Source organism: Nitrincola sp. A-D6, assembly GCF_000764495.1.
Lineage (GTDB): Bacteria > Pseudomonadota > Gammaproteobacteria > Pseudomonadales > Balneatricaceae > Nitrincola.
In genome coordinates this window covers 1-47,176 of sequence record NZ_JRLB01000098.1, presented here as the reverse complement: position 1 = coordinate 47,176, position 47,176 = coordinate 1, and the positions used below count along the sequence as shown (strand labels likewise).

Below are 47,176 nucleotides of genomic sequence, written 5' to 3'. Positions count from 1 at the left end.
CCACGACCACGACCAGCATGACGAGCATGACGAGCATGCACCAGCCGATACACACAGTGATGCACATGATGAGCATAACCATGATACGCATATCTGGCTTGATCCGCATAATGCCGCTGACATTGCCGTGAAAATGACAGCAGCGCTGGTCCAGGTTATGCCTGAGCACGAAGCCGCGCTACGCGCTAATCTGGATGAGTTTAAGGCTTCCCTTGAGCAATTGGATAGCGAGCTGAAAGTCCTGTTAGCACCGGTTCAGGATAAAGGCTTCTTTGTGTTCCACGATGCTTACAGTCATTTTGTTGAGCACTATGGCCTGAATCAGTTGGGGTATTTTACCGTTGACCCAGCCAGACAGCCCGGCGCACGCCATTTAGCCCAGATTCGTCAGCAGTTGCAGGATGCAAAAGCCAGTTGTGTCTTCAGTGAGCCACAATTCACCAGTGCTATAGTAGAATCTATTACCCGTGGTATGTCTGTTAGTCAGGGCGTTTTGGACCCCCTGGCGCGTGATATAACGCCTTCTAAAACCGCTTATGTTGAGTATTTACGCTCGATAGGTACAGCGATGGCGGACTGCCTAAACAATTGATTGAGTTTTATTCACCCAGGGGGCTTCACAAGCCTCCAAGGGGTGGATATAATGCGCCCCACTTTTGACGCAGATGTGGTGGAATTGGTAGACACGCTAGCTTCAGGTGCTAGTGCCTTCACGGGCGTGGGAGTTCGAGTCTCCCCATCTGCACCATTTACCAGTGGTGCAGCAAGTTAAAAGTGATTTTGCAGATGTGGTGGAATTGGTAGACACGCTAGCTTCAGGTGCTAGTGCCTTCACGGGCGTGGGAGTTCGAGTCTCCCCATCTGCACCAACCTTTGATGTACCCTCCTTGTGTTCTTATATCCGTATCCTAAATTTATTCGTTACCAGATTTCAGTCCGAAGTGATGCTGATTCTCTCTGTCCGTACATCCTGTACATGCGCCGCTCTTGCGCATCCATGCGCCCGCGGCATATCGCGCCAAGGACGGCGCTTATGCAGAAAATGCAGGAGCAGTTTTCTGTCCGTACATCCTGTACATAAAAAAAGCCCACTCAGGTGACTGAGTAGGCTGCTGCATAACTTGGGATGGGTGAGATCGGTGCTTGTCTGGCCGGATGAGGTGCCAGCAACTGCAGCTAAATAATCGGTGGGTTAAACGACCAAAACGCCTATCTGGAAAGCTAAAGGTAAAATGGCGACTAGAAAGGCTGCAACGATCAGCAGAATAGAAGGTATTAGTCCGAAAGTTTCATAGGCTTCATCAGTGGTATGGCTCATAGGTAGCTCCTGAAGTGCAAGATGTTTGCGTTTAACTTCTAATAGAGCAAAATGGGTGCCAGTTTTGTTTATAAAGCCTTTTTGTAGCTCAATTATATTGATTTTTAAGTAATAATATTTCTTGCCAAGTTGGGCGACTGGCGCTTTGAATCAAATCGCTGTTGCAATTATACAACTTTTCCTGTCATTTATGTCGCCTTTAGTTGTTTGCACTGTCATTAATGACATGCGTAGGCTAGCCTAATCCGTCAAATTCCTGTTGTCTTAAGGCTTCATACACCAGTACCGCGACGCTGTTGGACAAGTTAAGACTGCGGCTGTTAGGGTGCATGGGTAGTCGAAGGATGTTGTCTGATTCTAAGCTGGCCAGTAACTCTTCTGGTAAGCCGCGTGTTTCCGGACCAAATAACAGATAGTCGCCTGGCTCAAAGCTGGCTTGGGTATAACGTTTTGTGCCTTTGGTGGATAAGGCAAACAGGCGCATTGGCAGAACTTGCTGCAAAAAGGTTTCAAAGTCTGGCCAGACCTGTACCTGGGCGTATTCATGATAGTCCAGGCCCGCTCTACGCAGGGACTTCTCTTCCATGGAGAATCCGAGTGGTTCAATAAGATGCAGATAACAGCCGGTATTGGCCGCCAGACGAATCACATTACCTGTATTAGGAGGAATTTCTGGCTGGTAAAGGACGATGTTAATCATAAAAATTGCCGGGTAAAGGCTTCCAAGGTCAAGGGGTGGCTAAACAGAAAGCCCTGGTAGGAGAAACAGCCAAAGCCTTCCAGCATGTTACGTTGTTCTTCGGTTTCTACCCCTTCAGCGATAACGGCCAGATCGAGGCTGCGTGCCAGAGACACAATAGTTTTAGCAATGTCGGCGTGATGCTTGTCATGTGTCATGTCACTGACAAAGGACTTGTCAATTTTTAGCTGATCCAGCGGCAGGCGCTTCAGATAGGAAAGTGATGAATATCCGGTACCAAAGTCGTCCAGTGAGAAACTGATTCCCTTAGCTTTCAGCAAGTCCATTTTTTTGATGGTATCATCGATATCATCGAGGAGCATACTTTCAGTGATTTCCAGCTTCAATCTGTGTGGATTGCACTGCGTCAGTTCAATCGTGGTGAGTATCTGGCTGACAAAGTCAGTTTGCTGGAACTGCTTAGGGCTGATATTAACGGCGAGCTCCAGGTGACGCCTTCTGGGGTCGGTTTCCCATTCGGCTAACTGCAAACAGGCTTGCTCGAGAACCCAGTGTCCGATGGGCAGGATCAGACCGGTTTCTTCTGCGACCGGAATAAATTCTACGGGTGAAACAATTCCTCTTTCCGGATGCTGCCAGCGTAACAGTATTTCAGCACCGGAGACCTGCCCCTGGTGACTGATTTGCGGCTGAAATACCAGGAAAAACGTATTCTGTTGAATACCCTGGCGTATATCTCTGGCTAATGTAGCATGTTCAGTAACACGAATTTGCATGGCTGGATCAAAGAAGCGGAAGGTGTTTCGGCCAGCGGCCTTGGCTTGGTACATGGCAAGGTCAGCCTGTTTAAACAACTCATCGATGCTTTCTTCTTTGCCCCGAAACAGTGTGGCACCGATACTCAGGGTACTAAAGTGCTCAAGGTTTTCAAAATGATAGGGTTGGCAGAGAGAGTGCAGTAATTTCTGACACAAATTGTCAATCATCACTGACGCAGGTTCCATCTCATCACCCAGCTCTTCCAGTAGAATAATAAACTCGTCACCCCCAGGCGGGCCACAGTATCAGCACGGCGCACACACGCTGATAAGCGCTCAGCAACCTGTTTCAGTAGTAGATCACCAGTATGATGACCACGCGTATCATTCAGTGTTTTAAAGTCATCCAGATCAAGGTAGAGAATACCACCGACACTCTTGTGGCGGTGACTGTTTTCTAAAGCATGCTCCAGGCGATCCATCAAAAGTTGCCGGTTTGGTAGCAGCGTTAACTGGTCATAAAACGCCAGCTGCGTATGCGTATTTCAGCTTCCTTACGCTCTGTTACATCCAGCAAGGTGACCACATAGTTGATGATGGAACCGTCATAGTCATTGATCACCGCAGAAATACTGGTCCACTGCAGGAAACCATAACCACCTTTACGCTGGCTCCATATTTCATCCTGCCAGACACTGTGCTTTTCCAGTGTTTCGTTGATCAGATTAAAGCAGGTGTTTTCATCCTTGATTTTAACGCAATCTAAGCTCTTTCCAGTGACTTCGTCGGGTAGGTAACCAGTTATGCGCGTAAAAGCCTGATTAACTCTCAATATGATGCGATTGTGATCTGTTACCAGTATGCCTTCGCCTGACTCAAAAACGGTTGCCGCAATGTTAAGGTCGTTGACCATTGACTGCATGGCGTCGCCAACTTGATTGTATTCAGCAATGCCAGTGGTTTGAAAAATACTCCCCTTGATACCCCGTTGGGTAGCCGTGATAAATTCAAGTAATCGGGAGATTGCACGGTTATGGCTTATATGCAGCAGCCAACCAGCAATAATCAGCAAAACCACGAAGCCAATAGCAAACAACACAAATGAGCGAGTGAAATGTTCGCTGCGATGAGTGAATCGTTCCGAGGCGAGACTTAAAGATATAGAAAAAGAGCTTTCCTCTCCAGCAATTATCAATGGCTGACTTTGTGAATATGCCTTGGCCTCATGTTGTTCACCAGAGTTTAAATAGTCATTCTCATTTGATTGATTGATACGGCTGGCGCGGATCAATACATTATTTTGACTGTCCCGAATACTGATTTCATCCAGGTCAGCCATATTCAGTAGCTGTTGAATAAAATAGCGGTTCTGCCCTATCGCCAGTCCAGTAACCATGTATCCTCTCAGCTGGATGGTAGAAGGGTCAAATATGGGAACGGATCGGATAATAGACAGGTTATTTGAGCCGACTGTTTTCCACTCTGATGTATAGAGAATTGGTGAGTCCATTTCAGTAATAATTTTATCTGCACTGTAGAGTGGCATCCCTGCATCAAAAATCAGCCTGCCATCTGGACTGAGTAGAAAAAAAAGGTCCAGAAGTGCGCCACGGTCAGAATCCTGAAACAGTAAAATCATATCGTCTGTAACTGAGTCAAATCCTGGATCGTCGGTGAGCAAAGTAGTAAACACTCGATTGAAAGAGGCTACGTCTAGATAGGCATTTAACAGGCCCAGGCGATTTTCAATCAGGCTTTGAATGGTTCTGTGACGCTGTTCAAGTGTATTGCTGATTTCACTCTGTAGCTGGGCTTCACTTGATTTTGCAGAGTAGAGACTCGCTGCCAGCAGAGCCATAAGGCCAAGAAAACCAAAGATTAGCGATATCCGGGTTGTGAATGTCAGTGCCCATGGTTTGACTGTCGTCATATACTACCCAAGATCTGCATAACCCGGTTTTCCACTTTGCTATTGCTGAGTTTTAAGGTTTTATTATAGGCAGAAAAAATGAGTGACGTCACGTTAAGGTTCGAGTTCCGTTAATCTAAGATAGAAGGCTTGCTGCTGTTGAAGAAACAGTGTGAGTGATTCTGTGTCCATATAATCAACTGGTTGATGAATAATTTCTTCAGTGACATAAATGAAACGTGGATCACTGATAGCCTTATGCAGTGCTGAACTCAGGGTCTGTTGCTGTGAAAGTGGCGTTGTAGCAGGTGCAACCAGCATGCGAACAGAGGACATTTGTAAATCATAACCCAGCTCTTTCAGCGTCGGCACAGAGTTATAAAACTTAAGCCGATTATTTCCCAATCCTGCTAACAGACGCATATTGCCTGCATCAACAAGCTTGGAGTGGCTTCCGCCACTGAATCCAATGTCCACATCACCTGCCATCACTAAGGTGGCCATGGCGCTGCCGCCCGTAACAGGTATTGTCCGGGCAATGAAGCCTTCCTGCTTGGCGATCTGATTCATGATTCTTCTGTCTGTCAGAGTTTGAGATGCAAATAAAATCTCTTCTTTCTGGCGAGCATATTCAAGGAACTCATTCCAGTTGCTGAATGGGCTAGTATCACGGGTAACCAATGCCAACTGATCCTTCGAAAAAGCCCCAATATAGACAAAGTCGTTTAAGTCATATGATGCGCGCATATCTAATGGGTAGTTGGTAAACGGCATAGAAGGAGTAAACAGCAGCATATAACCTTGCTCCTGGCTTGTTGCCAACATCGCCGCTGCTGCTCCGCCACCGATACCTGGTCGGTACTGTATGTTGACAGGTTGTCCAAGTTGTTCTGATAGCACCTCAGCCAATACACTGCCTTGAGTAGACATGGATCCACCCTGTTCAAATCCGATCAGCAGGGTCAAAGGGCGCGCCGGGAAAGGCTCTTCAGCTGCTAAAGCTATACTGAAAATTAGCAGTTGAGCTAAACAAATAAGCTTAAGCGTTTTCACGGCGAACACCTCCTTGGGATCAGTGATGAATCAAAAGGTGTGAAATGTTTCGCAAGCCTATCCATCGTTCCTGCGGTGTATCTCTCCAGTCTAGTCTGCTTTCAGCCGCTCTGCCAACCAATGGCCGATTTCACGAATCTGCTCCAGACATACAGCATGCTGCATTCTGTAGCTGGTGTAGGCTACCGGGTACCCGGCTTCAGTCAGCAGGTCACGGGCCTTCTGCCCCAATGCCTCAGGAACAACATCATCATGGGTACCATGCATAATCAGAATGGGCAGCGCCTGGTTAGCGGGGTGGCGTTGTGTCAGATCAGCGTGGCAAAATAGGTCGACAATGCCAGCAGACCGGCAAGCCGGTGCGGAAAGCTCAGTGCGACATGGTAGGCCACGGCGCCTCCCTGTGAGAAACCTGCAATTAGAATGCGCTCAGGTGCTATGCCAGCGGCCATCTGCTGTTCTATCAACTGGGCGACGTCCTGGGCTGATTTGATCAGTTGTTCGCTGTCGACCTTGCGATCAATATTCATTTCCAGAATATCGTACCAGGCAGGCATCACCATGCCACCATTAATGGTGACAGGCATTTCCGGCGCATGGGGAAAGATAAACCGGGTGGCCAGACTGTCGGGCAGCCCAAGCTCTGGAACAATAGGCTCAAAATCATGGCCATTGGCACCCAGGCCATGTAGCCAGATGACACAGCTATCGGCTGGTTTTTTCGGTTCGATGACAACACTGGATAGCATGGATACAGGGCTCCTGAAATGATTGATAATAAGCGCAGCTTACCAGTTTCAATGGCGGTGGCAAACTGCGCTTACTTCAGCTAACCCTCACCCAGGCTCTGGCTTCATGGGTGTGACACTTTTTTGGGCACACCCGGGCGCAAGAGCCGCAGCCGATACAGTCAGCGGCATTGGCTATCACCATGACACTGACCACGTCATCCATATCATCGTCATCATCGGGTTCTCGCTCTTCCAGCGTGAACACATCGCGGGGACAGACTTTGTAGCAGCGACCACAACCAATACAGGTTTCGTCATTCAGATGCACCACAAACTCGGGCACCCATTCGCTGCCACCTCGCGTCAGACCAGTAATCGGGCTCATGCCGTGCTCTCCTCTGCTTGCTGGGCCTGCTCCAGGGCTTGTCTTGCTTTGTCCCAGTCTTCACAGGCGGCATAGGTTGAGGCTGAAAGCGCCGGTAGTCTGGCATAGGCCGCTGGCAGTCCGTCCTCCACCAGGTCGTGCAGCTCCATGGCCTGTTCGCCAGCAATACGTCGTGCACGCCGCAGTTGTTTTTCCAGTGTTTTGATCTCATTAGCATTCATTGTCAGGTGTCCTCGTACTCGGGTCAGGCTGCGGCGGCATCCGGATGCTGCCGCACCAGAGTTAATGCGTTGTTAACCAAGACGTCAGCTTGTTCGCACAACAGTTCCAGGGATTCAAAGCCAAAGCGGTGTACGTCACGAAGAGAGCGGTCCAGTACCAGCAATTTACCCACGCTGATAATGACGCGCCCAAACCCTTCATGAGACAAATTAAACAAGGGAGTTGCCATCATGCCGCAACCGGCTTCAATGCGCATGGCGATGGCACTGTAGTAGGCTTTCAGACGGGCCAGAATCTCTTCATCAGGATCACCGATAATAGGAATCTCACGGCGCTGAGCCTTGGTGACGACATAAGGCTGCAGCAACTCGGTGGTACTGAGCTGCTCATTGACGCCATAGCTGTCAAACGCGCGGGTCTGGCGGATCATCTCGGCAATAAAAGGGTGGTCTGGCAGCGTTGCTTCAGCGCATTGGCTCATAGTCTTTCTCCAAAAGTTCGGGGTTATAGGCTAAGGGGTTGGGATTCTGGTCTGGATCGCTTTGTTGAAGCGTCAGATAGACCTGGGGTGGCTTGCGCAGGGCTATCAGGCTGCTGATCACCAGGCCGCTTGCAGACCGGTCAGGCAGCCTGCGGCTGTTGCCAGATCACCCCAGGGGGAGGCCAGCAGAGCGGCTATCAGCATGAAGACACAGGGCAGGCTGTAGACCAGCAGGGCGATGCGTAGCAGTTCACCCTCTTCTACATCGGCCTGGACTAGCTGTCCCTCTGCCCATGTCTGCTGTGAGGAGGGTAGATCCAGCTGTTGAGTGCGGCGGCTGCCAGAGCAGATTTTACTGACACCGCAAGACTTGCAGGATTCCAGACACTCGGCTTGCATTGCCAGGTGGCCGTCCGCTGAACGTACAACTTTTCCCTGGGTTGTCAGCATGCTGGCCAGTCCTCTTGTAAGCCCTCTTGCCAGCCTTCAGCCAGCATGGCCGTAAAGCGCTGATCAGCCGGTCGGGCGTTATGTTGCTGACGCAGTGCCCGGGTTAACCAGACGGGCGGAGCCTCTTGCCAGCACAGGTTCAACTGTTTAAGCAGATCTTCGATCAACTCACCCTGCTCTACCTTCAGGGGTTGCACGCCCTCGGCTAACAGCTGCCGAATAGCGGAGGCACCGATAGCGATACAATAAACTGCCGCACAGCCCCGTAGCAGCTTAACCTTGGCTTCCAGCTTGCCTTCCTGCTTGTCTCTCAGAGTGTCATTGCCGGAAAATTCGGCCACTTCAGCCACCTGATAGCCAGTCGCGCTTAGGCTATAGATAACAAAGGCTTCTGCCGCGCCGAAGTGCTGGTCTACCTGGGTGCGATCGCTGCTGGCAAAGGCGATCTGCAATTGGCTGGTATCCGCTTCAGCGGGCTTAATTAACTTCAAGTGACGCATGGTCAGCCTCCCCTGTTATAGGTTGATTGACGCAGGTCGTCTGATTGGCATGGCGAGTGGCGTAGATGGATACATGCGCTTTGATCGCGTGCTGATGTCCCTGTTCCAGCAACTGATTAGCCAGTAGGGTCAGGGTATTGCGGGTGCCACGATAGCCGATCCAGAGCTGGTGCTGTGCGCCCAGTCGGTCATAGACAGGCCAGCCAGCGCGGACTAAGGGTATGTGCAGCCTGGCTGCCGTCTCAGCCGCGTGTGCATTACTGATCAGCAGTTGCGCCTGATGGCTTCGGGCGGTTTGTTCCAGGTCTTCCAGATCACCAATAAACACTTCGTTAACGGGTAAATCAGCCAGCAGGGCCGCATGGTGTGGGCTCACGGCCGCCACAACCTCCCCGCCTGTGCTGACCAGTAACTGGCTGAGTGAATACAGCAGGTCCGGATCGGCGGCGACGGCATAACGTGCAAAACCCAGCATAAAATGGGTATCCAGCAGGCTGTCCTGTAACTGGCTACGTTCACGCTCCAGCCTTACGGAGACGGCTTGTCCACTGAGTTGGCGCAGTGTCTCTACCAATGCATCCATGGCGTCTAGTCCCATCAGACTGTCGAAACGGTAATCTTCAACACCGGTGCGTTGCTGTAACAGATCGGCTGCTTTGTGCAGGGAGCGGCCGATAACCAGGGTGGCGCGGGCTTTCCCCAGGCTGGCAAAGGCTTCTACCGGGGTGCCGCCGACGGTTAGGGGGTAAAGTCGTCATCGGTCAGATGACCATCCAGGGCATCGCGACATCGGGCAGTATTACCGGCTGCAGGGAGAAGCTTTCCACCAGATCACGCAGGTATTCCAGGTCAGCCGCCGTCAGCATGGAGGACACCAACACATTAATCTGTTGTGGGTGCTCACCCGCGTGTCCTGGATCATCAGCGACCAACTGCTGGATCAGGGCTTCAACCGCCAGGGCATAACCGCTTTCCAGGCCGCCGCTATAATCCGGCGTAACGACTGGAATGATCGGGGTGTTGCTGTATTCAGGGTGTTGATGGTAGAAGCGTTTAACCAGCCCGTGGATATCACTGCCCTGGGTTTCCGATAAGCCCGTAGTTGGAATGCCGATCAGGGCGGGCTGGCGCTTTTCGATCACCGTACGTAATCCCTGAAACACATTGTCATCAGCCCCATGACCGTGGTGGTCTGGTCCATGGCGGTGGTTTGCAGGGGAATGGGTTCACGAAAATGGCGCACAAAAAACACCTTGGCAAAGGCACTGCAACCCTGCGAGCCATGCAGCATGGGTAAGGCGTGGCGTATGCCAAGAAACGCCAGAATAGCGCCAGTAGGCTGACTGACCTTGAGTGGGTTTACCGTCATGGGCTTTTGGCGTTTAATGATTTTAACCATGCTTAACTCCTTCAGCTGTGTGCTGCCAGGGTGCAGGTGTTCTTAGTGATGTCCAGATAGGCGACTCCAGCGTGAGTGAAAGCTGACGTGCCAGCTCCAGCATGCCGTCATACCCGGCATAGCCAAACTCGCGCTCCTGGTTGATGTCCAGAAAGGGAATCCGGGCTTTCAGTGCGGTATACATATTACGGCCCCCGGCAATCAGCATGTCGGCACGGTAGTCACGGATGGTGTCCAGCAGCGCACGCGGACTGCCGTCGTCGAGCATGCGTGCATCCTCACCCATGATCTCGCGAATGCGTTGTTTATCCTCCTCGGTGGACTTCTTGGTGCCGGTTGCGACAACCTCCATGCCCAGATCCTGCAGCGCCGAGACAATGGACCAGGATTTCACCCCACCGGTATATAGCAGCACGCGTTTGCCGTTTAGCCTCTCCCGCCAGGGGCAAGCAGGGTGTGGATACGGGCCTCTTCTCGTGCGATCAGCTGTTCTGTACGCTGGGTCAGGTCAGGGTCCTGTAATAAACGCGCCAGGCTACGCAGGGCATCAGAGGTGTCTTCTACGCCGTAGAAACTGCCTTCAAACCAGGGGATGCCATAGTGCTCCTGCATTTTTCGGGCGACATTTAATAGCGCCTTGGCACACACCACCATATTGGCTTCAGCGCGGTGCATGGTCTGCACCTGATGAAAACGCGCATCGCCGGACAGGGTGCAAAGGATGCGCAGCCCCAGTTCATCCAGTAACGGCAGTACCTGCCAGAACTCTCCGGCGATGTTGTATTCACCGATCAGGTTGATGTCGTGTACCTGAATGCCGGGGCGCTGAAGCTCAGCGGCTACGGGCTCCGGCTCGGCGGTGCCGATGACATGTTTAAACATCGCCTCACCCGCCAGGCGGTTACCGAGGTTTTTGGTGCCGTAGAATCCGGCCGAGTCCACCGGTATAACCGGCAGGCTGAAGTGGGTAGTGGCAGCCCGGCAGACGGCTTCAAAGTCATCGCCGATCAAGGCCGGTACACAGGTGTTATAGACAAACACCGCCGCCGGTGAGTAGTCCCTGATGGCCTGGGCAATACTGTGAAACAAGCGCTTCTCACCCTGCCCCATGATGACATCCTGTTCAGTCAGGTCGGTGGTCATGCCGATACGATAGAGGGTTGGGCCAGATGAGCGGGTACCGCGATTATCCCAGGAGCTACCGGCACAGGCTATGGAGCCATGCACGATATGCGCAACATCCGCAATGGGTAGCAAGGCGATCTGTGCCCCATCAAAGGCACATCCACCATCCGATGCGCCGGGTTTGGGTGGAGTGCAGCCACTTTTTGCTTTGCTGTTGTGGCTGCAAGCGGGCTCATCCAGTAAGGCGGCCAGTTGTTTTGCCTGCATAGTCGCTTCCTCTGTGGATAACTGAGGCTGAGTGCCGGCTGGTCCGGCGCTTTCAGCGTATCTATCCAGGGTTTTGCAAAGGCTGTGCCACTGAAGAGTTGAAAAAATCCTGTTATATTTTTCAATTAAAACAATGTTTTGTATTTTTTGTTCTGTGGCATTCGGTGTGTTTGTCGTACGTGATGGAGACAATGTTTGAAAAGCGACAAAGCGGTTTTAATAAATAGAGTGAGGCTGACAAACATGGGGCAATCTGCTGTCAGCCTCGGGGGGAAGTTATAAGGTATAGGGCTTATGTAACCAGTTACGGACCCAGATAGCCTGACGCTCCGAGATGTAGCGATAATCCTTGAGCCAGTCATCCTGTAAACGCTCGGCGAGTTCTCTGGGAACCAGGTTGCCAGCCACCATGCCAAAGTACCAGGCTCCGAAAAAGCCCGCGGCTTTATCGAAACTACGTAGTTGTGCGGCCATCCCCGTGACGTCCTCATGCAGGTTCCAGGGGTGTGTTTTCAACATCCTGGCTTTGATGGCATGGGGTTGCAGGCGCAGCTCATCGACGCCATAGCTATTGCGGCTTTGATGGCGCTGAAAAAACCAGTGACGGTGAAAGTCCGTTAATCCGCTACCGGGTCCTTCGTTCCATTCACTGAAAAAGCGTCGTAATGCCGGTGCGTTTACCGCAGTATCCAGTGCTAGATGCAGATTCATCAGGCAGCCGAGGCGGTAGGCAGGAAAGCCCAGCGGCTGCCCATCCAGCTCAGCCGGGTGCAGTGGATCGGTCAGGTCGGCCAGATCTAAGGGTAGAGCGGCCGCTGGATTGAGTAACTGCCGGTCCATCACCTCCTGAAGTTCTTCCACTTCCAGTTGCCAGCAAGCTTCTGGTGCATGGCCGTAACTGGCGGTAAAAAAGTGCGTGGTGCCATTAAAGCGAGTCACCAGGGGTTGCAAGGACTCAAGGTCAATCAGCAACTGCTCGAAATCGCCACTTTGCTGTAGCGATCTCTCCAGCCACTGCTGCATATCCTGGCTGAGCAGCGTGCCATCCTGATGGCGAATGCCCCCGCTTCTGAACCAGCCGGAACGGCTGAGCCGGTGCTTGAAACTGGCTTCAGGCCAACAGGTATTAAGGTAGGTTAGCAGTGTGGTGTGGTGTGGACGGGGCTGCAGGCGAGCAATACCCCTGGCCAGATAGTCAACGCCTGGTCCGGAGTTTTTCAGATTGTCAGGCTGTAATACCGCAGATACTGTGTTCTGCATAGCGTTCTCCTCGCCGAACTCGTGGCTAGTCGTCATCGTCATGCAGGGCCAGCACGACACCACAGGCGATTGTCAGGTCATTGGTCAGACTGGCGCAGTGGGCTGTTGCATCGACCAGATACAGGTCAAATCCGCTTCCCTGATAAGCTGGCCTGGCTTGTCCGGGGATGTCGTTGTCACTGCAGCAGGTCAGGCTGGCGTCTGGCAACAAGGGTTTAAACAGGCTGACATTATCCCTTTGTGCCTGAGGTGATTGCTCGATTGCCTGAGCCAGCTGCTTGAGTGTGCCGGGACTGATCATTCTTCAGCCTCGGCAGTGAAACGTTGTAACAAGGCACTTTCCTTGCCCAGAATTTTGGCCAGCCAGGGGGCGGACTGATCAGGCTGTTTTGCAGTGTCTGCAGTGTTTCCCGAGCGGCTCCGGGTTTAGGGAATTTAATCGGGTGTACGCCCGCACGTACTACCTTGGCCGCCGCCGGTCCGCCGATGGACTGTACATAGAGTAACTGACAATCACTGATCAATTCAGCTCTGGCGGTATTGCGGTCATCGGCTGCATGCGTGCTGCTGGCATCACGCACATCGGCCAGGTACAGGCCCTCGGTGTTGACCCGGTAAATCAAAAAACGCAGGCAGGAACCAAAGTGGCCATCCAGCTGTTCGGCATTATTCGATGCAACAGCGACCTTGATACTGGGTGAATCCTGCATTGCGGCTGGCATAGTCTCTACTTCCGGTGCCATGACCTGGGCTTCCTGTTCACCCCACAGGTATTGCAGCGCATTTTTGATACTTTCACGGTTATAGTCTTCAGGCAGTTCGCCGTCATCACCACTTAAAATACGGTTTATATCTTCTACGGTCAGGGTTTGCAGCTTGTCTTCGGTAATTGGCAAACCCAGGTAGGAGCCTATTGCCACTATAAATATGGCCGGGTCCTGTTCGGACAGTAGGCGTGCGGCATGGGATAAGCGACGCGCGGCACCCTGGCTAATACTGGACATGAGTTTTCTCCCCCTTCGGAAGCGTGAAAGCGAAACTGACCGGTTAAGGCCAGTTTCGGGCTGGATAGGATGGATCAGGCCGCCAGCGTGATGCAGTCGACCGGGCAGACCGCGACGCAGCGCGGCTCACCTTCGTCAACACACTCATCACAGCTGCTGGCATTGATCACATAGGTTCCACGCTTCGCACTGATCGATACAGTGGGACATTCCACTTCACAGTCACCACAAGCGGTGCAGATATCCGGATCTATTTTCATTGACATGGTTACATCCTCTACAGTTATCCAGGCAACCTATGACCTTCAGTCCATGCGTCTGGCACGCAGGGATCGGGGAAGTGACGGTATGCTGTCCAGTGGGTCGATGTAATAACGCTGGCCACCGGCCAGGGTCAGTTCACCGCCCCACTTTTCCGGCTGCGTAAATTCCAGCGACTCTACCGGTACTTCCAGATCCTTTTTCGGCATGTAGAAGGTTAATCCACCGTCTGCAGCCTGACTGATGATAATGTTGGCCATAGGTTTCTCCTGTACTGAATTGTCTGATTAACGCACCAGATCATAGTTAAAGTCTGTTTGCGCCATCAGACGGGTATCATCATCCATGCGCTCCAGGACAGAGTTCACCAGGGTGGTCAATATCGTCATGGCACCTTCATAACCCATCGTGGTTGAACGATGCAGGTGATGGCGATCAAAGATCGGGAAACCGATACGGATGAGTGGTACTTCGAACTCCTTGCCTTTATGCAGGGTGTCACGCTGAATAAACTTGCCGTAGGAGTTGCCGATCATGAAGTCCGGTTTTTCGGTGAACATCAATGAACGGAAATGCCACAGATCATGACGTGAAAACAGCTGCGTCTGATTGTTGACCGGCGCTGAATCCTGCAGCATTTTTTTCATGCGTTTTTCCCAGCGTTTACCACCACTCTGACAGAGCACGTGGGTTGGCTCGGCACCCAGTTCCAGCAGGAAGCGGGTCAGTCCCAGAGTGAAGTCTGGATCGCCGTAGAGGGCAAACTTTTTACCGTGCAACCAGGTGTGCGAGTCGGTCATCATATCCACCAGGCGTCCACGCTCTTTGGCCAGGCTTTCCGGGATCTCTTTGCCGGTCAGACGAGACACTTCCATAAGGAAATTATCAGTCAGTTCCAGTCCCATCGGGATATCCAGCTTGGGAACATCATGGTGCCAGGTGTTGGTCAGCAGTTTGGCCGTTTTTACCAGGTGCAGCGGCTGTAGCAAGATGGTGGTGATGGCATTGGGCGCATCTTTCATTTCATCCTGTGTGGTGCCGCCGGAGTACATGCGGTATTCACCGTCTGCCGGGGTATCCAGCACTTCAGTGGGATCCGACAGCAGACTGTAGTCAACGCCCATCTCCTGCATCATGCGATGAATAACACGGTAGTTACCCAGGTAGGTTTCAAAGCCGGGTACCAGGTTGATTTTAGCGTTACTGCCGACTTCTTTACCTTCCATGTGGTTGAGGGTGAAGTAGCGTGCTATCCCTTCAAACATATTGTCCCAGCCCGTTACATGCGAGCCGACAAAGGATGGCGTATGCGCAAAGGGTGTGGGGAAGTCTTCAGCGACAGCGCCGGCTTTTTTGGCGTTGCCGATAAAGGCATTCAGGTCATCACCGATAACTTCGGCCATACAGGTGGTGGAGACAGCGATCATCTCCGGCTTGTAGAGTGCTTGGCATTTTCCAGGCCGTCGATCATGTTTTTCTGACCGCCGAACACCGCCGCGTCTTCTGTCATGGAATCAGAGACACAGGCCACCGGCTCCTTGAAGTGACGGTTGAAGTAGGTGCGGAAATACGCCACACAACCTTGCGATCCGTGTACATAGGGCAGGGTTTTTTCAAATCCCAGTGCACAGAGTACCGCACCGAGTGGCTGACAGGCCTTGGCCGGGTTAACTGTCAGGGCTTCGCGGGCAAAGTTCAGCTCTTTATATTCAACTGATGTGGTCCAGGCGAAGGTTTCATCCACGGTATCGACCGGGTGTCCGTTTTCATAGTCACCTTTCTTGCGCGCCAGCACGTCCTTGTATTCTTCATTACTGAACAAGGGAAAGCTTTGTTTGATATTTTCAATGTCTTGCATGACCGTCTCCTTGCCTGGCCGCTAATCTGCGGACGCAGGCGTGAGTAGTGATAAGGGAATCAGGCAACAGCCTGCTGTTCAGCTTCTGGAAGTTGTTTCCAGGGCGGTGTCAGTTTCGACCAGCAGGGGTTGTTCAGTGTCATGTCCATATCCTTGGCAAAAATGGCGAAGCCATCGTAGCCATGATAAGGCCGGAATAGTCCCAGGAGTGCATCTGACGGAAAGGCACACCCATTTTCTGGAAGATGTACTTTTCCTTCACGCCGGAACCGACCAGGTCGGGTTTGACGCGTTTGACGAACTCTTCAAACTCGAAACCGGTGACATCGTCATAAATCAGTGTGGCATTGCCGATATCGTTACGGGTACGGTCATAGTCATCGTTATGGCCGAATTCGTAGCCGGTACCCACCACTTCCATGCCCAGGTCCTCATAGGCACCGATTACATGGCGTGGACGCAGACCACCGACATACAGCATGACTTTTTTGCCTTCCAGACGTGGCCGGTATTTGGCAATAATCTCTTCTGACATGGCCTGATACTTGGCAATCACCTTCTCGGCGCCTTCCTTGATGTTGTCATCAAAGTAAGCAGCGATTTTACGCAGGCTTTCAGCAATTTTGGTGGGGCCAAAGAAGTTGTACTCTACCCAGGGGATACCGTACTTTTCTTCCATATGGCGTGAGATGTAGTTCATGGAACGGTAGCAGTGCAGCAGGTTGAGCTTCACCTTCGGCGTCTGCTCCATCTCGGCTAACGTACCGTCACCGGACCACTGGGCAACAACCCGCAAGCCCATCTCTTCCAGTAAAATACGCGAAGACCAGGCATCACCCCCGATGTTGTAGTCACCCAGTATGGCGACATCGTACTGGCCCGGCTCGACACCATTGCCACCCCCCTCGCGATCAAACACATGATCACGGATGGCATCGTTGGCGATATGGTGGCCGAGTGACTGAGACACACCACGGAAACCTTCACAGCGCACCGGAATCACCGGCTTGCCGATCTCTTTACTACTGGATTTGGAGACGCTTCGATATCATCGCCGATCAACCCGATAGGGCATTCAGACTGAACACTGATGCCGCGGTTGAGCGGAAACAACTGCTCTATCTCGGTAATCAGTTTGCTGAGCTTTTTATCACCACCGAAGACAATGTCTTTTTCCTGGAAATCCGAGGTGAAGTTCATCGTACCGAAACTGTCCACGCCGGTAGTACCGACATAGTAGTTACGTCGTCCAGCACGTGAGTATTGACCGCAGCCAACCGGACCATGCGAGATATGGATCATGTCCTTGATGGGACCCCAGACCACACCCTTGGAGCCAGCATAGGCGCAACCACGGATGGTCATAACACCTGGCAGGGATTTACGGTTGGAGGTGACGCAGGTTTTTGCCTCGGCAGCGGTATCATTCACCGTTAAATGCTTGGCACGTTCCTTTTTCGCCTTCTCCGGATAGACTTCCAGCACTTCCTGAATGAGTGCCTGAGCCTCTTCTTTGTTTAACTTAGCCATAACAGGTTTCCTCCAGCGGCGTCTGCTAATCTGCAGAAACGCCATCGAGAATAAGTAAGTGAGCATTTACTGCTCATGTTGACCCCAGCACGAGGTCTAGCGGCATAAAGGGTTGCTGTTAAGCAACCGCTTCAGCACGCTGACCAACAATGCTTTCGTCTTCTTCTTCCAGAATACCGAACTCCATCAGCAGCTCTTCCAGATCTTCCATTTCCAGCGGCGTTGGCACGACAAAATTCTTGTTTTCAACAATTTTGCGCGCCAGCGTACGGTATTCGTTGGCTTGCTTGGTGTTTGGATCGTATTCGATACAGGTCATGCGGCGGATTTCAGCATGCTGCACCACGTTATCGCGTGGCACGAAGTGGATCATGGTGGTGCCAAGACGTGCAGCCAGTGCTTCGATCAGCTCATCTTCACGGTCCGTGTTACGGCTGTTACAGATTAAGCCAGCCAGACGCACGCTGCCGGAGGTGGCGTATTTTACGATCCCCTTGGCAATGTTGTTGGCGGCAAACATCGCCATCATTTCGCCGGAGCAAACGATGTAGATTTCCTGCGCCTTGTTTTCACGGATTGGCATGGCGAAACCGCCACACACCACGTCACCGAGTACGTCGTAGAAAACAAAGTCCAGTTCTTCATCGTAGGCACCTTCTTCTTCCAGGAAGTTGATGGCGGTGATAACCCCACGACCGGCACAACCAACTCCTGGCTCAGGACCGCCGGACTCAACACACTTGATGCCGCCGTAACCTACCGCCATGACATCTTCCAGTTCCAGGTCTTCAACGGAACCGGCTTCTGCGGCCAGGTGCATTACCGTGGTCTGGGCTTTGGAGTGCAGGATCAGGCGGGTGGAGTCAGCCTTGGGGTCACAGCCCACAATCATGACTTTCAGGCCCATTTCTGCCAGCGCAGCAACCAGGTTCTGGGTTGTGGTGGATTTGCCGATACCGCCTTTACCGTAGATAGCAGCTTGACGTAAAGCCATAGTAATTCTCCTCAAGTTGGATCATCTGGTGAACATAATTGCTCACCGCTGCAGGTAATAGGGCAAGGGCTGTGCCAAGTCGTAAAAAACTTATAAGTCATTGTTATTTAAGTAAACGCAAAGTAGCCCTGTATTTAGTGTGGTCGTAATGGAGCTGACAAAATTAAATATCTTGTCGGACTGGCGACAACAAAATGGTGGGTAACCTACAGGGGGCTTGTCAGGTGAAAGGTGCACAATATCGGCTTTTACGCCCTTTATTGGCGTTGTGGTGATCATGGCATGTGAATTGCTGTTGTTAGTTTAAACGCTGTTATGACAGTTATTTGAATGAATCAACACAAGGGCGAACCAGATGATGAATAACACACTTCCTGAAAGCCTGCTGGAGGCCATGCAATCTGGACAATGCGTGCCGGTAATAGGATCGGATGCACTCAACAACGTGACCGACTCGCAGGGCAATCCGATACCTGCTGATAGCGACAGTCTGATCATCGCCATGAATCAGGGACGACCCATGGCACCCAAACTGATGTATGAGTTTCCGCGCGCGGCGATGAATATCGAACTGAAAAAAGGCCGTAAAGCGGTTACGCGGTTTCTCGACACCACCTACCGTGATACGACCTGGAGTGTTTCCGAATTTCATCAGCAACTGGCATCACTGAATCCGGATTACATTATCGATATGAACCGTGATACCCAGTTACAACTGTTATGGCAAGACACCCCACATATTCTGGTGGTTGGCGTAGCGCGCATTAGCGGTGGTAGCGAGCGCTATCGTCTGTTTCATTACAACGGCAGCCAATACCTGGCAACTCAGGCGTCCTGGCTGGATACAGAGCTACCGGTGTTGTTCAAGCCAGTAGGAACGCCTTTGCCTGAATCGCTTTATATTGCGTCAGATGCAGATTATGTCGATTACCTGACAGAATTGATGGGCGGGTTTGGTATGCCGCCCTTCCTGAAACAGCAACGACTCGGAAAGCAGTATCTGTTACTGGGCTTGCGCCTGAACCGCGATACCCCACGTATGCTGCTCAGTGATATCGCTTATGGTGCTGGACAGCCTGCCGGGTGGGCTTGTTTGCCTGATCCGACTGCTAACGAGGTGAAATTTTTGCAACGTAAGGGGTTTGAAATTTTGCCTATAACACACGAAGAATGCCTGGCGGCGCTAATTGAAGCGACCACTCCCTGCTATGCCTGAATGAGGAGGCTTATCATGACAGATATGACCGCGACACTGCGTTTGCAGCATTACAACTTACCGGCCATGGATCGTGCCCACCACCACTTTACGGCATTGTTGGGTGCCCTGCCGATGGTGTCAGCAACGGCACTCCCTTGCTTACTGAACAGTTTGATCCTCAATGCCCGTGAGCATTTTGATCAGGAAGAGCGCTTTATGCAGGTGACCGGGTATCCCGGCTACGAATCGCACCGCCGACAGCACCAGGCGTTGCTGAAAATGCTGGCGGATTATCAGCAGCAGCTACAGCATCAGGCCGGGCCGGATGCCCTCACACTGCATAGTCAGTTGTGTCTGTGGCAGGATGAGCACCAGCAAAGCTGGGATGACCCATTGGCGCAATACCTGCGTCATGCACACAGCTGGCATCCACATGAGCAGGTGGTGCTTAGCGTCGCGGGCTGATTGCAGTACGGGGCATCGATCTATGCGATACTGGCCGGGTTATTTGACAAGCCGGTGGTAAGAGATGCTGCGTATAACCCTGGAGCGCCAACAAGTCTGGATTTATCTGGTTGCGATCTTCTGTGGCCTGGTGATTAGTCATCAATGGCCAAGTATAGGTCTGTTTTTAGAACAACTGCTCTGGCCAGTATTGATAGTGCTGCTGTATACAACCTTTGTGCAGGTGCCACTACTGCATCTGCGCGATGCGTTCAGAGACAGAGGCTTTATCAGCGCGGCCTTGCTGGGTAATTTTATCCTGCTGCCATTACTGGTGTGGGGCCTGGTAGAGTTTCTGCCAAACCAGCCAGCGTTGCGACTTGGTGTGCTATTGGTGTTGCTGGTGCCCTGTACCGACTGGTTTATCACCTTTACCCAACTGGGTCGTGGCAGCAGTGCGCATGCGCTGGCATTGGCACCGGTACTGCTGTTATTGCAAATTTTGCTGTTACCTGTGTACCTCTGGGGGATGAATGATGCGGATCTCTCGCTGGAGGGCATGCCACAGTCGCTGTTGGCGGCTCTGTTAATTATTCTGCTGCCATTGATCTGTGCGGCTATTAGCGAACGCTGGATGGAGCTCGACCGCAGCGCCTGATCTGGCGTGAGCGCCTTGGTTGGTGGCCAGTGCCCTTGCTGGCGCTGGTTATTCTGTTGATCACCGCCTCTCAAGCCGCATCGATACAACAGCTACTCAGCCAGTTGCCGCTATTGATACTGGTGTTTGTGGTATTTCTGTTCGCTGCTTTCTACTTGGCTAAAGCCTTATCAGGGCTGTTTAAGCTACCCGTTGAGCAAGGACGTACCCTGGCTTTCAGCTTTGGTACCCGTAATTCCTTTGTGGTCCTGCCGATTGCACTGGCTCTGCCTGCTGGCTGGGAGCTGGTTGCTATGGTGGTAGTGCTGCAATCCCTGGTTGAATTACTCGGTATGGTGTTTTATCTCTGGTGGGTGCCCCGAAAATTTTAACCTTCCTGATCCGCTGCGTAGGTTGATTGGTTTTCCTTCAACAACAAAGCGCGGTAGCAGTGTTTTCAGTAGTCACTTGCCAATCTAAGCTTTGTTGAACTGAGTAATCTCAACGTCTTGTCCATCAGGAAACTTAGCATGGATTTCAAGCGTCCCACCTAAGGCTTCAATATAGGAGGCTAAGGTGCTGACCATTGTGTCAGGACGTTTTTCAATTTGAGATACATTGGGTTGTGCAATGCCTAAGGCTTGTGCGACCACAGCTTGGCTGCGGCCTCGCAATTTACGGGTTTCAGCCAGCGACATTTCGGCAACAATTCCAACTGCTTTCGCACGGGCTGCTGCCTGAACCTCTGGGCTCATTTTTTTGCGCAGTTCGCTTAAGGGCTTTGTCATATCTACTCCCGAAGCACTATTCAGTGCCTTCGTTTTTTAAGTGGTCCGCAAACTCAGCTTCAGCCAGCGGCACCATTTGTTTATAGAACTGTTTGTCTTTTGCTCCATCTTTTCGTCCACCACATAAAAGAACAGCTTGGCGCTTGGGATCAAAGGCATAGAAAACTCTGTAAGGCTTTCCGGCGTGTTGAATGATCAACTCTTTTAAATTTTTAACCTTTTTTGTTCCCTTTATCGTGTCGGCTTGAGGACGACCAAGATTCGGACCTTTGATTTCTAAAACATCCACCATAGCTTGAACATCAATCTGTTCAGCTTCAGTCAGGTTTAAGAACCAACTTTCATACTCATCTGTGATTAGTACATTCCATGTCATAGCTCACCCTTCCTTTGAGTAAAATATACTCTATGGCTTATATATCTTCAAGCGTATAATGGCGCTGTGATTTATCATAGCCTGTCACCCGCTACATAGGTTGATTGGTTTTCAACCACCTGAATCAGTCTGTCCAATAGCGGTGAACGAAAGCGCTCAGCTGGATACACGAGACTGGAAAGAAACCTGTAGGGCGTATCAATAACCGGCTGTTCACATAGCTGTCCTGTCGCCAGGTCGGCTTCAACAACGCAGCGTGGCAGCAGTCCGATACCCATGTCCGCAAACAGGCAGCGACGTATGACTTCAACGTTGGCAAAGGCTTGTCGAGGTTTTAGCTGTAATCCCTGACTGCGAAAGTGTGCTTCGGCACGTACTCGGTAGGTACATCCGGGTTCTGTGGTGATTAAGGGCTGTTCAGCTAATTGCGCCAGGGTCAGTGCGGTATTCTGCAGCCGTTGGCGATGGCAGACAAAAATAACCTCTTCCCTATGCAGTGGGTGCTGTAGCCAGTCCCGATCCGATGCCAGGGACTGTGTCACCAGAATGGCAGCATCCAGTTCGCCCTGGGCAAAGGCGCGGTTATAGTCAAAGGGTTCGTGTGTGAGTAACAGCTCTATGCCCGGCGCATCTTGCTGCAGCGCTTCAATTAAGGCGGGTAAGCGGTAAATACATATAGAACTGGGTGCAAAAACCCGCAGCTGACCTTGGGCTTCATTACCAAGATGCTGTGCACGGTATCGAATTTCATCAGCCTGGCGGATAAAACCACGAAATGCGGTTTCAAGCTGGTGTGTTGCCGCCGTGGGCGCTAAGCCACGTCCTGAGGTTGCAAAGAGTTGTATACCTAATTCGCCCGAAAGCTCTTTTAGCTGAGCCGAGACACTTGAGGGAGCAAGGTGCAGTGCTTTAGCGGCGGCCTGAACACTCCCTAAGTCGAGCACTTTTAATAAGCTACGTACTTGTCGCGGCGTCATTGTTCGAAAATCCTATTTAATTTGTTTCAAATAATTCGCTTTTATTGCTTAGTATAGCGGATTAGCCTACATACTCATTGATTAAAGAAGCCATCAAGGAGCGTCAGATGCATCTCTATATAGCCTATAAAAACTATTCATCCTGGTCTTTAAGGCCCTGGCTGGCGATGAAAGTCGCGGATATTCCCTTTGACGAAACGCTGTTGCCCTTTGCGCATGGCGACAGCCTAAAACAGTTCAGTGAGCAGCAGGGTATACCCGCTCAGGTGCCTGTGCTGATCGTTGACGACTTGGTTATTTGGGATAGCCTGGCGATACTGGAATACTTGGCAGAGTGCTACCCAGAGCATCAGTTATGGCCGGAATCGCCTGCGCTACGCGCTTTGGCACGTTCGGCAGCGGCGGAAATGCACAGCGGCTTTAGTGCGTTGCGCAGTCAGTTTCCAATGAACTGCCGTACTGAAAAGTCTGTGCTACCCAGTGAAGCGGTGACTCAGGAGTTGCAGCGTTTAGCCCAGATTTGGGCGCGCTTTGAGCAAGCGGATAAGCCAGTTGGCCCATTTTTGGCAGGTAAATTTAGTAATGTTGATGCTATGTTTGCGCCGGTGATGTGGCGTGTACGCAATTATGGTTTGAAGGTATCACCTGCGTTTGATCGTTGGGCGCAGGCGATGTATGACCTTCCGGCCATGCAGGCATGGTTGACATCGGCACGCGCTGAAACCTGGCAGATGCCTTCCTACGAGCGCTAATGGCTAAATTTCACTCTCGACATAGGGTGGCAGTGACCCTGTGTCGGGTATTTTGGTGGGTTTGCCATTATCATCCAATGCCACAAACTTGAACACCGCTTCCGTGACCTTTTCACGCATACCAATACGTCCACGTCTTACCCAGCACTCAACGTGAATATCCAGTGAACTACGGCCAACGCGTGAAACTTCGGTGTAAACACCGAGAATATCACCAACTTTTACCGGTCGGATAAAGCTCATGCTATCCAGCGCCACAGTCACTACTCGGCACTGCGTACGTTGACCGGCACAAATACCTGCCGCCAAGTCCATCTGAGACAGCACCCAGCCACCAAAGATATCCCCGGAAGGATTGGTGTCGGCTGGCATGGCCAGAGTGCGAATGGTTAAACGGCCTCTGACGGGATGTTCCTGACTGTGGGTATCCAATGTAGTCTCCTCGACCTTGTGAGAGTTTAAATGTGTTTCTAATCATAGGTTAAAATCTGCAACCTTGTCAGAAAATTAGATGTTCTACCTAAAAACCAGCACCTACTACTGCAGGCGTTTCACCCCTTCTCGACTTGCTGTTGGGCCTTACCCTGATGGAAGAGGACAGACATTTGTCACAAACCCGACAAACCTGAAGTGATGCCTACCAGGTCTGAGTGTTGATGAGTTTGTCTCCAGGCTGCGCTAGATAGGCTGATAAATAATCCAGATGGTGTTGGCATTGTGATTGCAACGCCCATCTGTCGACATAGGCTGATTATCAAGGAAACACGGGGATCTCATGATGAAAAAATTCTGTATCTATTGCCTTGCTATGTTATTCAGCAGTCATCTGACAGCCAATGAGCTGCGTGTCGCTGTGGCAGCCAACTTTCTGGGTACGCTAAACCAGTTGGCGCCTTTGTATGAAGCCCACTCTGGCCAGACACTGTTGATCAGCTCCGGTTCTACCGGGAGGCATTATGCACAGATACACAATGGTGCGCCCTTTGATATTTTTTTGTCGGCGGATGTGGCTCGTCCCGAACTGTTGGTCGAGGAGGGTCTGGCATTAGCTGATTCGCGTTTTACCTACGCACGCGGTGTGCTGGTGCTCTGGAGTGATCAGGACGATCTGCTGTTGCAGGGAGGCGAGTTTTTACATAGCGAGGCTTTGCAGCATCTGGCGCTGGTAAACCCTCGTACGGCGCCTTATGGCGCGGCGGGTGTCGAGGTAATGCAGCTACTTGGTGTGTATGAACGCCTGCAGGCAGGTCATATCGCCCAGGCGGAAAACCTGACCCAGGCGATGCAATACATTACCAGTGGTACAGCGCAGGCCGGTTTTCTGGCCTTGTCACAAGTTGTTGAGGTCGATGGCTCGGTACGTGGCAATGCCTGGCTACCCGATAGCGATAGCTATGCCTCATTGGAACAGCAAGCTGTTGTCTTGAGTGCTTCACCGCAGCCGGAGGCCGGACAGGCCTTTCTGGACTGGTTGAAAACAGACGAAGCCCGTGCGCTGATACAAGCCGCTGGTTACGGGTTCTGATACATGGAAATCAGTAGTGCTGATCTTCAGGCGCTTTGGATTACGTTGAAGCTGGCGCTGATCAGCACCCTGGTACTGTTGTTGCTCTGTGCCCCGCTTGCCTGGTGGCTGGCGCATACCCGTTGTCGAGCCAAGGTGCTGGTTGAGGCGTTGGTGGCTTTGCCGCTGGTACTGCCCCCCACAGTGATGGGGTTTTACCTGTTGGTCCTGTTGGGTCCGCGTGGTGTGGTGGGTGGTTTTCTGGAGTCGGTGGGTGTTGGCCATTTGGCCTTCAGCTTTACCGGGCTGGTGATAGGTTCCATGCTGTTTTCTTTGCCGTTTGTGGTGCAGCCGTTGCAGAATGCCTTCTCCACAGCCGGAGGGCGGGTGCTGGAAGTGGCTGCAACCCTTAAGGCGTCTCCCTTTGACCGTTTTTTCAGTATCGTGTTGCCGCTGTCACGTCGTGGTTTTTTGACGGCTGCGGTACTGTCCTTTGCCCATACTCTGGGTGAGTTTGGCATGATTCTGATGATTGGTGGCAATATTCCCGGCCGCACCCAGGTGGCATCGATTGCCATCTATGATCATGTCGAGGCTATGGACTATACCGCGGCACATCAGCTATCGCTGATTCTGGTGCTGGCATCGTTTCTGTTGTTGTTGCTGGTATTTGCCTGAATCGGCGTTTCAAAGTGGTGAGTGTGGTTTAGACTGGAGTGAGTATGTCACTGAAAATGAACTTTCAGGTTACCCGTTCTGAATTCCGCTTAGAGGCTGATTTAGAACTACCGGATCAGGGCGTCACGGCATTATTTGGACGTTCCGGGTCTGGAAAAACCACCCTGTTACGCTGTATCGCCGGGCTGGAGGCCTTGCCAGGTGGCTTACTCAGCTTTCAGGGGCAGGTCTGGCAATCGGCAACACAATTTGTTCCTGTGCATCAGCGGCCCATCGGCTATGTGTTTCAGGAAGCGAGCCTGTTCCCGCATCTGACCATCGCGCAAAATCTGCACTATGGGTTTAAACGCATCCCCGTGGCCGATCGTCGTATCGGTTTTGATGAGGTGGTGACGCTGTTGTCGTTACAGGAATTCCTGTCGCGCTATCCGGATCAGCTATCCGGCGGGCAGCGTCAACGGGTTTCCATAGGTCGTGCTCTGCTGACCAGCCCCAGGTTGCTGCTGATGGATGAGCCTATGGCATCGCTGGATGTGACCAGCAAGCAGGAAATACTGCCTTATCTGGAGCGTCTGACGGAGGAGCTACAGCTGCCAATCATCTATGTCAGCCATTCGGTTGAGGAGGTGATGCGCCTGGCCGATTATATGGTGCTGCTGGAGCAGGGTGAGGTGCGTGCACAGGGCGAGCTTCAGGCTCTGTTAACTGATCATCTATTGCCCTTTGCCCATAGCGAACAGGCCGCCAGCCTGCTCAAAGCCCAGGTGATCGAGACGGATGCCGGTGATGGGCTGGCCAGGTTGCAGTTGGCGCAGCAACACTTGCTGATCAGTCAGACACACTTGTCACCTGGACGCCTGGCGCCGATAACCACCGGTGCTACTGTCAGAGTGAGTATTATGGCCCGTGATGTGGTTTTGGCAAGGCAGTTACCTGAGTCCATCAGTTTGCTGAATGCGCTGGAGGTCAGGGTTATCGGATTGGATAGGGATACAGATAACAGCCAGATGCTGGTGCGCTTGCAATTGGGAAAACAGACCTTGCTGGCACGTATTTCAAAGCGTTCTGCCGGGCAGTTACAGCTGCTGCCTGGTCAGATTATCTATGCCCTGATCAAAGGCGTTGCCTTGAATAGCTGACCTAACGGGCTATTCAGAAATAAAGCACTCAGCGTAATCAACACAGTCACGGCAGTTGGGGGAGCGGCACATCATTACATCAGATTCCAGGCAAAGCTGACGATAGAGAAATTTTTTCCAGCGCATATTAAAGCGATTGGCTTTCACCAACTCTGGAAAATTGTGCTGCAGTAAGGCATTCAGGTCATCTCGTGACCAGAGGCCCAGGTCGTACCAGAGGTGGTCTCTGCCATTACAGGCGCAAGCGATAATACGAGCCAGGGCATATTCACTGTTACTGCGTTGCGCACGGTAGCCAAGTAACAAGCTTGTTAGTTGAATAGCTTCAGCCGATAGATTTTGATTATCTGCCTCACCGAGGGGGTCTGCCAACTGAGCCTGAAAGCCTTTGTCCTTTTCGGGAAAGTAGCGCTGTATCAAAGTTTGGAAACGCGTCTTAGTCAGTCCCAGTGTTTCACCCAGTACGCTGTGGCCCTGTTCAACTGATGCCAGCATACGCGCCAGGTACACGGCATTAAAGTCCCCGCGGGATAAGCCCATCCAGTGGCAGTAACGCTGTCGTATTCGCGGTGGCATGATCAGCGCATTCATGGCATTTCCCCTCTGTCAGGCGGCAACTCGGGCAATAATTCCCGTAAGTGATCCGGGTGGGTTCAGAGCATTGCCCAGGCTGTCGACTATGGCCCCTTCGATAGGGCAAATGCTGGCACACTGGGGGTCTGGATAGGATTCGGCACACTCTGTACACAAGTCCGGATCTATGACGAACTGAACCTGTTGATCTGTGATTGCGTCATTGGGACAGACAGACTCACAGGCGGTACAGCTGACACAGCTGGCAACAATTTCAAAAGCCATAAGATAGACTCCTTGGGTCAGATTTGTCGGATCACGCTGATTTCAAAGCAACGTTATCGGGTGTGTGCAACAGGCCTTTCGTCAGCATCTCCTGGTATACCGCCAAAATGGCATCTTCAATCGGCTCCAGGGCATGCTCACCATTGGGCTGGATACCCGCCTGCTCCAGCGCACTCCAGGCTCATAGCCGACCTTGGAGCACAACAGTACTTCACAGCCCTGCAGACTTTTAAGCAAGGTGTCCAGCAGGGTTTCAGCATCCTCACCACAGCTGCTGCCGCCTTCACAATAAGGCTTGTCAACTTGCCGGTGACCAATAAAGCGCACACCATTATCACTCGCTTCATAGACCAGAAACTCAGTCGCATGACCAAAGTGCTGATTAATCAGGCCACCACCCTTGGTCGATACAGCCATGAGTACGGTGCGCCCCTGTAGAGCCGTCCTGGCAGGCTGCGAGGCAGATTCGCGCTGTGCATAGAGTTGCCCAAGCAACTGTTCATGAACCTCGGCGCGTTTTACCATAGCGGCCTCGTAATCGACCTCCATGGCATCGATTTTGTCCAGCGTGAATTCAGCGCCACGATCCTCGCCTAAAAGTCCGACAGCATCGGCGCGACATTGGCGGCAGTGGCGCATCATATTCATATCGCCTGCACAGGCATCCTGTACCGCTTGAAGCTCGGCAGCGGTGGGTTCAGCCTGCCCGGTGAGTCCGAAATAGGTGCCATGCTCCGGTTCGGAAATGATCGGCATAACATTGTGCAGGAAAGCGCCTTTTTCTTTGACGATCCGCGAAACTTCGATCAGGTGTTGATCATTGATGCCAGGGATGAGTACTGAATTCACCTTCACCAGAATGCCGCGATCAATCAGCATCTGCAGCCCTTTTTGCTGTTGCTCAATCAGGATACGGGCGGCTTCAACCCCGCGAATACGTTTATTCTTCCAGAAAATCCACGGATAGATCTTCGCGCCTATCTCTGGATCGACACAATTGATGGTGACAGTGACATGATCGATATTGTGCTGGCAGAGTTCATCCACACACTCGGGCAGCGTCAGGCCGTTGGTTGACACACACAGCTTGATATCCGGTGTTTCGGCGCTCAAGCGTCGGAAGGTTTCAAAGGTCTTGTGCGGATTGGCCAGCGGGTCGCCAGGGCCGGCAATTCCCAATACTGACATCTGAGGAATAGCCGCCGCTACCGCCTTAACCTTCTTGACCGCCTGTTGCGGGGTCAGGACCTCAGAAACCACGCCTGGACGGGATTCATTGCTGCAATCGTATTTACGGTTACAGTAGTTGCACTGGATATTACAGGCCGGTGCTACCGCTACATGCATCCGCGCAAAAAAATGGTGAGCCTGCTCGGAAAAGCAGGGATGATCGGCCACCTTGGCCCGGATGGATTCAGGCAGGCTCTGAACAGAGGCATCACTGCTGCCGCAGGAACCTGAAGCGCAGCCACCGGCTTCGCTGGTGGCAGGGGTATTATTGAGAACGGGCAGTTTCACGGTCAGATCCTCATCTTGGGTTCATCTGCTCTGTCGCAAATTCCATGCCTATTTATAAAATAGCTATAAGTTATTGATTCGTTTTGGTATGAAGCGATGCTTTGCGTGGTTTGTCTCAAAGCTGACAGCTACACTCAGGCGCTATGTCAGCTTTGAGACAGTGCTAAGTTTAGAGTTGCTTAACCCGAATATTGAGGGTCTGGATCCGGTAGGAGATCTGTCGCGGTGTCATGCCCAGTAAACGGGCAGCCTTGGCCTGGACCCAGCCCGCCTGCTCCAGTGCAGCGATCACCCGTTCACGCTCGTCCAGGTTGTCATCATCCAGATCTATCTGTCCGCCATGACTGCCCATAACCTGCTCATCGATACCGGTCAGTAATACCTGATCACGGTCTATGATGCCATCCTGTGACATAACCGCCGCCCGCTCCAGGCAGTTTTCCAGCTCACGTACATTACCTGGCCAGCTATGATGCATCAGCACACGCAGGGCGCTGTCGGTGATACTGAGCGGGCGCTCCTGTGCTGTGGCGATTTTGTTGAGTAAAAAATGGGCGATATCAGGCACATCTTCCAGGCGTTCGCGAAGTGTGGGCATATAGATCGGCATCACATTCAGACGGTAATACAGGTCTTCACGGAACAGGCCTTGCTCTACATCAGCTTCCAGGTCTCTGTGGGTTGCGGCTACCATGCGCACATTGATCTTAATGGTACGCGAGCCTCCGACGCGCTCCAGTTCGCCTTCCTGCAATACGCGCAGCAACTTGGCCTGGAAACCGGCCGAGACTTCACCGATTTCATCCAAAAACAGCGTGCCCTTATCGGCCTGTTCAAAGCGCCCCTGACGCTGGCTTATGGCACCGGTAAAGGCGCCCTTTTCGTGCCCGAACAGTTCCGATTCCAGCAGATTCTCGGGTAAGGCGGCACAGTTAAGTTTAACAAACGGCCCCCTGGCTCTGGGGGAGTTGTAATGAATGGCGTTGGCTATCAGCTCTTTACCGGTACCGGTTTCGCCACGGATCAATACTGTGGTATTCCATTTGGCGACCTGACGTACCTGCTCAAATACCTGGCGCATGGGGAAAGAGTGGCCAATAATATTGTCGAAGCCAAACTGGCCGCGTACGGTGCGTTTGAGCTGATCACGTTCTTCCCTGAGCGCTTTACGTTCACGCTCCACCTCCCGGGATAGCCGCACACTCTGGCCTATCAGGTTAGCGACCATCTCCAGAAACCGGGCACGCTCCCCCAACAGTTCTCTGTGGGAGCTGCTGGGCTGGACGGCGAACACCCCCAGAACCTCATCACCACTGAGAATGGGCACGCCGATAAAGGGGCGTTTGGTGTCATAGATGCCCAAACGGCCAAGAAAGCGTGGGTCATCGGTGATTTTGTTAAGTATCAGGCTGCTGCCTCGGCGCATCACCTCCCCCACGATACCCTCACCTGGCTGGTAACGTATATCTCCGGGTGCCAGGTCAGGTACACCACACAGGGCGTAGACGACCAGCTCATTCTGATCCGGTGGCACCAGTGCGACGAGGCCGCGCTCCAGCCCGACCCGGTCATCCAGTACTTCCATGACCTTACTGAGGGTTTCCTGAAGGTTCAGGGACTTGGACAGCACGTGACTGACCAGAAACAGAGTTTCGAGCTCGCCGACCAGAATGGCCTGAAGCATCTCCGGGCTCAGCGTATCATTGCTGTCATCTTGATAGCTTACAGGTGACTTATTCATAGGGAAGGTGCACCTTAAGGCAGCAGCCAGTGGTTACGCCAGGGTCTATTTCCAGCAAACCGTTATGACGGTTAACGATATCCTGCGCCAGCGTCAGTCCCATGCCCAGATGGCCTTTGCTCTGGTCACGGGTGGTGTAGAAGGGTTCGAAGACCTTAAACTGATCAGCCGGTAAAATACCGGCACCGGTATCCTGGATGCGGATCTCAACGGCCTGCGTCAGTGTACGGGTGCTCAGGCGTAGCTCACGCACCTGGGGTTTATTGTCATTCATGGCATCGATAGCATTATCGATTAACTGCTTGAACAGGGTAGCCAGGGCGGTTGGCTGGCCGGGAACCCTATGCAAATTACACTCCGGTTGCCAGTCTACGGTGATCCCGCATGCCAGTAAGCGTGGTGTTAACAAGCTTAGGGTGTTTTTTAACAACTCATTGATGTTGACTACTTCCGTGGCTTCATCACTACGGACTGGTACACAGGCGTTGAGCATAGAGATCGCCTGATGCCCCGCTTTCTGTACCTCATTTAGCAGTTTGAGCATTTCCGCCGCATCGATGCGGTTACGACGGGTTGCTAAGCGTGAGGCAGCATTGATCATATTCAGAGGGCGTTCGAGTTGGTAAATAGCACCGGACAGGGCTTCCCGGACACTCTGTACCCGTTCCTGCTCGGCCAGCAGTGCTTGCAGGCTGTTCAGGCGTAACTGGGCCTGCTGCTGTTTCAGCCCGGTGATGTCCTGCAGGGTCACCAGCAGATAGTGGCTCAAGCGTGTCTGGTAAAAGGCATCGGCACTGGTGTCTTTCTCTTCAATTAGCGAACCGGTACAACTAAACCATAGAGGTTCCTCACGGTTGGACAGCAACAAGGCCACCTCAAGGGTAACAAAGCCTTCATGCAGGGCTTTTTTCCGCTCAAACAGATCAGGCCATTCCTGCTCAAGGGCATCGAAGATGATCTCCAGGGGTTCCTGGCCCAGTCTGGATTCCAATGCTTTATAGCTGCGGTTACGCAAGATTGGCTGTAGCTGGGTGTCTACCAGAACCATAGCCACCTGAGTAGCATCCACGGCTTTTTCAATCAGGGCACGCTGGTTCAATACCTGATGTTCCAACTGATGTACTTCAGTCACATCCCGCTGTAATCCCAGATAATGGGTGGTTTCACCTGCTTCATTGAGTACCGGTGTAATCGTCAGATCAGCCAGATAGCGATTGCCATCTTTGCGCCGGTTAACCAGCAGTCCATTCCAGGGGTGTTGCCGTTCCAGTTGCCCCCACAGACTGTCGTACACCAGCCGGGGTGTGACCTTATAAGACAGAATGGATTGGTTTTTGCCCAGCAGCTCCTCACAACTGTAGCCGGTCATCTTCTCAAAGCAAGGGTTGGCATAGACGATGCGTGCCTTGGCGTCGGTGATAGATATGGCCACAGCCGCCTGTTCTACCGCCAACCTGAAAACTTCGGGGGGTAGGGTTTCGGCGGCTATTTTAAGTTCCGATAGCACTGCATTATCTGCCGGTTCGGTCATAACGTTACGTTCCTATGACAGTCAATCTGTAAATAAGCCTATGCAATAGGCATACCATTTGTATGGATGTGATGCTGGCGGTGATAGCGGATTGATTTAAGAACAAATGTTTTGTCGGGTTAATAACAAACTGTGATTTTGTCGCATTTCCACCATGCAGAAATGGCGCTGGTGCACTGAAATAAGGCGTAAAACAAGGTATCAGGTGTATGGCACAGACTTTGCTGAATACCTCTCAGCAAAGTTCTGAGTGGGGAAAGGCATGTCTGATTACATTTTGTTACTGGTATCCACCGCCCTGGTAAACAACGTGATACTGATCAAGTTTCTGGGTTTATGTCCGTTGATGGGTGTCTCCACCAAGATGGATGGCGCACTGGGCATGGGTTTGGCGACTACCTTTGTGTTGAGTCTGGCGGCTGCAGCTAGCTGGATGCTGGAAAACTGGTTGTTGAACCTTTGGGGCTGGAATATTTGCGCATACTGGCGTTTATTCTGGTGATCGCCACCGTTGTACAGTTTACCGAGATGCTGATTCGTAAAGTCAGCCCATCGCTGTATCAGATCCTGGGTATCTACCTGCCGCTGATTACCACCAATTGTGCCGTACTGGGTATTGCCTTACTCAATGTGCAAAACCAGCACAGTTTTATTCAAAGCCTGATGTACGGATTTGGCTCAGCCATGGGCTTCACCCTGGTACTGGTGCTGTTTGCAGGTCTGCGTGAACGCCTGGCGGTATTGCAGGTGCCTGAGCTTTATCAGGGTGCGCCGATTGCGTTTATTGTTGCCGGGCTGTTATCGGTGGCGTTTATGGGATTTGCCGGGCTGGCCTGAATTCTGGAGGAGACTAACCATGCTGATGTCAGTGATGCCGTTAACCTTGTTGGGTTTAATACTGGGACTGTTGCTGGGTATTGCCTCACGTCTGCTTAAAGTTGAGCGCAGTAATGTGGTGGAAGAGATTGAGCAGTTACTGCCCGGCACTCAGTGTGGACAGTGTGGCAATCCCAGCTGTGGAGCGGCTGCCCAAGCGGTTGCCGATGGCAATCTCCCCGCAAGCTTCTGTCCTCCGGGTGGTCGTGCGGTGCTGAGGCTATTGCTGAAAAGCTGGGTATTTCGCTGGATTTGAATGGCCTGTGTGACGAAGGCCCCAAAGTGGCCCGGATTAATGAAGCCCTGTGTATCGGCTGTACCCGCTGTTTCAAAATCTGTCCGACCGATGCGATTTTGGGTTCAGCGAAACATATGCATGTTGTATTTGCGGATGCCTGCACCGCCTGCGGCAAGTGTGAAGCCGTGTGCCCGACTGAGTGTATCTATCTGGAGCCGGTACAGCCCACGCTGCAAACCTGGGTGTGGAGTCAGCCCGCCCTGTAACAGGAGACGATTATGTTGTGGAAATCCTTACGAGGTGGGGTTCATCCCGCCGGCTACAAGGCACTGAGCAACACCACCAAAATCCAGCACTTTCCGGTGATGGAGCGCCTGTATGTCTCCCTGCAACAGCACCTGGGCGTACCTGCCTCGCCAGTGGTGAAGGTCGGAGACAGAGTGCTTAAGGGACAGTTGCTGGCCGTTGCGCAGGGGCCCATTTCTGCACCGGTGCACGCCCCGACATCCGGACGTGTCGCCGCAATTGCCGAGCATACCGCACCTCATCCCTCCGGTTTGCCGGTATTAGTGGTCACACTGGAGGCTGATGGCCGTGATCAGTGGATCAGCCGTAACCCGATAGCTGATCCTTTCAGCCTGTCTCCAGAATCGATCTGCGATCGCATAGGCGCCGCGGGTATTGTGGGTTTGGGCGGCGCCACCTTTCCTGCCGCGGTAAAGCTGAATCTCAGTTTAAAGTCAGGGGTGGATACGCTGATTCTGAACGGCGGTGAGTGTGAGCCCTATCTAAGCTGTGATGACCGCCTGATGCGCGAAGCCGCTGCCGATATTATGCGCGGAGCACAGATTATCTGCATGCGGTGCAGGCCAAGCGGGCGATTGTCGGTATTGAGGACAATAAGCCTGAAGCGCTGGCAATCATGACCGAAGCCTCACGGGGTACAGGGGTGACGGTTAAAGCGGTGCCCAGTGGCTATCCCATGGGCTCAGAGAAACAGTTAATTCAGCAGCTAACCGGTATAGAGATACCGGCGCACAGCCGTGCCGCAGACAGCGGTATTCTGGTGCATAACGTGGCGACCGCCTATGCCGTGGCGATGGCTATTTATCAGGATCAGCCACTCATCTCACGCATCGTGACTTTAAGTGGTGGTGCGGTGACCCATCCGGGCAACTGGGAGGTGCCTCTGGGCACCCTGGCCAGTGAATTTCTGAATCGCGCCAGTGGCTTTGATACTAAGCCTGCACGCCTGTTGATGGGCGGGCCGATGATGGGGATAGAGCTGCTGGATCTGCATGTGCCGATTATTAAAGGTAGCAGCGGCATCCTGGCACTTACCGAGCAGGAAATCAGCCATAAGCAGAGCAGCCCCTGTGTGCGTTGTAGTCGCTGTGTGCGTGCCTGCCCCATGGGCTGATGCCGCTGGATATGGCGGCCAGTATACGTTCTGGTGATCTGAAGGGTGCCAGCAAGCTGGGTTTGAGCGACTGTGTGGGTTGTGGTGCCTGCAGTTATATCTGCCCTTCCTCCATTCCACTGACGCACTTATTCAATTACGCCAAGGGCGAGTTAATTTTACAGGACAAGGCGCGCCAGAAAATGGAGGCGACCAAATTACTGGCTCAGCGGCGTGAACAGCGTATGGAACGAGAAGCACGCGATCGCGAAGCGCTGATGGCAGCGCGGCGTGCCGCTGCCGCTGAAAAAAAAGCGCAACAAGCCGAGCAAGATGCGGCAAAACAGGAGGCCTCGGCATGAAGCAGCCGATTCATGGACCCCATGCGCATAGCGAGGCGCGCTTGCCGGTAATGATGTTTCAGGTGTTATTGGCACTGACCCCAGCGACCCTGTATGGCTTCTGGTTGTATGGCTGGCCTGCGGTTAATCTCTGGCTGCTCTGTCTCAGCAGCGCCCTGGTTTGGGAAGCCGTATTTCTGAGGCTATTCAAAAAACCAGTAAAAACGCAACTATTTGATGGCTCGGCGTTGGTTACCGGCTGGCTGCTGGCGCTGTGCTTACCGCCCTGGGCTCCCTGGTGGATCGCAGTCACCGGTACCTTTTTGGCGGTTGCCATGCTGAAACAGATCTTTGGTGGACTGGGCCAGAATGTGTTTAACCCCGCCATGGCAGCACGGGTGATGCTGTTGATCGCATTTCCGGTCGAAATGACCCAATGGGTGGCACCAGAGCAGCAGATACAGCAGCGCCCGGAGTTCAGTGCCAGCCTGCAGCAGAGTTTTGCTCAAGCAGGCCTGTTGGACAGCTATAGCGGGGCGACGCTGCTGGACGATGTTAAGAACCGTCTGGCCCTGGGTGATTCGGTGCAGGAGATACTCGGAACCCAGAGTTACACCTGGCTGGATACGCTGACAGGCCTGCAGGCGGGCAGTCTGGGTGAAAGCAGCGCACTGCTGTTGCTGCTGGGTGGTTTGTTTCTGTTGTGGCGCGGTGTGATTACCTGGCAGGCACCGGTCGGCTTGATGCTTGGCCTGGTGACACCGGCGCTGGTGTTAAGCAGCCTCTACCCGGACGCTCATCCTGGGGCCCTGTTCCACCTGTTAACCGGTGGCGCCATGCTTGCCGCCTGGTTTATTGTCACCGATCCGGTGACCGCGCCGGCAACCGCCACCGGGCGCTTTATTTTCGGCCTGGGTTGTGGCGTGTTGACCTACCTGATACGCACGTTTGGTAACTACCCTGAAGGCATCGCTTTTGCTGTGATGCTGATGAACAGTGCGGTGCCGGTGATTGACCGCTATGTACGCCCACGTATTTATGGCCGCTCCGGCAAGGGGCAGCCGCTACCTGTGCAGAAGATAAACACAGGAGAGCGCTTATGAATCTGGCGGTGATGCGTGAGCGCCTGGATTATCAGTCGCTGTTGTTGGGTCTGGTAGTGATGCTGACCTGTGCCTTGCTGGCTGTGGCCTATCAATTAACCCGTGAGCCGATACAGCAGGCGCTGGCGGAAGATATGCGCCAAAGCTTTTCACAGGTACTACCGGATCATCTGTATGACAATGATCTGCTCGAGCATGCCGGTCAGATTGAAGCCCCCTGGGGTAGCCTGACCTACTATCAGGCCAGCCTGGCGGGTGACATCACTGCGGTGGTGTTTCCCATGCAGGCCAGTGGTTATGCTGGAAAAATAGAAATGCTGGTGGCGATCAAGGCCAATGGTGAATTATCAGGTGTCAGGGTGCTGGTGCATCAGGAAACCCCTGGCCTGGGCGACAAAATTGAAGTGGCGCGTGACCCCTGGATTACCTACTTTAGCGGCAAGTCGCTGCACAACCCTCTGCCAGCAGGCTGGGCGGTGAAAAAGGATGGCGGCGAATTCGACCAGTTTACCGGCGCCACCATCACCCCCCGCGCTATCGTCGCTGAAATTAAACGGGCATTGCTGTTTTTTGAAGCCGAGCAACCAACACTGCTGTATCCGCTTAAATTGCCTGAACAAACCGTCAGCACTGTTAACTCAGTGCAAGGAGTAGAACATCATGACTGATTACCGGCGTTTAGCCCAGGATGGACTCTGGAGCAATAATATGGTGTTTGCGCAGATGCTGGCGCTCTGCCCGGTTATGGCGGTGACCAGTACCGCAACCAATGGTTTGGGTATGGGGCTGGCGACCCTGTTTGTACTGCTGGGTGCCAATATGATTATCTCCACGCTACGACACCTTATCAGCCCGGCGATACGTATCCCTGTGTATATTGTCATTATTGCGACCCTGGTTACTCTGACAGATATGTTGATCAATGCCTTTGCCTATGAACTCTACAAGGTGCTGGGGCTGTTTATCGCCCTGATCGTGGTGAACTGTGCCATTTTAGGACGTGCCGAGCTTTTGCCTCGCGAAATACCCTGTGGGACTCCATCGTCGACTCCCTGATGATGGGGATAGGCTTAACCTGGGCCCTGGTGATGATTGGCGGGGTGCGTGAAGTGATCGGCAGCGGCACCCTGTTTGCCAACGCACACCTGCTGCTGGGCGCTCCTTTCGCCTTTCTTGAAGTAACCGTCATTCCCGACTATCGCGGCTTCCTGATTATGGTGTTACCACCAGGCGGCTTTATTGCTGTGGGTTTTCTGCTGGTAGCTAAGCGCTGGATAGATAGACGGGTCGAACAACGAAAACGCCGGTTGGCCAGTCAACCAACAACCCTGTGCCAATCAACCCGTTAATCGGGTCAGGAGTCTGAGATGCAAGTCAGTGTTGCGTATAGCAGTGTCAGTGGTGAACAGAGTTGGATCAATCTGGATGTGGCGGTCGGCACCAGCGCAGCGGCGGCTATCGACGCCTCTGGCATACTCGATCGTTTTCCCGATATCGACCTGTCAAAACAGAAAATTGGTGTGTTTGGCAAGCTGGTCAAGCCGGATCAACCCCTGGCTGAGTATGATCGGGTGGAGATCTATCGACCTATCACGGCAGACCCTACTCAGGTGCCACGGCGTAAAACGGAAGAAGATGATGATGACTGAAGGTGCGGTGATTAGCGCCCCAACTGGCGGATCCAGTCTTTCTGTAACCTGCTTTTCTGGCGTTCGGTCAGTAGCTCAATAATACGTGCTGAAACCTCAGCAAAGGATTGCCGAGTTGCCGGGTGCAGGGCATCACAGCGCAACAGATGGTAGCCCATGGGGGAGCGCAGCGGTGCACTGACTTCACCCGGTTGCATGTTGAACAGTGCTTTATCCAGGGCGTCATAGAGAAGTCCTGATGTGACCTGTCCCAGGTTGCCGCCATTCATAGCGGTGGGGCACTCCGAATAGCGAAGCACCAGTTTGTCGAAGCGGGCGGGCTTTTGTTTGATTTTTTCTTCCAGGCCGCTGAGTTTGCGATAAACACGTTGATCAGCCCCTCATCCTGGTCATCAACGGTAATCAACAAATGACTGGCCTGGCGCTTTTCGGGTAGCTGAAAGCGTTCCAGGTGGTTGTAGTAATAGATTTCAGCTGCATCCTGCGTGACTGGCTCAATCTGACCCGACACCCTTTCCAGTACCGCCTCGATACGCATTTCCCGGTTCAGGGCGGCTTTGAAGCCCGTGGGTGTCAGTTCCGAGTTGGACAGGGCCTGGGCAAACAGCTCAGGGGTTTCATAGCGGCTTTGAATACGGTCATAGGCTTCATCCAGTGTTGGATCCGGCAGGAACACCTGTTGCGCCTCATGGCTGGCCAGAATTTTCTGCTCCAGAAGATATTGGCGTTTTGCCAGCAGCGATACCTGTGCACGCTGGTCGGCAGCGAGCTGGTCAGGTGTACTGGTGAATTGAGATTCAGCGATTTTCAGTTCAAGGTAGGCTAGCGTTTCAGCTGCTTCAGGATGCATGGCTAAGCTCCTCCTCCTGATGGAGGCTGTGTAGCGCACTTTCCGGCACGATCAAAAGATGCCCGGGAAACTGCACATGGTAGTGAACGGCGTCCTCATGGCGGATGACTTTGAACACTTCACCGGGCGTATCGAGCGGCACGATTACCTCACCACGCAGGGACAAGGCCAGAGCGGCCACAACCTTGTCGCGGTTTTCAAAGCGGCTGTCTATCCAGGGTGTGCTGGCTGGGACGAGTTCTTCTTCGCGACAGCCTACCTGGATATCGGCCTGAATAAAGTGCACGGTATAAATAATCTGATCCTGTAGAAAGGTACCCAGATTGCGTACATGTCCGGTTTCACCCCGACGTACCAGTAACTGCCCTTTGTCCACGCCCGGAAAGCTGCCGTCATTACGCAGATTGCGTATCACCCGGACTTCGTCGCCGTAGTTATACACCGGGATCATTTTGGACCCCCAGCGACAGGCTGAATGGCACTCAGGGATACAAAGCCTTTACCCGGCTCAGCGCGGTTGAACACCTTCAGTACCTTCTCCTGCTGGGCACTGGAGTTGATAAAGCTCTGATAGGCCTGCTCCAGCAGTTGCCGGTAGACGTTGAACAGAGCGTCTGGCTGATCCGGCAGGTCGGCTTTACCGGCATGGATATGGTTATGAAAGCGTTGCAGTATATGCAGGCGGTTCACCTGTACCACCGAGGGAACAAATTCTATGGCAAAGAATTCCAGGAAGTCTTCGGCACTTTCCAGCTCCTGCATCGCGTCTTCTAATGCGCTTGTGCTGGTAAATTGGCTTGATGCATTCATGCTTAACACCTCATATCAACAAAGGGCGGGTGCCGTTTTGGCCACATCCGGTGAAAGGTTGGAAGAAACAAGCAACTGCTGATGTAACGCCATAAGCTGGGTATCGCTGAGCGGTTGCTTGCTTAGCCGCATCTGCTGACGAATGGCAGTCAATAAGGGCTGGGCTTGGGCGGCGCTTATCGGCAATCCCAACCGAGCGAAACGTGCTTGCACTGCCTTACTGCCGGAATGTTTACCCAGAACCAGCTCATGTTGACGGCCGAGAAGGGCTGGATCGACCCCTTGGTAGATCAACGGGTCCTTGAGCAGACCATCGACATGAATACCGGCTTCGTGGGTAAATACACCGGCGCCCACCAGGCTTTTTTGCCAGCTGACCGGTCGGCCCGAGGCTTCGGCTACAAGAGACGAGAGCGCTGGAAAATGCTGCAGATTGATACCGGTCGACAGGCCGTAGAGTTGGCTTAGCCCCAGTACCACCTCCTCCAGGGCCGCATTACCTGCACGCTCGCCCAGTCCATTGACGGTGGTGTTGATATGGCTGGCCCCGGCTTTGGCCGCGGCGAGGCTGTTAGCCGTCGCCAGCCCCAGATCATCATGCGCGTGCATCTCCAGTTGCAGATCTGTGGCGGCTGCCAAGCGGCTGATAATGGCAAAAACACCGAAAGGTTCCATAATGCCCAGTGTATCGGCAAAGCGCAGTCGGAGGGCGCCACTTTGTTGGGCCGTTTCTGCCACCTGCAGCAAAAACTCCGGGTCAGCACGGGAGGCGTCTTCGCAGCCGACAATCACGGCAAAGCCTGGTCAACGGCGGCGGGAACCAGTTGCCTGATCTGCTGCAGCACCCAGGGACGTGATTTTCCCAGTTTCTTGTGGATGTGCAGATCGGACACGGCCACCGACAGATCGAGCAGTTGTACCGGCAAACCCTGACAGGCGTGCAGATCATCCGCTCGCATCCGGCACCAGGCAATTAGCTGTGCGGACAGCTGCAGATCTGCCAATGCGCGGATATCCTCGCATTCGGATTCCCCCATGGGCGGAATGCCGACTTCCAGTTCAGGCACACCCAGTGCATCCAGCTGTTGCGCAATCTGCAATTTTTCATCGCGCGAGAAGGCCACCCCGGCGGTTTGTTCACCATCACGCAGGGTGGTGTCATCAATCACTATATCCAGGCCGCTCTCAGACATAAGTCAACCTCAGGCATAGGCCGGATCAAAAGCTTCCTGAACCGGCGCATCGTTTTTCCAATAGGGTGACAGGCTACGTAGCTGGCTAATAATGCCCGGCATTACCTCTATCACGCGGTCTATCTCCGCCTCGGTGGTGTAACGCGATAGTGAGAAACGTACCGTGCCGTGAGCGGCGGTGTATGGCAGCCCCATAGCCCGCATCACATGGGATGGCTCCAGCGATCCAGAGGTGCAGGCCGAGCCACTGGAGGCGGCAATGCCGTACTTGTTCAACAGCAACAGAATCGATTCCCCTTCGATATACTCAAAGGCGATATTGCAGGTGTTGGGCAGGCGATTAGCCGCATCTCCGGTGACAAAGGCGTGTTCAATCTGAGACAGGATGCCCTGCTCCAGACGGTCACGCAGCGCTTTGACGACGGTATTTTCATGAGTCAGTGATTGCTGTGCCAGCTCAGCCGCTTTACCCAGCGCGACAATAGAGGCAGAGTTTTCGGTACCGGCACGACGCCCGCGTTCCTGATGACCGCCACGTAACAATGGACGAAAACGCGTGCCGCGGCGCAGGTAAAGCACACCGATACCTTTCGGTGCATGGAGTTTATGCCCGGATAGCGACAGCATGTCGATCTTGCTGTTTTTCAGATCAATCGGCACCTTGCCAACCGCCTGAACCGCATCGGTATGGAACATGACTCCCGCCTGATAAGCCATTTCGGCCATTTCCAGCACCGGGAAAAACGTACCTGTCTCATTGTTTGCCCACATAATGCTGACAATGGCGGTCCGCTCACTCAGGAGTGACTGGTAAAGTTGCAGATCCAGTCGACCCTGGCCGTCTACTTCCAGATAATGCACTGTGTAGCCATCTTTCTCCAGATACTCACACAGCGACAAAATGGCAGGGTGCTCCACAACCGTGGTGATAATCTCCCGACGTTCCGGCTGAGCTTTCAGCGCCGACAAGATAGCCGTCGAATCACTTTCGGTGCCACAGGAGGTGAAGACAATTTCAGTATCCTGTTCAGCCCCAAGCAGTGCCTGAATCTGTTGGCGGGCCTGCTTCAGCGCCAGCCCGACCCGGTTGCCGTACTGGTGCAGGGATGACGGGTTACCAAACTGTTCAGTAAAATAAGGCAGCATCACCTCGACCACCTGTGGGTCGACCTGAGTGGTCGCGTTGTTATCCAGATATATAGTATCCATGCTTCAGGCTCCTGCGGTAACGGCTGATTTGCTGACAGGCAGCAGTTGGATAAACTCACCCAGTGATTCGATCAACTGTTGCTGGATGCCACTCAAGGTGACACTGGCCAATTGGCAGCCGGTACAGGCACCTGTCAGGCGGACATACACGGTTTTGCCAACCACATCGATGAGTTCTATATCACCCTTGTCACGTTGCAGTTGCGGCCGGACCGCCTCAATCACTGCTTCGATCTTGCGAATGCGCTGCAGCGTGCTCAGGCCACTTGCGGCGGCATCTGTCGCATGGGGAGCGCTAACAGCTGGCATGTCGATTTGCGTCAGGGCCTTCTCGGCATCGGCCTGCACCCTGGCAACATCCGCCTGAAACGACTGGCCGGTTTCTGCCAGCACCTTGTTGAGAATTTCCTCTATGCCTTCATGGCACGCCGAACAGCCACCACCGGCTTTGGTATAGAAGCTCACATCCTGCACCGTGGTCAGGTTGTTGGCGCGGATAGTTTCTTCGATCAGCACCGCATCCACGGCAAAACACTTACAGATCAGCGCACCTTCTTCGTGGTCATCACTCCAGACTTCTCCGCGGTAGTTGGCGACAGCCGCCTGCAGCGCTTCACGTCCCATCACCGAGCAGTGCATCTTCTCTGGTGGCAGACCGTCGAGGAAGTCGGCAATCTCCTGATTACTCACCTGCAGCGCTTCATCGAGTGTTTTGCCTTTAATAATTTCCGTCAAGGCTGACGAAGAGGCGATGGCCGAACCGCAACCAAAGGTCTGGAAGCGTGCATCCAGAATCACTTCGGTGTCCGGGTCAACATTGATCATCAGGCGTAAGGCATCACCACAGGACAGCGAGCCAACATCGCCGATACCGTTTGCTCCTTCGAGCTCACCAGCATTGCGGGGATTAAAAAAATGTTCCTGTACTTTCTCAGAATAGTTCCACATGACATGACCTCTCAGGCAGCAAAAGATTTACCGCAATTACAAGCGGCCTTGGCATTCGGGTTTTCAAACTTGAAACCGCTTTCATCCAGCGATTCGACAAAATCGATCACACAGCCCTGCAGCAGCGGCAGGGACTCGGGATCGATCAACAGGCAGACTTCACCGAAGGACAGGTTGGTATCCTGCTCCGATACAGCGGTTTCCAGTTGCAGTCCGTACTTGTAGCCAGAACAGCCGCCATCGGATACCGAGACGCGCAACCCAGCCACAGGGGAACCGGCGTTTTCAATAAAGCGACTGATCGCGAGTTGTGCAGCAGGTGTTAAAGTGACCATTTCCGACCTCCAGGATACAGATTGACAACGCATGAACGGCGCTGACGCTATATCTGTTATATGGCAAACCCTGTGCCAGCTGGACTAGTCATGTCTAAATGGTTGAAAGATATGAGTTGTGTTACAAATCCGACAAAGAAAAGCGTGTATTGAATGGCACTTAGGCAGGGTTTTGTCGGATTTGTAACAGGAAAGGTTGGCTACTTTCCCTGGAGCAGGCTCAAGAAGGAGGGGCAAACTGTTCAAAGACTTCCTGTCCGGTCATCTTCTGAGTTTCATTTTTCAGCTCATAATAGGCGGGCTTCTCATCGATAAAGATTTCGCTGGCCAGATGAAATGCCTGATCCTGAAACAGCCCGGCCGGTAAAATGTACTCATTGCTGGGTAACAGATGGTAGAACAAGTGGGTACCGCAGCTTGGACAAAAACCCCGCTCGGCCCAATCCGATGAACGATAGGTCGAGGGCGTTACCCCACTGAACTGCACATCCGCTCCACAGTGAACCGCAAACATCGGCCCACCCGACCAGCGCCTGCACATCGAGCAGTGACACAGCCCCACTTCTTTATGCTCCGGCGCGACGACCTCGATTGAACCGCAAAGACATTTGGCTTTCATGGCGCATCTCCTTGTGTATAAATAACCTGGCTGATGCTTAGTTTAGTCGTAATCGATGCCAATTTCTTTGCGCATATTCTGAATTCCTGTTGTTCTTGAATGAGTCCTTGCTATACTTCACTGTAAATGGATTGGGGGTGCCCGGTCGGCGTTATAGCCTCGGTGAGTTTCATCGGGGCTTTTCGCTTTCTGAAGGCGGGTAAATCATTAATCCTCTCTCTTCATAGCCTACACCAGCACATTGCCTGCCACCTTCACAATAGAATTTTTCTTTGAGCACATCGAAGGATCTATTTGGCTGTTCAGGGCGCAGACGGTTTAATCCTATTGGACGCGCGACTAAGTCAGCCAATTGCAAACCTGTTGACATAGCCTTTTTATCGGCGAAAAGTACATCAAATGATAGAGGGATTGCCAGTCGATTTTTTCCGTCGCATATCCTGCGAAATTCTAGTTCCAGATCGTTATCTTCCTTTTTGCCACGACATTCTACTACTACATGAGTTTTAAGCGTTTCCTGACATTTTTCGGCAAGAAATTCATAGAGTTTTTCCAAACAGAAACCCAGAGCAATATGATAAGGGTTAGCGTTAATAGCATCCTGTTTCTTCAAGTGCCTCTTATCTATGACACAGCTAATTAGAATAAAATTACTGCGATCAATAATCTGTGTGAGCTCGTTGAGAAATTGATGTTTTTGCTCAGGGCTGCGGAAAATGTTGAACTGGCCTTTTTCTTTGCGGATTTCATGTTCATGTAGCACTACCTGATCATGACCAAAGTGGTTGAACTTGAATTTTTCCAGCGAAGAGACAACTTGTTCACTGTAGTGCCGTTTGTGGAATACACAAAATGCCAATACAAACAGTGGGTATTGAGGGTCAATGGTTTCCATACCATGATCACCGCTTTCATCCACGTACACTATATATTTACTGAACGGACTTTCCGGTTGGCTTGTAGAAGAAGTGTTCGTTTGATCAACAATTTTTTCAGATAATTCCTGTTCAAACAATGGCAGCTGTTGCTTATCTGTCATGACTCAGTCACCGTTTCCTTGTGTGTAAATAACCTGACTGATGCTTAGTTTAGTCGGAGCATTGCTTTATGGCGAAAATAATCGTCTTTGGGATGGTGTTGATGAGTGATATTGTAGATAACCGGAATTTTTCAGTTTTTGTGGTTTAACACCTATGTCCAAGATCGCTAACACGCCCCAACCACCATATTATGCGGTGATTTTTACCTCAATACGTACTGAGGAAGCTAATGGTTATGATGCTATGGCGGAAAAAATGCTGGCACTGGCTGCTGATCAACCAGGCTTTCTGGGCGCGGAGTCAGCACGTGAAGGTGTTGGTATAACCATTTCATATTGGGCTGATCTGGAGGCTATCCAGCAGTGGAAAAATCATGCTGAACATTTAATAGCGCAGAAGCTGGGGCGTGAGAAGTGGTATGCCAGTTTTACAACAAGGATCGCAAGGGTTGAGCGAGACTATAGTTGGGTCGAAAAAATATAAAGAAAGGTTTGCTGGATGTTGCGTGATTACTCTGCTGAAGATATCGATCAGATTCTTGATATCTGGTTGTCCGCGTCGATTAAGGCGCATGATTTTATAGAGCCTGCGTTCTGGAAGTCAAAACTGGATGCTATGCGTAACCTATATATCCCGGCATCAGAGACCCGGGTGTTTGAGAATGCTTCTGGCATTATTGGGTTTTATAGCTTGTACGCTAACACGCTGGCGGCCATTTTTGTGTCACCTGAATACCAGGGTAAGGGCATAGGCACGGCTTTATTGAGTGATGCCATGCGCAAGCGGCAGATTCTGCGCTTAACGGTGTACAAGGCTAACCATTCAAGTATCCTGTTTTATGAAAAGCAGGGATTTGTTGTTATAGATGAACAGATTGATGAGCATACGGGGCAACCGGAACTGGTTATGGAGTATTGCGCATAATCCAGCTATTCCAGAACAAACTGTGGCTTGAGTTCGCTGAGGAGATCAAAAGTACTTATGCAACGAACACCGAACTCTTGGCAGATATTTGGGATTTTAACTTTTCAACTTAGCCGGGTTAATTCCCAGTAGCTGACCCGCTTCTCGTAATAAGATCTGCCCATTAAACGCTTGAGAAAGCACTGCTTTGGAAAAGCGTTTGCTGATTTGGGCATTTTTAGTCTTATGGAATGAGGGCCCGCTATCGCCCTTATTTTTACGAGCATCCCAGAGGGCTTTTTGCTCTGCAATAAACTGACGGTATTGATCTGTATTGATAAAACCAAGCGTTAGTGCACGGCGGGCAAGCACCCATTGGCTCACGTGAAAATGTGCTTCAAGAGGGGCTAGGTTGTCTTGCCAGACATCGAAGTTTTTCCACAAGGGGCTGAATTCAGTTTTGGGAACGAGAAATTCTGCTGCGACAGCATTACATTTCACTTCGCTTTCACGCTCAGAGGACTCGCTGCCATCAGAAACACCGGAAATACCCAACCAGATATGGCAAAGTTCATGGATAAGGGTAAATAGTCTGGCTCCCGGCGCATCGGCATGATTAACAAAAACAGTCGGAGCATATTCATCGGCTAGAGAGAAGCCACGGAACTCCTCAACACGCAGTGGTCTGGTATAGTGGCCAAGGTTGGCTTCACGCATAACCAGCACCCCTAAGGTCTCAATACGCTGAACCAAGTCTCGATAATAGTCTTCCCAACTGCCACGTTGCGGATGCGCAGGCACACCAAGAAGCTCCCTCATGTCGTTTACGATAACTTGAACTGTAGCATTGGCCCTTAAACGGCCAACGGCTTCACAAGGTTTTGCCAGTTCATTGGTCAGGTACTCACGGTACCACTGCTGGCGCTGTAGAGTGAGTTTGATCAGGTCGAGTAGTTCGGCGCTGGGACGATTCACACCGTGGCTACCGATAGTTCGCAGGTCAGGGATGGGTAGTTCATCAACAGGCGGCTCTCTGAGAAACAGATAGCCAAAAGGGACATGAGCCTTGTTTGCAAATTTTTGTGCCTGGTTAAAGGTCAATGCTTGTTTACCCTCCTCCCACAGACGGAGGCGCTCTTCGTTGATCCCACACTTTACTGCAAAATCAGGCACAGCAATGCCAGAGCGTTCACGTGCCCAAGTCAGCATTCTGTTGTTTATCTGTGCGGTTGTTGCCATGGTATCTAATCCCTATTCATCCCTGAATTATAGAGTCTAGGACACCCTGTTACTATATTTCAAATCATTTCCCCCTAG

60 protein-coding genes, 2 tRNA genes and 8 pseudogenes are annotated in these 47,176 nt (G+C 52.3%); 22 read left to right on the top strand and 48 right to left on the bottom strand.

Translation table 11 applies throughout. The features are described from left to right. From LH51_RS15940 to LH51_RS15930, 3 genes are all read left to right on the top strand, one after another. The coding region (locus LH51_RS15940; RefSeq protein ID WP_036523990.1) for a zinc ABC transporter substrate-binding protein at nucleotides 1-592 on the top strand (592 nt) is incomplete at its 5' end. A gap of 69 nt (nucleotides 593-661) precedes the next feature. Beyond that, nucleotides 662-748 (top strand) — tRNA-Leu (locus LH51_RS15935). Between the two features lie 34 nt (nucleotides 749-782). Next, nucleotides 783-869, top strand: a tRNA-Leu gene (locus LH51_RS15930). A 323-nt stretch (nucleotides 870-1,192) separates the two neighbouring features. Here the strand turns inward: LH51_RS15930 and LH51_RS23720 are convergent. The 26 genes and pseudogenes from LH51_RS23720 to nifH all read right to left on the bottom strand — a co-directional run bounded on the left by LH51_RS23720 (nucleotide 1,193) and on the right by nifH (nucleotide 18,205). Then, on the bottom strand, nucleotides 1,193-1,318 hold the full coding sequence (locus LH51_RS23720) for a hypothetical protein (RefSeq protein ID WP_268746588.1): 126 nt from the start codon (nucleotides 1,316-1,318) through the stop codon (nucleotides 1,193-1,195). Nucleotides 1,319-1,553: 235 nt separating this feature from the next. Next, nucleotides 1,554-2,018, bottom strand: coding sequence for a tRNA (uridine(34)/cytosine(34)/5-carboxymethylaminomethyluridine(34)-2'-O)-methyltransferase TrmL (gene trmL / locus LH51_RS15925; RefSeq protein ID WP_036523987.1), 465 nt, complete (start codon nucleotides 2,016-2,018; stop codon nucleotides 1,554-1,556). Further along, nucleotides 2,015-2,794 carry a putative bifunctional diguanylate cyclase/phosphodiesterase gene (locus LH51_RS19505; RefSeq protein WP_235263790.1) on the bottom strand — a complete coding sequence of 260 codons (780 nt, stop codon included), beginning with the start codon at nucleotides 2,792-2,794 and terminating at the stop codon, nucleotides 2,015-2,017. Before LH51_RS19505 ends, trmL begins: the two co-directional genes overlap by 4 nt. A 72-nt stretch (nucleotides 2,795-2,866) precedes the next feature. After that, nucleotides 2,867-3,258: pseudogene (locus LH51_RS19500) on the bottom strand (diguanylate cyclase domain-containing protein); the annotation flags it as partial. Between the two features lie 26 nt (nucleotides 3,259-3,284). Continuing rightward, nucleotides 3,285-4,706 carry a PAS domain-containing protein gene (locus LH51_RS19495; protein WP_081960866.1) on the bottom strand — a complete coding sequence of 474 codons (1,422 nt, stop codon included), beginning with the start codon at nucleotides 4,704-4,706 and terminating at the stop codon, nucleotides 3,285-3,287. A 93-nt stretch (nucleotides 4,707-4,799) separates the two neighbouring features. Continuing rightward, a complete protein-coding gene (locus LH51_RS15915) occupies nucleotides 4,800-5,738 on the bottom strand; it encodes a tripartite tricarboxylate transporter substrate binding protein (RefSeq protein ID WP_036523984.1) in 939 nt (312 codons plus the stop codon). A gap of 90 nt (nucleotides 5,739-5,828) precedes the next feature. Continuing rightward, nucleotides 5,829-6,050 carry an alpha/beta hydrolase gene (locus LH51_RS24485; RefSeq protein ID WP_327125368.1) on the bottom strand — a complete coding sequence of 74 codons (222 nt, stop codon included), beginning with the start codon at nucleotides 6,048-6,050 and terminating at the stop codon, nucleotides 5,829-5,831. After that, a complete protein-coding gene (locus LH51_RS15910) occupies nucleotides 6,047-6,487 on the bottom strand; it encodes an alpha/beta hydrolase (RefSeq protein ID WP_327125364.1) in 441 nt (146 codons plus the stop codon). Before LH51_RS15910 ends, LH51_RS24485 begins: the two co-directional genes overlap by 4 nt. 76 nt (nucleotides 6,488-6,563) lie before the next feature. Further along, a complete protein-coding gene (gene fdxB / locus LH51_RS15905) occupies nucleotides 6,564-6,854 on the bottom strand; it encodes a ferredoxin III, nif-specific (RefSeq protein ID WP_036523981.1) in 291 nt (96 codons plus the stop codon). After that, the gene (locus LH51_RS15900) at nucleotides 6,851-7,075 is read right to left on the bottom strand and encodes a CCE_0567 family metalloprotein (RefSeq protein ID WP_036523978.1); all 225 of its coding nucleotides are present in this window, start codon (nucleotides 7,073-7,075) and stop codon (nucleotides 6,851-6,853) included. The genes fdxB and LH51_RS15900 overlap by 4 nt, the downstream gene beginning before the upstream one ends. 23 nt (nucleotides 7,076-7,098) lie before the next feature. After that, nucleotides 7,099-7,557, bottom strand: a complete 459-nt coding sequence (locus LH51_RS15895; protein WP_036523976.1) for a NifX-associated nitrogen fixation protein — start codon at nucleotides 7,555-7,557, stop codon at nucleotides 7,099-7,101. A 117-nt stretch (nucleotides 7,558-7,674) separates the two neighbouring features. Then, entirely contained in the window at nucleotides 7,675-8,007 is a 333-nt protein-coding gene (locus LH51_RS15890) for a SoxR reducing system RseC family protein (protein WP_036523973.1), read from the bottom strand. Then, on the bottom strand, nucleotides 8,001-8,507 hold the full coding sequence (locus LH51_RS15885) for a NifB/NifX family molybdenum-iron cluster-binding protein (protein WP_036523970.1): 507 nt from the start codon (nucleotides 8,505-8,507) through the stop codon (nucleotides 8,001-8,003). Before LH51_RS15885 ends, LH51_RS15890 begins: the two co-directional genes overlap by 7 nt. After that, nucleotides 8,485-9,240, bottom strand: a pseudogene (locus tag LH51_RS23715) (nitrogenase component 1); the annotation flags it as partial. The gene LH51_RS15885 and the pseudogene LH51_RS23715, both read right to left, overlap by 23 nt. Nucleotides 9,241-9,268: 28 nt before the next feature. After that, a pseudogene (locus tag LH51_RS23710) lies at nucleotides 9,269-9,798 on the bottom strand (nitrogenase component 1). A gap of 100 nt (nucleotides 9,799-9,898) precedes the next feature. Then, nucleotides 9,899-10,321 carry a nitrogenase component 1 gene (locus tag LH51_RS23705; RefSeq protein ID WP_200882038.1) on the bottom strand — a complete coding sequence of 141 codons (423 nt, stop codon included), beginning with the start codon at nucleotides 10,319-10,321 and terminating at the stop codon, nucleotides 9,899-9,901. Nucleotides 10,322-10,332: 11 nt separating this feature from the next. Further along, nucleotides 10,333-11,298, bottom strand: a complete 966-nt coding sequence (locus tag LH51_RS15875; RefSeq protein WP_200882037.1) for a nitrogenase component 1 — start codon at nucleotides 11,296-11,298, stop codon at nucleotides 10,333-10,335. A gap of 276 nt (nucleotides 11,299-11,574) precedes the next feature. Next, nucleotides 11,575-12,558 carry a hypothetical protein gene (locus LH51_RS15870; protein ID WP_036523967.1) on the bottom strand — a complete coding sequence of 328 codons (984 nt, stop codon included), beginning with the start codon at nucleotides 12,556-12,558 and terminating at the stop codon, nucleotides 11,575-11,577. 25 nt (nucleotides 12,559-12,583) lie between these two features. Then, nucleotides 12,584-12,859 carry a DUF6129 family protein gene (locus tag LH51_RS15865; protein WP_036523964.1) on the bottom strand — a complete coding sequence of 92 codons (276 nt, stop codon included), beginning with the start codon at nucleotides 12,857-12,859 and terminating at the stop codon, nucleotides 12,584-12,586. Next, nucleotides 12,789-13,562 carry a dinitrogenase iron-molybdenum cofactor biosynthesis protein gene (locus LH51_RS15860; protein WP_052063851.1) on the bottom strand — a complete coding sequence of 258 codons (774 nt, stop codon included), beginning with the start codon at nucleotides 13,560-13,562 and terminating at the stop codon, nucleotides 12,789-12,791. The genes LH51_RS15865 and LH51_RS15860 overlap by 71 nt, the downstream gene beginning before the upstream one ends. A gap of 74 nt (nucleotides 13,563-13,636) precedes the next feature. Next, nucleotides 13,637-13,828, bottom strand: coding sequence for a 4Fe-4S dicluster domain-containing protein (locus LH51_RS15855; RefSeq protein ID WP_036523961.1), 192 nt, complete (start codon nucleotides 13,826-13,828; stop codon nucleotides 13,637-13,639). A gap of 39 nt (nucleotides 13,829-13,867) precedes the next feature. Continuing rightward, on the bottom strand, nucleotides 13,868-14,083 hold the full coding sequence (nifT, locus tag LH51_RS15850) for a putative nitrogen fixation protein NifT (RefSeq protein ID WP_036523959.1): 216 nt from the start codon (nucleotides 14,081-14,083) through the stop codon (nucleotides 13,868-13,870). Between the two features lie 27 nt (nucleotides 14,084-14,110). Then, nucleotides 14,111-15,681: pseudogene (nifK, locus tag LH51_RS15845) on the bottom strand (nitrogenase molybdenum-iron protein subunit beta). A gap of 139 nt (nucleotides 15,682-15,820) precedes the next feature. Further along, nucleotides 15,821-16,675 carry a nitrogenase component 1 gene (locus LH51_RS21655; RefSeq protein WP_442934855.1) on the bottom strand — a complete coding sequence of 285 codons (855 nt, stop codon included), beginning with the start codon at nucleotides 16,673-16,675 and terminating at the stop codon, nucleotides 15,821-15,823. Between the two features lie 5 nt (nucleotides 16,676-16,680). Then, nucleotides 16,681-17,211, bottom strand: coding sequence for a nitrogenase component 1 (locus LH51_RS24930; protein WP_200882033.1), 531 nt, complete (start codon nucleotides 17,209-17,211; stop codon nucleotides 16,681-16,683). A gap of 118 nt (nucleotides 17,212-17,329) precedes the next feature. After that, on the bottom strand, nucleotides 17,330-18,205 hold the full coding sequence (gene nifH / locus LH51_RS15835) for a nitrogenase iron protein (RefSeq protein WP_036523957.1): 876 nt from the start codon (nucleotides 18,203-18,205) through the stop codon (nucleotides 17,330-17,332). A 355-nt stretch (nucleotides 18,206-18,560) separates the two neighbouring features. On the opposite strand from nifH, the gene LH51_RS15830 reads away from it, so the two are divergent. The 4 genes from LH51_RS15830 (at nucleotide 18,561) to LH51_RS23085 (ending at nucleotide 20,876) form a co-directional block, all read left to right on the top strand. After that, the gene (locus LH51_RS15830; protein ID WP_200882032.1) at nucleotides 18,561-19,421 is read left to right on the top strand and encodes a hypothetical protein; all 861 of its coding nucleotides are present in this window, start codon (nucleotides 18,561-18,563) and stop codon (nucleotides 19,419-19,421) included. A 15-nt stretch (nucleotides 19,422-19,436) separates the two neighbouring features. Beyond that, nucleotides 19,437-19,868 carry a bacteriohemerythrin gene (locus tag LH51_RS15825; RefSeq protein ID WP_036523955.1) on the top strand — a complete coding sequence of 144 codons (432 nt, stop codon included), beginning with the start codon at nucleotides 19,437-19,439 and terminating at the stop codon, nucleotides 19,866-19,868. Nucleotides 19,869-19,932: 64 nt separating this feature from the next. After that, entirely contained in the window at nucleotides 19,933-20,505 is a 573-nt protein-coding gene (locus LH51_RS23090; protein WP_235263786.1) for a hypothetical protein, read from the top strand. 35 nt (nucleotides 20,506-20,540) lie between these two features. Beyond that, a complete protein-coding gene (locus LH51_RS23085; RefSeq protein WP_235263785.1) occupies nucleotides 20,541-20,876 on the top strand; it encodes a hypothetical protein in 336 nt (111 codons plus the stop codon). Nucleotides 20,877-20,960: 84 nt separating this feature from the next. Here LH51_RS23085 and LH51_RS15815 read toward each other — a convergent pair whose 3' ends face one another. The 3 genes from LH51_RS15815 to LH51_RS15805 all read right to left on the bottom strand — a co-directional run bounded on the left by LH51_RS15815 (nucleotide 20,961) and on the right by LH51_RS15805 (nucleotide 22,625). After that, entirely contained in the window at nucleotides 20,961-21,272 is a 312-nt protein-coding gene (locus LH51_RS15815) for an XRE family transcriptional regulator (RefSeq protein WP_036523952.1), read from the bottom strand. A 16-nt stretch (nucleotides 21,273-21,288) separates the two neighbouring features. Beyond that, nucleotides 21,289-21,648: a type II toxin-antitoxin system RelE/ParE family toxin gene (locus tag LH51_RS15810; RefSeq protein WP_036523950.1), complete on the bottom strand. Its 360-nt coding sequence runs from the start codon at nucleotides 21,646-21,648 to the stop codon at nucleotides 21,289-21,291. A gap of 74 nt (nucleotides 21,649-21,722) precedes the next feature. After that, entirely contained in the window at nucleotides 21,723-22,625 is a 903-nt protein-coding gene (locus LH51_RS15805) for a LysR family transcriptional regulator (RefSeq protein WP_036523948.1), read from the bottom strand. A 107-nt stretch (nucleotides 22,626-22,732) separates the two neighbouring features. Here LH51_RS15805 and LH51_RS15800 point away from each other — a divergent pair, with 107 nt between their 5' ends. Continuing rightward, entirely contained in the window at nucleotides 22,733-23,377 is a 645-nt protein-coding gene (locus LH51_RS15800) for a glutathione S-transferase family protein (RefSeq protein ID WP_036523945.1), read from the top strand. 3 nt (nucleotides 23,378-23,380) lie between these two features. Here the strand turns inward: LH51_RS15800 and LH51_RS15795 are convergent, their stop codons facing one another. Continuing rightward, a complete protein-coding gene (locus LH51_RS15795; protein WP_036523943.1) occupies nucleotides 23,381-23,809 on the bottom strand; it encodes an acyl-CoA thioesterase in 429 nt (142 codons plus the stop codon). A 343-nt stretch (nucleotides 23,810-24,152) separates the two neighbouring features. On the opposite strand from LH51_RS15795, the gene modA reads away from it, so the two are divergent. From modA to modC, 3 genes are read left to right on the top strand one after another with little or no spacing between them, the layout of a single operon-like run. Then, nucleotides 24,153-24,902 carry a molybdate ABC transporter substrate-binding protein gene (gene modA / locus LH51_RS15790; protein ID WP_052063850.1) on the top strand — a complete coding sequence of 250 codons (750 nt, stop codon included), beginning with the start codon at nucleotides 24,153-24,155 and terminating at the stop codon, nucleotides 24,900-24,902. 3 nt (nucleotides 24,903-24,905) lie between these two features. Beyond that, nucleotides 24,906-25,559 carry a molybdate ABC transporter permease subunit gene (gene modB, locus LH51_RS15785; RefSeq protein ID WP_200882031.1) on the top strand — a complete coding sequence of 218 codons (654 nt, stop codon included), beginning with the start codon at nucleotides 24,906-24,908 and terminating at the stop codon, nucleotides 25,557-25,559. Between the two features lie 44 nt (nucleotides 25,560-25,603). After that, complete coding sequence (gene modC / locus LH51_RS15780) at nucleotides 25,604-26,698, top strand: molybdenum ABC transporter ATP-binding protein (protein WP_036523941.1); 1,095 nt, start codon at nucleotides 25,604-25,606, stop codon at nucleotides 26,696-26,698. A gap of 9 nt (nucleotides 26,699-26,707) precedes the next feature. Here modC and LH51_RS15775 read toward each other — a convergent pair whose 3' ends face one another. The 5 genes from LH51_RS15775 to nifL all read right to left on the bottom strand — a co-directional run bounded on the left by LH51_RS15775 (nucleotide 26,708) and on the right by nifL (nucleotide 32,346). Further along, nucleotides 26,708-27,289: a nitrogen fixation protein NifQ gene (locus tag LH51_RS15775; protein WP_036523939.1), complete on the bottom strand. Its 582-nt coding sequence runs from the start codon at nucleotides 27,287-27,289 to the stop codon at nucleotides 26,708-26,710. A gap of 15 nt (nucleotides 27,290-27,304) precedes the next feature. Next, on the bottom strand, nucleotides 27,305-27,556 hold the full coding sequence (locus LH51_RS15770; protein WP_036523937.1) for a 4Fe-4S binding protein: 252 nt from the start codon (nucleotides 27,554-27,556) through the stop codon (nucleotides 27,305-27,307). Nucleotides 27,557-27,637: 81 nt separating this feature from the next. Continuing rightward, complete coding sequence (gene nifB / locus LH51_RS15765; RefSeq protein WP_200882030.1) at nucleotides 27,638-29,074, bottom strand: nitrogenase cofactor biosynthesis protein NifB; 1,437 nt, start codon at nucleotides 29,072-29,074, stop codon at nucleotides 27,638-27,640. A gap of 169 nt (nucleotides 29,075-29,243) precedes the next feature. Beyond that, complete coding sequence (nifA, locus tag LH51_RS15760) at nucleotides 29,244-30,815, bottom strand: nif-specific transcriptional activator NifA (protein WP_200882029.1); 1,572 nt, start codon at nucleotides 30,813-30,815, stop codon at nucleotides 29,244-29,246. Next, entirely contained in the window at nucleotides 30,808-32,346 is a 1,539-nt protein-coding gene (gene nifL, locus LH51_RS15755; RefSeq protein ID WP_036523935.1) for a nitrogen fixation negative regulator NifL, read from the bottom strand. Before nifL ends, nifA begins: the two co-directional genes overlap by 8 nt. 262 nt (nucleotides 32,347-32,608) lie before the next feature. On the opposite strand from nifL, the pseudogene rsxA reads away from it, so the two are divergent. From rsxA to LH51_RS15720, 9 genes and pseudogenes are all read left to right on the top strand, one after another. Beyond that, a pseudogene (rsxA, locus tag LH51_RS15750) lies at nucleotides 32,609-33,183 on the top strand (electron transport complex subunit RsxA). A gap of 19 nt (nucleotides 33,184-33,202) precedes the next feature. Further along, nucleotides 33,203-33,726 (top strand): annotated as a pseudogene (locus LH51_RS24925) (RnfABCDGE type electron transport complex subunit B). A gap of 12 nt (nucleotides 33,727-33,738) precedes the next feature. Further along, nucleotides 33,739-34,499: pseudogene (locus LH51_RS21635) on the top strand (RnfABCDGE type electron transport complex subunit C); the annotation flags it as partial. Between the two features lie 60 nt (nucleotides 34,500-34,559). Further along, complete coding sequence (locus LH51_RS24920; RefSeq protein ID WP_442934856.1) at nucleotides 34,560-34,880, top strand: SLBB domain-containing protein; 321 nt, start codon at nucleotides 34,560-34,562, stop codon at nucleotides 34,878-34,880. Continuing rightward, the gene (locus tag LH51_RS21625) at nucleotides 34,880-35,221 is read left to right on the top strand and encodes a hypothetical protein (RefSeq protein ID WP_200882025.1); all 342 of its coding nucleotides are present in this window, start codon (nucleotides 34,880-34,882) and stop codon (nucleotides 35,219-35,221) included. Before LH51_RS24920 ends, LH51_RS21625 begins: the two co-directional genes overlap by 1 nt. Continuing rightward, a complete protein-coding gene (locus LH51_RS15735) occupies nucleotides 35,218-36,303 on the top strand; it encodes an RnfABCDGE type electron transport complex subunit D (RefSeq protein WP_036523933.1) in 1,086 nt (361 codons plus the stop codon). Before LH51_RS21625 ends, LH51_RS15735 begins: the two co-directional genes overlap by 4 nt. After that, nucleotides 36,300-36,971, top strand: a complete 672-nt coding sequence (rsxG, locus tag LH51_RS15730; RefSeq protein WP_081960865.1) for an electron transport complex subunit RsxG — start codon at nucleotides 36,300-36,302, stop codon at nucleotides 36,969-36,971. The genes LH51_RS15735 and rsxG overlap by 4 nt, the downstream gene beginning before the upstream one ends. After that, nucleotides 36,964-37,652: pseudogene (locus tag LH51_RS24915) on the top strand (electron transport complex subunit E). The gene rsxG and the pseudogene LH51_RS24915 overlap by 8 nt, the downstream one beginning before the upstream one ends. 18 nt (nucleotides 37,653-37,670) lie before the next feature. Beyond that, nucleotides 37,671-37,952 carry an RnfH family protein gene (locus LH51_RS15720; protein WP_036523931.1) on the top strand — a complete coding sequence of 94 codons (282 nt, stop codon included), beginning with the start codon at nucleotides 37,671-37,673 and terminating at the stop codon, nucleotides 37,950-37,952. Nucleotides 37,953-37,963: 11 nt separating this feature from the next. Here the strand turns inward: LH51_RS15720 and LH51_RS15715 are convergent, their stop codons facing one another. The 11 genes from LH51_RS15715 to LH51_RS15670 all read right to left on the bottom strand — a co-directional run bounded on the left by LH51_RS15715 (nucleotide 37,964) and on the right by LH51_RS15670 (nucleotide 44,955). Beyond that, nucleotides 37,964-38,284, bottom strand: coding sequence for a peptidylprolyl isomerase (locus tag LH51_RS15715; RefSeq protein ID WP_235263788.1), 321 nt, complete (start codon nucleotides 38,282-38,284; stop codon nucleotides 37,964-37,966). Further along, nucleotides 38,218-38,802 (bottom strand): hypothetical protein, encoded by a 585-nt coding sequence (locus LH51_RS15710; RefSeq protein ID WP_036523927.1) that lies wholly within the window; start codon nucleotides 38,800-38,802, stop codon nucleotides 38,218-38,220. Before LH51_RS15710 ends, LH51_RS15715 begins: the two co-directional genes overlap by 67 nt. After that, entirely contained in the window at nucleotides 38,792-39,253 is a 462-nt protein-coding gene (locus LH51_RS15705; RefSeq protein ID WP_036523925.1) for a nitrogen fixation protein NifZ, read from the bottom strand. Before LH51_RS15705 ends, LH51_RS15710 begins: the two co-directional genes overlap by 11 nt. Continuing rightward, complete coding sequence (gene nifW, locus LH51_RS15700) at nucleotides 39,250-39,612, bottom strand: nitrogenase-stabilizing/protective protein NifW (protein WP_052063849.1); 363 nt, start codon at nucleotides 39,610-39,612, stop codon at nucleotides 39,250-39,252. Before nifW ends, LH51_RS15705 begins: the two co-directional genes overlap by 4 nt. A 15-nt stretch (nucleotides 39,613-39,627) precedes the next feature. Further along, nucleotides 39,628-40,404, bottom strand: coding sequence for a homocitrate synthase/isopropylmalate synthase family protein (locus LH51_RS15695; protein ID WP_200882024.1), 777 nt, complete (start codon nucleotides 40,402-40,404; stop codon nucleotides 39,628-39,630). Beyond that, nucleotides 40,401-40,805 carry a hypothetical protein gene (locus tag LH51_RS23700; RefSeq protein WP_200882023.1) on the bottom strand — a complete coding sequence of 135 codons (405 nt, stop codon included), beginning with the start codon at nucleotides 40,803-40,805 and terminating at the stop codon, nucleotides 40,401-40,403. The genes LH51_RS15695 and LH51_RS23700 overlap by 4 nt, the downstream gene beginning before the upstream one ends. Nucleotides 40,806-40,814: 9 nt before the next feature. Then, complete coding sequence (gene nifS, locus LH51_RS15690; protein WP_036523923.1) at nucleotides 40,815-42,014, bottom strand: cysteine desulfurase NifS; 1,200 nt, start codon at nucleotides 42,012-42,014, stop codon at nucleotides 40,815-40,817. A 3-nt stretch (nucleotides 42,015-42,017) separates the two neighbouring features. Further along, on the bottom strand, nucleotides 42,018-42,962 hold the full coding sequence (gene nifU / locus LH51_RS15685; RefSeq protein ID WP_036523921.1) for a Fe-S cluster assembly protein NifU: 945 nt from the start codon (nucleotides 42,960-42,962) through the stop codon (nucleotides 42,018-42,020). A gap of 11 nt (nucleotides 42,963-42,973) precedes the next feature. Next, complete coding sequence (locus tag LH51_RS15680; protein ID WP_036523913.1) at nucleotides 42,974-43,297, bottom strand: HesB/IscA family protein; 324 nt, start codon at nucleotides 43,295-43,297, stop codon at nucleotides 42,974-42,976. Between the two features lie 220 nt (nucleotides 43,298-43,517). Further along, the gene (locus tag LH51_RS15675; protein WP_036523910.1) at nucleotides 43,518-43,916 is read right to left on the bottom strand and encodes a GFA family protein; all 399 of its coding nucleotides are present in this window, start codon (nucleotides 43,914-43,916) and stop codon (nucleotides 43,518-43,520) included. A 169-nt stretch (nucleotides 43,917-44,085) separates the two neighbouring features. Further along, nucleotides 44,086-44,955: a DUF3800 domain-containing protein gene (locus LH51_RS15670; RefSeq protein WP_036523907.1), complete on the bottom strand. Its 870-nt coding sequence runs from the start codon at nucleotides 44,953-44,955 to the stop codon at nucleotides 44,086-44,088. Nucleotides 44,956-45,109: 154 nt separating this feature from the next. Between LH51_RS15670 and LH51_RS15665 the strand changes: the two genes are divergently transcribed. Continuing rightward, on the top strand, nucleotides 45,110-45,439 hold the full coding sequence (locus LH51_RS15665) for an antibiotic biosynthesis monooxygenase family protein (RefSeq protein ID WP_036523904.1): 330 nt from the start codon (nucleotides 45,110-45,112) through the stop codon (nucleotides 45,437-45,439). A 15-nt stretch (nucleotides 45,440-45,454) separates the two neighbouring features. Next, nucleotides 45,455-45,880 (top strand): N-acetyltransferase, encoded by a 426-nt coding sequence (locus LH51_RS15660; RefSeq protein WP_036523901.1) that lies wholly within the window; start codon nucleotides 45,455-45,457, stop codon nucleotides 45,878-45,880. A 5-nt stretch (nucleotides 45,881-45,885) separates the two neighbouring features. On the opposite strand, the gene LH51_RS20190 is transcribed toward LH51_RS15660, so the two are convergent. Together LH51_RS20190 and LH51_RS15655 are read right to left on the bottom strand one after the other, a co-directional pair. Further along, on the bottom strand, nucleotides 45,886-45,966 hold the full coding sequence (locus LH51_RS20190; protein ID WP_235263787.1) for a DUF4411 family protein: 81 nt from the start codon (nucleotides 45,964-45,966) through the stop codon (nucleotides 45,886-45,888). Between the two features lie 10 nt (nucleotides 45,967-45,976). After that, entirely contained in the window at nucleotides 45,977-47,098 is a 1,122-nt protein-coding gene (locus tag LH51_RS15655) for an XRE family transcriptional regulator (RefSeq protein WP_036523898.1), read from the bottom strand. Nucleotides 47,099-47,176 lie beyond the last annotated feature (78 nt).

What these genes read in the sequence shown, in the direction of transcription:
- LH51_RS23720 (WP_268746588.1), bottom strand. Translation starts at nt 1,318, where the DNA reads ATGAGCCATACCACTGATGAAGCCTATGAAACTTTCGGACTAATACCT.
- trmL (WP_036523987.1), bottom strand. Translation starts at nt 2,018, where the DNA reads ATGATTAACATCGTCCTTTACCAGCCAGAAATTCCTCCTAATACAGGT.
- LH51_RS19505 (WP_235263790.1), bottom strand. Translation starts at nt 2,794, where the DNA reads ATGCAAATTCGTGTTACTGAACATGCTACATTAGCCAGAGATATACGC.
- LH51_RS19495 (WP_081960866.1), bottom strand. Translation starts at nt 4,706, where the DNA reads ATGACGACAGTCAAACCATGGGCACTGACATTCACAACCCGGATATCG.
- LH51_RS15910 (WP_327125364.1), bottom strand. Translation starts at nt 6,487, where the DNA reads ATGCTATCCAGTGTTGTCATCGAACCGAAAAAACCAGCCGATAGCTGT.
- fdxB (WP_036523981.1), bottom strand. Translation starts at nt 6,854, where the DNA reads ATGAGCCCGATTACTGGTCTGACGCGAGGTGGCAGCGAATGGGTGCCC.
- LH51_RS15900 (WP_036523978.1), bottom strand. Translation starts at nt 7,075, where the DNA reads ATGAATGCTAATGAGATCAAAACACTGGAAAAACAACTGCGGCGTGCA.
- LH51_RS15895 (WP_036523976.1), bottom strand. Translation starts at nt 7,557, where the DNA reads ATGAGCCAATGCGCTGAAGCAACGCTGCCAGACCACCCTTTTATTGCC.
- LH51_RS15890 (WP_036523973.1), bottom strand. Translation starts at nt 8,007, where the DNA reads ATGCTGACAACCCAGGGAAAAGTTGTACGTTCAGCGGACGGCCACCTG.
- LH51_RS15885 (WP_036523970.1), bottom strand. Translation starts at nt 8,507, where the DNA reads ATGCGTCACTTGAAGTTAATTAAGCCCGCTGAAGCGGATACCAGCCAA.
- LH51_RS15875 (WP_200882037.1), bottom strand. Translation starts at nt 11,298, where the DNA reads ATGCAGGCAAAACAACTGGCCGCCTTACTGGATGAGCCCGCTTGCAGC.
- LH51_RS15870 (WP_036523967.1), bottom strand. Translation starts at nt 12,558, where the DNA reads ATGCAGAACACAGTATCTGCGGTATTACAGCCTGACAATCTGAAAAAC.
- LH51_RS15865 (WP_036523964.1), bottom strand. Translation starts at nt 12,859, where the DNA reads ATGATCAGTCCCGGCACACTCAAGCAGCTGGCTCAGGCAATCGAGCAA.
- LH51_RS15860 (WP_052063851.1), bottom strand. Translation starts at nt 13,562, where the DNA reads ATGTCCAGTATTAGCCAGGGTGCCGCGCGTCGCTTATCCCATGCCGCA.
- LH51_RS15855 (WP_036523961.1), bottom strand. Translation starts at nt 13,828, where the DNA reads ATGTCAATGAAAATAGATCCGGATATCTGCACCGCTTGTGGTGACTGT.
- nifT (WP_036523959.1), bottom strand. Translation starts at nt 14,083, where the DNA reads ATGGCCAACATTATCATCAGTCAGGCTGCAGACGGTGGATTAACCTTC.
- LH51_RS24930 (WP_200882033.1), bottom strand. Translation starts at nt 17,211, where the DNA reads ATGGCTAAGTTAAACAAAGAAGAGGCTCAGGCACTCATTCAGGAAGTG.
- nifH (WP_036523957.1), bottom strand. Translation starts at nt 18,205, where the DNA reads ATGGCTTTACGTCAAGCTGCTATCTACGGTAAAGGCGGTATCGGCAAA.
- LH51_RS15830 (WP_200882032.1), top strand. Translation starts at nt 18,561, where the DNA reads ATGATGAATAACACACTTCCTGAAAGCCTGCTGGAGGCCATGCAATCT.
- LH51_RS15825 (WP_036523955.1), top strand. Translation starts at nt 19,437, where the DNA reads ATGACAGATATGACCGCGACACTGCGTTTGCAGCATTACAACTTACCG.
- LH51_RS23090 (WP_235263786.1), top strand. Translation starts at nt 19,933, where the DNA reads ATGCTGCGTATAACCCTGGAGCGCCAACAAGTCTGGATTTATCTGGTT.
- LH51_RS15815 (WP_036523952.1), bottom strand. Translation starts at nt 21,272, where the DNA reads ATGACAAAGCCCTTAAGCGAACTGCGCAAAAAAATGAGCCCAGAGGTT.
- LH51_RS15810 (WP_036523950.1), bottom strand. Translation starts at nt 21,648, where the DNA reads ATGACATGGAATGTACTAATCACAGATGAGTATGAAAGTTGGTTCTTA.
- LH51_RS15805 (WP_036523948.1), bottom strand. Translation starts at nt 22,625, where the DNA reads ATGACGCCGCGACAAGTACGTAGCTTATTAAAAGTGCTCGACTTAGGG.
- LH51_RS15800 (WP_036523945.1), top strand. Translation starts at nt 22,733, where the DNA reads ATGCATCTCTATATAGCCTATAAAAACTATTCATCCTGGTCTTTAAGG.
- modA (WP_052063850.1), top strand. Translation starts at nt 24,153, where the DNA reads ATGATGAAAAAATTCTGTATCTATTGCCTTGCTATGTTATTCAGCAGT.
- modB (WP_200882031.1), top strand. Translation starts at nt 24,906, where the DNA reads ATGGAAATCAGTAGTGCTGATCTTCAGGCGCTTTGGATTACGTTGAAG.
- modC (WP_036523941.1), top strand. Translation starts at nt 25,604, where the DNA reads ATGTCACTGAAAATGAACTTTCAGGTTACCCGTTCTGAATTCCGCTTA.
- LH51_RS15775 (WP_036523939.1), bottom strand. Translation starts at nt 27,289, where the DNA reads ATGAATGCGCTGATCATGCCACCGCGAATACGACAGCGTTACTGCCAC.
- LH51_RS15770 (WP_036523937.1), bottom strand. Translation starts at nt 27,556, where the DNA reads ATGGCTTTTGAAATTGTTGCCAGCTGTGTCAGCTGTACCGCCTGTGAG.
- nifA (WP_200882029.1), bottom strand. Translation starts at nt 30,815, where the DNA reads ATGAATAAGTCACCTGTAAGCTATCAAGATGACAGCAATGATACGCTG.
- nifL (WP_036523935.1), bottom strand. Translation starts at nt 32,346, where the DNA reads ATGACCGAACCGGCAGATAATGCAGTGCTATCGGAACTTAAAATAGCC.
- LH51_RS24920 (WP_442934856.1), top strand. Translation starts at nt 34,560, where the DNA reads ATGGCTATTTATCAGGATCAGCCACTCATCTCACGCATCGTGACTTTA.
- LH51_RS21625 (WP_200882025.1), top strand. Translation starts at nt 34,880, where the DNA reads ATGCCGCTGGATATGGCGGCCAGTATACGTTCTGGTGATCTGAAGGGT.
- LH51_RS15735 (WP_036523933.1), top strand. Translation starts at nt 35,218, where the DNA reads ATGAAGCAGCCGATTCATGGACCCCATGCGCATAGCGAGGCGCGCTTG.
- rsxG (WP_081960865.1), top strand. Translation starts at nt 36,300, where the DNA reads ATGAATCTGGCGGTGATGCGTGAGCGCCTGGATTATCAGTCGCTGTTG.
- LH51_RS15720 (WP_036523931.1), top strand. Translation starts at nt 37,671, where the DNA reads ATGCAAGTCAGTGTTGCGTATAGCAGTGTCAGTGGTGAACAGAGTTGG.
- LH51_RS15710 (WP_036523927.1), bottom strand. Translation starts at nt 38,802, where the DNA reads ATGCATCCTGAAGCAGCTGAAACGCTAGCCTACCTTGAACTGAAAATC.
- LH51_RS15705 (WP_036523925.1), bottom strand. Translation starts at nt 39,253, where the DNA reads ATGATCCCGGTGTATAACTACGGCGACGAAGTCCGGGTGATACGCAAT.
- nifW (WP_052063849.1), bottom strand. Translation starts at nt 39,612, where the DNA reads ATGAATGCATCAAGCCAATTTACCAGCACAAGCGCATTAGAAGACGCG.
- LH51_RS23700 (WP_200882023.1), bottom strand. Translation starts at nt 40,805, where the DNA reads ATGTCTGAGAGCGGCCTGGATATAGTGATTGATGACACCACCCTGCGT.
- nifS (WP_036523923.1), bottom strand. Translation starts at nt 42,014, where the DNA reads ATGGATACTATATATCTGGATAACAACGCGACCACTCAGGTCGACCCA.
- nifU (WP_036523921.1), bottom strand. Translation starts at nt 42,962, where the DNA reads ATGTGGAACTATTCTGAGAAAGTACAGGAACATTTTTTTAATCCCCGC.
- LH51_RS15680 (WP_036523913.1), bottom strand. Translation starts at nt 43,297, where the DNA reads ATGGTCACTTTAACACCTGCTGCACAACTCGCGATCAGTCGCTTTATT.
- LH51_RS15675 (WP_036523910.1), bottom strand. Translation starts at nt 43,916, where the DNA reads ATGAAAGCCAAATGTCTTTGCGGTTCAATCGAGGTCGTCGCGCCGGAG.
- LH51_RS15670 (WP_036523907.1), bottom strand. Translation starts at nt 44,955, where the DNA reads ATGACAGATAAGCAACAGCTGCCATTGTTTGAACAGGAATTATCTGAA.
- LH51_RS15665 (WP_036523904.1), top strand. Translation starts at nt 45,110, where the DNA reads ATGTCCAAGATCGCTAACACGCCCCAACCACCATATTATGCGGTGATT.
- LH51_RS15660 (WP_036523901.1), top strand. Translation starts at nt 45,455, where the DNA reads ATGTTGCGTGATTACTCTGCTGAAGATATCGATCAGATTCTTGATATC.
- LH51_RS15655 (WP_036523898.1), bottom strand. Translation starts at nt 47,098, where the DNA reads ATGGCAACAACCGCACAGATAAACAACAGAATGCTGACTTGGGCACGT.